At 69.0% G+C, this 52,870-nt stretch carries 58 protein-coding genes and 1 pseudogene (1 of these 59 only partly in view); 30 read left to right on the top strand and 29 right to left on the bottom strand.

Translation table 11 applies throughout. The annotated features are described in order from the left end of the window. Window positions 1-60: 60 nt before the first annotated feature. The 4 genes from ACOZ35_RS08595 (at window position 61) to ACOZ35_RS08580 (ending at window position 3,589) form a co-directional block, all read left to right on the top strand. Window positions 61-255: a cold-shock protein gene (locus tag ACOZ35_RS08595; RefSeq protein WP_004596869.1), complete on the top strand. Its 195-nt coding sequence runs from the start codon at window positions 61-63 to the stop codon at window positions 253-255. Window positions 256-427: 172 nt separating this feature from the next. After that, window positions 428-1,159: a TetR/AcrR family transcriptional regulator gene (locus ACOZ35_RS08590; RefSeq protein WP_424015958.1), complete on the top strand. Its 732-nt coding sequence runs from the start codon at window positions 428-430 to the stop codon at window positions 1,157-1,159. Continuing rightward, window positions 1,156-2,532 (top strand): MFS transporter, encoded by a 1,377-nt coding sequence (locus tag ACOZ35_RS08585; RefSeq protein ID WP_424015957.1) that lies wholly within the window; start codon window positions 1,156-1,158, stop codon window positions 2,530-2,532. Before ACOZ35_RS08590 ends, ACOZ35_RS08585 begins: the two co-directional genes overlap by 4 nt. Window positions 2,533-3,112: 580 nt before the next feature. Further along, window positions 3,113-3,589, top strand: coding sequence for a 50S ribosomal protein L11 (locus ACOZ35_RS08580; protein ID WP_006112818.1), 477 nt, complete (start codon window positions 3,113-3,115; stop codon window positions 3,587-3,589). A 92-nt stretch (window positions 3,590-3,681) separates the two neighbouring features. Here the strand turns inward: ACOZ35_RS08580 and ACOZ35_RS08575 are convergent, their stop codons facing one another. Then, window positions 3,682-4,413 carry a DUF4013 domain-containing protein gene (locus tag ACOZ35_RS08575; RefSeq protein WP_424015956.1) on the bottom strand — a complete coding sequence of 244 codons (732 nt, stop codon included), beginning with the start codon at window positions 4,411-4,413 and terminating at the stop codon, window positions 3,682-3,684. Window positions 4,414-4,520: 107 nt separating this feature from the next. Here ACOZ35_RS08575 and ACOZ35_RS08570 point away from each other — a divergent pair, with 107 nt between their 5' ends. Continuing rightward, on the top strand, window positions 4,521-4,808 hold the full coding sequence (locus tag ACOZ35_RS08570; protein WP_424015955.1) for a transcriptional regulator: 288 nt from the start codon (window positions 4,521-4,523) through the stop codon (window positions 4,806-4,808). 12 nt (window positions 4,809-4,820) lie between these two features. Here ACOZ35_RS08570 and ACOZ35_RS08565 read toward each other — a convergent pair whose 3' ends face one another. After that, window positions 4,821-5,276: a universal stress protein gene (locus ACOZ35_RS08565; RefSeq protein WP_424015954.1), complete on the bottom strand. Its 456-nt coding sequence runs from the start codon at window positions 5,274-5,276 to the stop codon at window positions 4,821-4,823. Between the two features lie 152 nt (window positions 5,277-5,428). Between ACOZ35_RS08565 and ACOZ35_RS08560 the strand changes: the two genes are divergently transcribed. Continuing rightward, a complete protein-coding gene (locus ACOZ35_RS08560; protein WP_424015953.1) occupies window positions 5,429-5,842 on the top strand; it encodes an RDD family protein in 414 nt (137 codons plus the stop codon). Between the two features lie 35 nt (window positions 5,843-5,877). Here ACOZ35_RS08560 and ACOZ35_RS08555 read toward each other — a convergent pair whose 3' ends face one another. Continuing rightward, on the bottom strand, window positions 5,878-7,764 hold the full coding sequence (locus ACOZ35_RS08555; protein ID WP_424015952.1) for an ATP-binding protein: 1,887 nt from the start codon (window positions 7,762-7,764) through the stop codon (window positions 5,878-5,880). Between the two features lie 125 nt (window positions 7,765-7,889). On the opposite strand from ACOZ35_RS08555, the gene ACOZ35_RS08550 reads away from it, so the two are divergent. From ACOZ35_RS08550 to ACOZ35_RS08540, 3 genes are all read left to right on the top strand, one after another. Then, complete coding sequence (locus ACOZ35_RS08550; protein WP_424015951.1) at window positions 7,890-8,225, top strand: DUF7113 family protein; 336 nt, start codon at window positions 7,890-7,892, stop codon at window positions 8,223-8,225. A gap of 118 nt (window positions 8,226-8,343) precedes the next feature. After that, window positions 8,344-9,051 carry a DUF2270 domain-containing protein gene (locus ACOZ35_RS08545; protein WP_424015950.1) on the top strand — a complete coding sequence of 236 codons (708 nt, stop codon included), beginning with the start codon at window positions 8,344-8,346 and terminating at the stop codon, window positions 9,049-9,051. Between the two features lie 55 nt (window positions 9,052-9,106). Next, complete coding sequence (locus ACOZ35_RS08540; protein WP_424015949.1) at window positions 9,107-10,465, top strand: M28 family peptidase; 1,359 nt, start codon at window positions 9,107-9,109, stop codon at window positions 10,463-10,465. Between the two features lie 92 nt (window positions 10,466-10,557). Here ACOZ35_RS08540 and ACOZ35_RS08535 read toward each other — a convergent pair whose 3' ends face one another. From ACOZ35_RS08535 to ACOZ35_RS08525, 3 genes are all read right to left on the bottom strand, one after another. Next, on the bottom strand, window positions 10,558-10,749 hold the full coding sequence (locus tag ACOZ35_RS08535) for a hypothetical protein (RefSeq protein WP_424015948.1): 192 nt from the start codon (window positions 10,747-10,749) through the stop codon (window positions 10,558-10,560). Window positions 10,750-10,796: 47 nt separating this feature from the next. Further along, entirely contained in the window at window positions 10,797-11,537 is a 741-nt protein-coding gene (locus ACOZ35_RS08530) for a helix-turn-helix domain-containing protein (RefSeq protein WP_424015947.1), read from the bottom strand. 314 nt (window positions 11,538-11,851) lie between these two features. Continuing rightward, the gene (locus tag ACOZ35_RS08525; RefSeq protein ID WP_424015946.1) at window positions 11,852-12,925 is read right to left on the bottom strand and encodes an aldo/keto reductase; all 1,074 of its coding nucleotides are present in this window, start codon (window positions 12,923-12,925) and stop codon (window positions 11,852-11,854) included. Between the two features lie 159 nt (window positions 12,926-13,084). Between ACOZ35_RS08525 and ACOZ35_RS08520 the strand changes: the two genes are divergently transcribed. Beyond that, window positions 13,085-13,987 (top strand): acyltransferase, encoded by a 903-nt coding sequence (locus tag ACOZ35_RS08520; protein WP_424015945.1) that lies wholly within the window; start codon window positions 13,085-13,087, stop codon window positions 13,985-13,987. A gap of 30 nt (window positions 13,988-14,017) precedes the next feature. Here ACOZ35_RS08520 and ACOZ35_RS08515 read toward each other — a convergent pair whose 3' ends face one another. Then, window positions 14,018-14,674, bottom strand: a complete 657-nt coding sequence (locus ACOZ35_RS08515) for a helix-turn-helix domain-containing protein (RefSeq protein WP_424015944.1) — start codon at window positions 14,672-14,674, stop codon at window positions 14,018-14,020. A gap of 219 nt (window positions 14,675-14,893) precedes the next feature. Between ACOZ35_RS08515 and ACOZ35_RS08510 the strand changes: the two genes are divergently transcribed. The 6 genes from ACOZ35_RS08510 (at window position 14,894) to ACOZ35_RS08485 (ending at window position 18,556) form a co-directional block, all read left to right on the top strand. Then, window positions 14,894-15,073 (top strand): hypothetical protein, encoded by a 180-nt coding sequence (locus ACOZ35_RS08510; protein ID WP_424015943.1) that lies wholly within the window; start codon window positions 14,894-14,896, stop codon window positions 15,071-15,073. An 89-nt stretch (window positions 15,074-15,162) separates the two neighbouring features. After that, on the top strand, window positions 15,163-16,260 hold the full coding sequence (locus ACOZ35_RS08505; protein WP_424015942.1) for an ATP-binding protein: 1,098 nt from the start codon (window positions 15,163-15,165) through the stop codon (window positions 16,258-16,260). 170 nt (window positions 16,261-16,430) lie between these two features. Next, the gene (locus tag ACOZ35_RS08500; RefSeq protein ID WP_424015941.1) at window positions 16,431-16,922 is read left to right on the top strand and encodes a redoxin domain-containing protein; all 492 of its coding nucleotides are present in this window, start codon (window positions 16,431-16,433) and stop codon (window positions 16,920-16,922) included. A 72-nt stretch (window positions 16,923-16,994) separates the two neighbouring features. Continuing rightward, a complete protein-coding gene (locus tag ACOZ35_RS08495; protein WP_424015940.1) occupies window positions 16,995-17,348 on the top strand; it encodes a HalOD1 output domain-containing protein in 354 nt (117 codons plus the stop codon). A 131-nt stretch (window positions 17,349-17,479) separates the two neighbouring features. Next, a complete protein-coding gene (locus ACOZ35_RS08490; protein ID WP_424015939.1) occupies window positions 17,480-18,073 on the top strand; it encodes a DJ-1/PfpI family protein in 594 nt (197 codons plus the stop codon). Window positions 18,074-18,145: 72 nt separating this feature from the next. After that, window positions 18,146-18,556 carry a DoxX family protein gene (locus tag ACOZ35_RS08485; protein ID WP_424015938.1) on the top strand — a complete coding sequence of 137 codons (411 nt, stop codon included), beginning with the start codon at window positions 18,146-18,148 and terminating at the stop codon, window positions 18,554-18,556. Window positions 18,557-18,619: 63 nt separating this feature from the next. Here the strand turns inward: ACOZ35_RS08485 and ACOZ35_RS08480 are convergent, their stop codons facing one another. The 3 genes from ACOZ35_RS08480 to ACOZ35_RS08470 form a co-directional block, all read right to left on the bottom strand. Continuing rightward, entirely contained in the window at window positions 18,620-19,993 is a 1,374-nt protein-coding gene (locus ACOZ35_RS08480) for an ABC transporter substrate-binding protein (protein WP_424015937.1), read from the bottom strand. 207 nt (window positions 19,994-20,200) lie between these two features. After that, the gene (locus tag ACOZ35_RS08475) at window positions 20,201-21,859 is read right to left on the bottom strand and encodes a gamma-glutamyltransferase family protein (protein WP_424015936.1); all 1,659 of its coding nucleotides are present in this window, start codon (window positions 21,857-21,859) and stop codon (window positions 20,201-20,203) included. 101 nt (window positions 21,860-21,960) lie between these two features. Then, window positions 21,961-22,164, bottom strand: coding sequence for a hypothetical protein (locus ACOZ35_RS08470; RefSeq protein WP_424015935.1), 204 nt, complete (start codon window positions 22,162-22,164; stop codon window positions 21,961-21,963). An 87-nt stretch (window positions 22,165-22,251) separates the two neighbouring features. On the opposite strand from ACOZ35_RS08470, the gene ACOZ35_RS08465 reads away from it, so the two are divergent. Then, on the top strand, window positions 22,252-22,461 hold the full coding sequence (locus ACOZ35_RS08465; protein ID WP_424015934.1) for a DUF1328 family protein: 210 nt from the start codon (window positions 22,252-22,254) through the stop codon (window positions 22,459-22,461). A 202-nt stretch (window positions 22,462-22,663) separates the two neighbouring features. On the opposite strand, the pseudogene ACOZ35_RS08460 reads toward ACOZ35_RS08465, so the two are convergent. From ACOZ35_RS08460 to ACOZ35_RS08450, 3 genes and pseudogenes are all read right to left on the bottom strand, one after another. Next, window positions 22,664-23,133 (bottom strand): annotated as a pseudogene (locus tag ACOZ35_RS08460) (nucleic acid-binding protein). Next, entirely contained in the window at window positions 23,130-23,381 is a 252-nt protein-coding gene (locus tag ACOZ35_RS08455) for a hypothetical protein (protein ID WP_424015933.1), read from the bottom strand. The pseudogene ACOZ35_RS08460 and the gene ACOZ35_RS08455 overlap by 4 nt, the downstream one beginning before the upstream one ends. 617 nt (window positions 23,382-23,998) lie before the next feature. Beyond that, a complete protein-coding gene (locus ACOZ35_RS08450; RefSeq protein WP_424015932.1) occupies window positions 23,999-24,655 on the bottom strand; it encodes an HVO_0476 family zinc finger protein in 657 nt (218 codons plus the stop codon). Between the two features lie 161 nt (window positions 24,656-24,816). Here ACOZ35_RS08450 and prs point away from each other — a divergent pair, with 161 nt between their 5' ends. Further along, complete coding sequence (gene prs, locus ACOZ35_RS08445) at window positions 24,817-25,677, top strand: ribose-phosphate diphosphokinase (protein ID WP_424015931.1); 861 nt, start codon at window positions 24,817-24,819, stop codon at window positions 25,675-25,677. A 3-nt stretch (window positions 25,678-25,680) separates the two neighbouring features. On the opposite strand, the gene ACOZ35_RS08440 is transcribed toward prs, so the two are convergent. Continuing rightward, window positions 25,681-26,244 carry a maltose acetyltransferase domain-containing protein gene (locus ACOZ35_RS08440; RefSeq protein ID WP_424015930.1) on the bottom strand — a complete coding sequence of 188 codons (564 nt, stop codon included), beginning with the start codon at window positions 26,242-26,244 and terminating at the stop codon, window positions 25,681-25,683. Between the two features lie 420 nt (window positions 26,245-26,664). On the opposite strand from ACOZ35_RS08440, the gene ACOZ35_RS08435 reads away from it, so the two are divergent. Together ACOZ35_RS08435 and ACOZ35_RS08430 are read left to right on the top strand one after the other, a co-directional pair. Continuing rightward, on the top strand, window positions 26,665-27,315 hold the full coding sequence (locus ACOZ35_RS08435; protein ID WP_424015929.1) for a LysE family translocator: 651 nt from the start codon (window positions 26,665-26,667) through the stop codon (window positions 27,313-27,315). 357 nt (window positions 27,316-27,672) lie between these two features. Further along, on the top strand, window positions 27,673-29,364 hold the full coding sequence (locus ACOZ35_RS08430) for a Na+/H+ antiporter NhaC family protein (protein ID WP_424016053.1): 1,692 nt from the start codon (window positions 27,673-27,675) through the stop codon (window positions 29,362-29,364). A 95-nt stretch (window positions 29,365-29,459) separates the two neighbouring features. On the opposite strand, the gene ACOZ35_RS08425 is transcribed toward ACOZ35_RS08430, so the two are convergent. The 5 genes from ACOZ35_RS08425 to ACOZ35_RS08405 form a co-directional block, all read right to left on the bottom strand. Next, complete coding sequence (locus ACOZ35_RS08425) at window positions 29,460-30,608, bottom strand: ATP-NAD kinase family protein (protein WP_424015928.1); 1,149 nt, start codon at window positions 30,606-30,608, stop codon at window positions 29,460-29,462. 520 nt (window positions 30,609-31,128) lie between these two features. Then, window positions 31,129-31,827, bottom strand: coding sequence for a competence/damage-inducible protein A (locus ACOZ35_RS08420; RefSeq protein ID WP_424015927.1), 699 nt, complete (start codon window positions 31,825-31,827; stop codon window positions 31,129-31,131). A 96-nt stretch (window positions 31,828-31,923) separates the two neighbouring features. Beyond that, complete coding sequence (locus ACOZ35_RS08415; protein WP_424015926.1) at window positions 31,924-32,703, bottom strand: DUF5803 family protein; 780 nt, start codon at window positions 32,701-32,703, stop codon at window positions 31,924-31,926. 12 nt (window positions 32,704-32,715) lie between these two features. Then, on the bottom strand, window positions 32,716-33,411 hold the full coding sequence (locus tag ACOZ35_RS08410) for a DUF2110 family protein (RefSeq protein ID WP_424015925.1): 696 nt from the start codon (window positions 33,409-33,411) through the stop codon (window positions 32,716-32,718). Next, window positions 33,411-33,935: a transcription factor gene (locus tag ACOZ35_RS08405; RefSeq protein WP_424015924.1), complete on the bottom strand. Its 525-nt coding sequence runs from the start codon at window positions 33,933-33,935 to the stop codon at window positions 33,411-33,413. The genes ACOZ35_RS08410 and ACOZ35_RS08405 overlap by 1 nt, the downstream gene beginning before the upstream one ends. Window positions 33,936-34,083: 148 nt before the next feature. Between ACOZ35_RS08405 and ACOZ35_RS08400 the strand changes: the two genes are divergently transcribed. After that, window positions 34,084-35,049: a hypothetical protein gene (locus tag ACOZ35_RS08400; protein ID WP_424015923.1), complete on the top strand. Its 966-nt coding sequence runs from the start codon at window positions 34,084-34,086 to the stop codon at window positions 35,047-35,049. 35 nt (window positions 35,050-35,084) lie between these two features. Here ACOZ35_RS08400 and ACOZ35_RS08395 read toward each other — a convergent pair whose 3' ends face one another. Beyond that, window positions 35,085-36,608, bottom strand: coding sequence for a PAS domain-containing protein (locus tag ACOZ35_RS08395; protein WP_424015922.1), 1,524 nt, complete (start codon window positions 36,606-36,608; stop codon window positions 35,085-35,087). A gap of 74 nt (window positions 36,609-36,682) precedes the next feature. Between ACOZ35_RS08395 and ACOZ35_RS08390 the strand changes: the two genes are divergently transcribed. After that, a complete protein-coding gene (locus tag ACOZ35_RS08390) occupies window positions 36,683-38,161 on the top strand; it encodes an ATPase domain-containing protein (protein ID WP_424015921.1) in 1,479 nt (492 codons plus the stop codon). 13 nt (window positions 38,162-38,174) lie between these two features. On the opposite strand, the gene ACOZ35_RS08385 is transcribed toward ACOZ35_RS08390, so the two are convergent. Next, window positions 38,175-38,807: a tRNA (cytidine(56)-2'-O)-methyltransferase gene (locus tag ACOZ35_RS08385; protein ID WP_424015920.1), complete on the bottom strand. Its 633-nt coding sequence runs from the start codon at window positions 38,805-38,807 to the stop codon at window positions 38,175-38,177. Window positions 38,808-38,975: 168 nt separating this feature from the next. Here ACOZ35_RS08385 and ACOZ35_RS08380 point away from each other — a divergent pair, with 168 nt between their 5' ends. Both ACOZ35_RS08380 and ACOZ35_RS08375 read left to right on the top strand, forming a co-directional pair. Next, a complete protein-coding gene (locus ACOZ35_RS08380; RefSeq protein WP_424015919.1) occupies window positions 38,976-40,016 on the top strand; it encodes a phosphoribosylaminoimidazolesuccinocarboxamide synthase in 1,041 nt (346 codons plus the stop codon). Between the two features lie 96 nt (window positions 40,017-40,112). Then, complete coding sequence (locus tag ACOZ35_RS08375; RefSeq protein ID WP_424015918.1) at window positions 40,113-40,817, top strand: DUF47 domain-containing protein; 705 nt, start codon at window positions 40,113-40,115, stop codon at window positions 40,815-40,817. 42 nt (window positions 40,818-40,859) lie between these two features. On the opposite strand, the gene ACOZ35_RS08370 is transcribed toward ACOZ35_RS08375, so the two are convergent. Beyond that, complete coding sequence (locus ACOZ35_RS08370) at window positions 40,860-43,556, bottom strand: AAA domain-containing protein (RefSeq protein ID WP_424015917.1); 2,697 nt, start codon at window positions 43,554-43,556, stop codon at window positions 40,860-40,862. Between the two features lie 145 nt (window positions 43,557-43,701). On the opposite strand from ACOZ35_RS08370, the gene ACOZ35_RS08365 reads away from it, so the two are divergent. Continuing rightward, entirely contained in the window at window positions 43,702-44,253 is a 552-nt protein-coding gene (locus tag ACOZ35_RS08365) for a hypothetical protein (protein ID WP_424015916.1), read from the top strand. 76 nt (window positions 44,254-44,329) lie between these two features. Beyond that, entirely contained in the window at window positions 44,330-44,497 is a 168-nt protein-coding gene (locus ACOZ35_RS08360; RefSeq protein ID WP_424015915.1) for a hypothetical protein, read from the top strand. Window positions 44,498-44,530: 33 nt separating this feature from the next. Here the strand turns inward: ACOZ35_RS08360 and ACOZ35_RS08355 are convergent, their stop codons facing one another. The 6 genes from ACOZ35_RS08355 to ACOZ35_RS08330 all read right to left on the bottom strand — a co-directional run bounded on the left by ACOZ35_RS08355 (window position 44,531) and on the right by ACOZ35_RS08330 (window position 49,597). Beyond that, the gene (locus ACOZ35_RS08355; RefSeq protein ID WP_424015914.1) at window positions 44,531-44,929 is read right to left on the bottom strand and encodes a hypothetical protein; all 399 of its coding nucleotides are present in this window, start codon (window positions 44,927-44,929) and stop codon (window positions 44,531-44,533) included. A gap of 82 nt (window positions 44,930-45,011) precedes the next feature. Then, window positions 45,012-46,166, bottom strand: coding sequence for a DUF7118 family protein (locus tag ACOZ35_RS08350; RefSeq protein WP_424015913.1), 1,155 nt, complete (start codon window positions 46,164-46,166; stop codon window positions 45,012-45,014). A 3-nt stretch (window positions 46,167-46,169) separates the two neighbouring features. After that, a complete protein-coding gene (gene hisI / locus ACOZ35_RS08345) occupies window positions 46,170-46,553 on the bottom strand; it encodes a phosphoribosyl-AMP cyclohydrolase (protein ID WP_424015912.1) in 384 nt (127 codons plus the stop codon). Window positions 46,554-46,664: 111 nt separating this feature from the next. Continuing rightward, the gene (locus ACOZ35_RS08340; RefSeq protein ID WP_424015911.1) at window positions 46,665-47,207 is read right to left on the bottom strand and encodes a GNAT family N-acetyltransferase; all 543 of its coding nucleotides are present in this window, start codon (window positions 47,205-47,207) and stop codon (window positions 46,665-46,667) included. Continuing rightward, entirely contained in the window at window positions 47,208-48,542 is a 1,335-nt protein-coding gene (locus tag ACOZ35_RS08335) for a DUF92 domain-containing protein (protein WP_424015910.1), read from the bottom strand. Window positions 48,543-48,817: 275 nt separating this feature from the next. Beyond that, entirely contained in the window at window positions 48,818-49,597 is a 780-nt protein-coding gene (locus ACOZ35_RS08330) for an HAD-IIA family hydrolase (RefSeq protein ID WP_424015909.1), read from the bottom strand. A gap of 156 nt (window positions 49,598-49,753) precedes the next feature. Here ACOZ35_RS08330 and ACOZ35_RS08325 point away from each other — a divergent pair, with 156 nt between their 5' ends. The 4 genes from ACOZ35_RS08325 (at window position 49,754) to ACOZ35_RS08310 (ending at window position 52,558) form a co-directional block, all read left to right on the top strand. Continuing rightward, entirely contained in the window at window positions 49,754-50,527 is a 774-nt protein-coding gene (locus tag ACOZ35_RS08325; protein ID WP_424015908.1) for a GTP cyclohydrolase III, read from the top strand. A 107-nt stretch (window positions 50,528-50,634) separates the two neighbouring features. Then, window positions 50,635-50,874 carry a hypothetical protein gene (locus tag ACOZ35_RS08320; protein WP_004596760.1) on the top strand — a complete coding sequence of 80 codons (240 nt, stop codon included), beginning with the start codon at window positions 50,635-50,637 and terminating at the stop codon, window positions 50,872-50,874. 241 nt (window positions 50,875-51,115) lie between these two features. Continuing rightward, window positions 51,116-52,027: a 1,4-dihydroxy-2-naphthoyl-CoA synthase gene (locus ACOZ35_RS08315; RefSeq protein ID WP_424015907.1), complete on the top strand. Its 912-nt coding sequence runs from the start codon at window positions 51,116-51,118 to the stop codon at window positions 52,025-52,027. Between the two features lie 87 nt (window positions 52,028-52,114). Further along, window positions 52,115-52,558, top strand: coding sequence for a CBS domain-containing protein (locus tag ACOZ35_RS08310; RefSeq protein ID WP_424015906.1), 444 nt, complete (start codon window positions 52,115-52,117; stop codon window positions 52,556-52,558). A gap of 28 nt (window positions 52,559-52,586) precedes the next feature. On the opposite strand, the gene ACOZ35_RS08305 is transcribed toward ACOZ35_RS08310, so the two are convergent. Then, window positions 52,587-52,870, bottom strand: partial view of a nitric-oxide reductase large subunit gene (locus ACOZ35_RS08305; RefSeq protein ID WP_424015905.1) — the end only. It continues 2,005 nt past the right edge of the window; the window shows 284 of its 2,289 coding nt (coding positions 2,006-2,289); its start codon lies beyond the right edge, outside the window; its stop codon occupies window positions 52,587-52,589.

Raw genomic sequence — 52,870 nt, 5'->3', positions numbered from 1 at the left:
TTCCACGCTGCGGGCCGTCGCGGAAGCCTTATATGTCCCACTCCCGCTTCTTCGGTCGCAATGGCGAAAGGCGAAGTTGATTTCTTCAACGACACTGGCGGCTACGGTTTCATCTCGACGGACGACGCGGACGAAGACGTGTTCTTCCACATGGAAGACGTCGGCGGCCCGGACCTCGAAGAGGGTCAGGAAGTCGAGTTCGACATCGAGGAGGCGGACAAGGGTCCGCGCGCGTCGAACGTCACCCGTCTGTAAGTCGGCGACGACACCCGAGGCGAATCGGCTTTTCGACTGTTCTCATCCTCCGAGCGGCGGCGCCGAAGCTCGTCTCGCCGCGAGCGACGGCCCCCGTCGGCGGCGGTCGGAGTCGCCGCCGGACGACCCCGACCGATAGGGATTTACCGCTCGCTGACTGACCGGTCAGTCAATGAGCGACTCGCCGAGCGCGGCAGCGGAGATCATGGACGGGGTGTACAGCGCCCTCCGCGCTCACGGCTACGCCGACCTGACGATGCAGGACATCGCCGACGAGTGTTCGAAGAGCAAGTCGCTGCTCCACTACCACTACGACACGAAGGAGGACCTGCTCGTCGCCTTCTTAGAGCACATCATCTCCGACTCCGAGGAGCGGATCGCGGCCCGCGCGGACGACCCGCCCGTCCACCGGTTGGTCCAGTTCGTCGGGTGGTTCGTCTTCGCGCCCGACGAGGCCGACCGCGAGGCGTTCCACATCGCGCTGCTGGAGCTGCGCACGCAGGGGCCGTTCAACGAGCGGATCCGCGAGCAGCTGGCGCGAAGCGACCGGCTGCTCCGCGGGACCGTCGCCGACATCCTCGCGGACGGCATCGAGGCCGGCGTCTTCCGCGACGTCGACGTCGAGGAGACTGCGGCCCTGCTCGTGGCGACCCTCGACGGCGCGCGGACCCGCCAGATCACGCTCGCCGGCTCCGTGCGGGACGACGAGCCGGACGGCTACACCCGCGAGGTTGCGGAGGCGGCGCTCCGGCGGATCGTCGGGCCGCTGCTCGCCGACGGGGTCGAACTGCCGCCGCTCGACGACGCGATCGACGAACTGCGGCGGGACGCCGACGAATCGGAGACCGAGAGTCCGGAAGCCGACGAACCGGGGAGCGACGGGACTTCGGACGACAGCGAATGACCCGCTTCGGGTTCGAGCGGCCGCCGCCGGTCCTGCTCGCGGTGATCGCGAGCACCTTCTTCGTCGGCTTCGGCGGCGGCGTCGTCTTCCCAATCTTACCGAACCTCGGCGCGGTCCTCGGCATCTCGGCGTTCATGGTCGGCGCGATCCTCTCCGCGAACCGGTGGGTGCGGCTCGTCGCGAACGCGCCGGCCGGCGCCCTCGTCGACCGGTACGGGACGCGCACGCCGTTCGTCGTCGGCCTGTTCGTCGAGGGGGTCGCCACGCTCGGCTACGTGGTCGCGCTCGCGATGCCGCCCGCCGAGTCGCTCCGCCCGCTCGCGGCATCACTGCCGTCGCTCGCGGCCGGTTCGGTGACCGTCGGCCCGGACGCGTGGTTCACCCTGATCGGGGCGGTCGTCGCGCCCGAGACGTGGTTCCTGCTCGCGCGGATCCTCTGGGGGCTCGGCTCCGCCGCGGTGTTCGCGACCGCCTACACGATCGCGGCCGACCTCTCCGACAGCGGCTCGCGGGGGACGAACATGGGGATCGTCCGCGGCGGGATCACGATGGGGTTCCCGGCCGGCCTCGTGCTCGGCGGGGTCGTCTCGGCGCTCGCGGGCAACGTCGCCGCGTTCACCGTCGCCGCCGCGTTCGCGCTCACGGCCAGCGTGGTCGCCTACCGGTACGTCCCGGAGACGCACGTCACCGGCGACCGCTCCGGGGACTCGATCAAGCCGTGGGAGGTCGACACCGCGGTTCCGGCCCTGACGGTCGGCTTGGTCAACTTCGGGCTGATGTTCGCGTACATCGGCGCGCTGTTCTCCACGCTCGTTCTGTTCCTCGGCGCCGAGGACATCTCGCTGTTCGGTCTCGCCCCGCAGGGCACCTCCGGGCTGTTCATGGCCGGCACGGTCGTCTCGGCCGCGTTCTTCATGCTCGTCGGCGGGCGAGTCTCCGACACCCGCGACTCCCGGACGCCGATCCTGCTCACGTTCCTCGTGGTCTCGTTCGTCGGATTCCTGCTGCTCGCCCGGGCCGGCTCGGTCCTCTCTCTGGGCCTCGCCTGCGTCTTCATCGGCGCCGGACAGGGCGGGACGAGCGGCCCGATGATGGCCCTGCTTGCGGACCTCACCCCCGACGAGCGGATGGGGCGCGCCTCGGGGACGAACAACGTCCTCGGCGACGTGGGCGGCGGCCTCGGCCCAATGGTGTCGCTCCCCCTCATCGAGGCGGTCGGGTTCACCCCTATCTACGCCGCCTGCGCCGCCCTCCCACTCCTCGCCGGGGGCGTGCTCCTCCTCGGCGTCCGCCGGGAGACCGGGACGTTCCTCCCCGGACGCGTCGCGGACGAGGCAGGTTCGAGCGACCCGTCGACGGTCGTCGACTCGTAGGCGAGGGCCCGCTCGACCCCGCATGGATACGGCTTATAAATGAACGTTGGCGGTGGCGCGTGCCTCCGAGTGGCCGCCAAAGGCGGCCGCGAGGAGCACGCGCGAGGGAGTCAGTCGCCGGAGCGAAGCGACGGCGACTGACGAGGTTGGGGAGGCGTGAGGTGCGGTGCTGTGCTGTGCGGGGCGGGACTCAAAGGGGCAGCCGCGAGGGCGAAGGCGGCCGCAGCAAGCACCGCAGCGAACGAAGTGAGCGAGGAGCGCAGCAAGGCCCCCGAGTCCTCGCGGCTGGGGCTTTGGAGGTGGTCACGGTTGACCCTCTGTCAACCGTTTATAAACGAGCGGCTGGGGCTTTGGAGGCGTTTGTCATCGATCCGCAGTTAACAACTTATAAGCGAGCGGCGAGAGATTCGGTAGCGTTCCACTCGGCATCGCGCGTTCTTTTATAAACGCACACTGGACAAGCGTCGCTCGCCGAACGGGTCGTTCACCGCCAGTTACCCGATATATAAGGTGTGAGAACAGATGACTCTCCCTGCTCGAAAGAACAACCGTTAAAAGTCGGCGACGGATTCGTACGGACATGGCTGGAACTATCGAAGCGCTCGTCCCCGGCGGGCAGGCCAACCCCGGCCCGCCGCTCGGTCCCGAGCTCGGACCGACGCCGGTGGACGTCCAGGACGTCGTCGCGGAGATCAACGACGAGACCGCTGCCTTCGACGGCATGGAGGTGCCCGTCACCGTCGAGTACGACGACGACGGCTCCTTCACCATCGAGGTCGGCGTGCCGCCCACCGCGGAGCTCATCAAGGACGAGGCCGGCTTCGACACCGGCTCCGGCGAGCCCCAGGAGAACTTCGTCGCCGACATGTCGATCGAGCAGGTGAAGAAGGTCGCCGAGCAGAAGTCGAGCGACCTGCTCGCGTATGACACGAAGGCCGCCGCCAAGGAGGTCGGCGGCACCTGCGCCTCCCTCGGCGTCACCATCGAGGGCGAGGACGCCCGGACGTTCGACGACCGCGTCGACGCCGGCGAGTACGACGACGTCCTCGACGAGTAACTCCCTTTTCGCGGCTCTCCGACTTTCGGCGCCGCTTTCGATTCCGACCCGTTACACCGCGGGCCCTTCCGACCCGTTATACCGCGGACCCGTTACACTGCGGGCCGCTCCGCGGGCTCCGGCTCGGGCGGTTCGGTCCCGACCGGCCGCACGTCGGCCCACGTCCAGCCGACGATCGCGGCCGCGGCGACGAGCGCGTAGAACTGGACGAACACGCCGGCGATCGTTCCGAGCACCGGGACCACGGAGAGCACGCCAATCGCGAGCGAACCGGCGAGGACGACGACCGCGGCGGTGACCCACCCGGTCGCGTACGCCCGCTTCGTGACGACGCCCCAGATCGTCCCGACGGCGAACCCGTCGCCGACGCGCCCCGAGTCTGCCACCGCGGCCAGCGCCGCGGGCGTCACGTAGAGCCCGACGAGCGACACGGCGAGGGCGACGAGCCCCGCGACGAGGACGAAGATCCCGACGGCGAACGTGCCGAGGAACGTCCCGGCGCCGCCGTCGCCGGTCCCCGGCACTACGACGAACGCGCCGAGGCTCACCGTCGCGGCGACCGCGACGACCGCGAGCGGCAGCAGCGAGTAGACGAACGCGACGGCGAACGCCTTCAGGCCGTCGACGAAGAGGTCGCCCCACTCACCGAAGACCGGTGGGGCGTCGTCGCCGTCGGCGGTCAGTCGCAGGACGCGCGTTAGGTAGCCGAAAACGAGTATCGAGGGGACGATCAGCGGACTCGCGAGGAGCAGGAGCCCGCCGATGATGACGGTGGTGACGGCGTCGTCGCCGTCGCGAAGGTAGATGAGCGATGCTTCTATCATGGTGGTTCTCAGCGTCCGCACGCGCCGTGAGCTATTAAAGTGGTACGGCGGCGTTCAGCGGCCACCGGAGCCGACGGATTTTATCCGACCCGACCCGACTCGCCGGTATGCCGGATCTACACCCGATCGCGAAGCGGATCCACAACGTCCAGCCCCGGCCCGTGCGGCTCGAACTCGACTCCGGCGAGAGCGGTGTCTTCGAGTTCTCGTCGACGGAGTTCTTCCAGCGGGAGTTCCGCGGCGAGGGCGTCCGGACCGACGCCGACCGGGACGCCGACTTCCGGCTGATCAGCTCCGACGACTACGAGCGGATCCTGCTCGGCCGCTCCGGGCCCGACGAGGAGGGGTGGTCGATGGTCGGCGAGATAGTCGCGGCCGAGCGCGCCGAGGAGTGATCGCCGACTCCCTCACCGAACGACAGTAACGGGCACCTCGGCGCGGCGCACGACGCCCTCCGCGACGCTGCCGAGGAGGACCCGCGAGAGCCCGGTTCGTCCCCGGCTCGCCAGCACGACGTGGTCGAACGGCTCACCGGGGTCCTCGCCGTCCTCCCCGACCGGCGCCTCGCCGCCCGCAACCCCGAGGATCGTCTTCGTCGGGCGCCCGACCTCCAGTCTCGTTGCGACCTCCCGGTCGACCGCGTCGACCGCCTCGGAGAGGATCCGCTCGCCGCGCTGCTTGGCGCTGGCGTACCACTGGTCGGAGGCCCCCGGGAACCCGCCCTCGGCGCCCGTCGCCGAGTCCGCGGGGTTGATCACGTGGAGCGCCGTGAGTTCGGCGTCGGGCCACTCGGCCGCCGCGAACCGCAGCGCTTCCGCGGCCTCCTCCGATCCGTCGACTGCGACGAGAATGCGTTTGCTCATACGCGGCGGTTCGCCCGCTCCGGCTAAAAAGGGCAGCGACGACTCCGACCCGGCGGCAATCCGCCGCGAGCGGCGGACGGCGGAACCGCTCGATAGCGGTGGCTGCGACGCCCGTCACAAAACACTTGCCGGGCGCCCGTTCAGCGACTGGTATGGGTAGCACCGCGTACGCGCAGTCGCAGCTGGCGTCGGTCACCGCACGCGGCGGCGCGTGGCTCATCGACATCGTCGCGAGCCTCGCCGTCGCCGCGGTCCTTTCGTTGGTCGTCGGCGTCGTCTCGGCCGGCCTCGCCGACTTCCTGTTCCTCCTCGTCCCGGTCGGCTGGCTCGTCGTGTCGGAGGCGGTCTGGGGCCACACGCCGGGGAAGTGGATCGTCGGAATCGAGGTCGTCGACGCGAACGGCGACGACGTCTCCGCAGTCGCCGCCGTCGTGCGAAACGTCACTAAGATCCTCGGCGGCGGCTCGCTGTTGCTGATCCTCGCCGGCGTCGTGTTCATTGCCGACTCTCGGGACAACCAGCGGCTCGGCGACCGGTGGGCGGACACGGTGGTCGTGCGGGCCTAACGGCGCCCCGCCGTCAGTCGTGTAAGACCCCGCCCTCAGTCGTGCCGCGTCACGCACTCCGAGAGGCCGATCAGCTCGACGGGCTCGGAGTTGTCCGGCGAGTAGACGACCATCTGCCCCTTCTCCATGTACGGGACCTTCCCGGCGAGGTTCGTCGGGATGTTCACGCTGGAGATCGCGTCCTCGTCGCCGAGGTTCAAGACGACCTTCGTGTTCACCTGCTTGAACACCGACTCGGCCACGTCCTGCGGGTCCTGCGTGATCAGGAACAGGCCCAGCCGCTCCTTGCGGCCCTGCTTGGCGGCCTCCGTGAACTTCTGGACCACCTTCTGCGCCTGGACGTTGTCGGCGTCGGCGAGGAAGTTGTGCGCCTCGTCCATCCCGACGAGCAGCGGCGTCTCCTTGATCCGGTCGCTTCCCGGGTCGTTCGAGAGCTTGTCGTCGATGAGCAGGCCCGCGACCGCGAGGACGACGATCTCCTTCTGCCGGGAGGTCGGCAGGTGGTAGGTGGGTACGACCGAGAGGCCGCCCGGACGCACGAGGGTGTGGTCTAACTCCGTGATCGGCTTCGCGTCCTGGTCGAACACGCCGCTCGGGACGCCCCGAACCCGCCGCTTGACGGCGTCGAACGTCGCCTCGTGGACCCGGCCGCTCTCGTGGAGCTCCTCTTTGAGCGCCGGGTCGTCGAGGTACGAGAGGAACTGGCTGTAGGTGCCCGAGTCGCCGTAGTTGTCGAAGAAGCGGTTGAGAAGCGTCAGAAGCGCGGGGTACTGGTTGTCGTTGAGCCCGGACCCCGCGACCAGCCACGGCATGTCCCGCGCGAGCGAGAAGGGGATCGTGAACTCGACGCGCTCGGCGCGGTGCCCCTCCCCGGGGTACGTCGCGTTCGCGACGCGGGGCACGAGGGCGACGGTGTCGTCGTGGCCGCCGTGGGCGATCCCCTCGCGCTCCAGCCGGCGCGCGAACGCGTCGTCGAGGTCGGGGTTGTCGTCGTGCATCTGCGCGTACTCGTCTTGCGGGTCGAACTGGACGACCGCCATCCGGGACTCGCGGCCGTCGCCCATCGGGTAGGTCCGGTCGGAGTCGAGGTACTGCCGGAGCACGTTCTTCGAGGCGTGGGTCTTCCCCGACCCCGTGCCGCCGGCGACGAGCGTGTGGCGGAACGCGAGCGGGTCGCCGTCGGCGTAGTCGTCCTTCACCCGGTAGTCGACGGTCGGGGGCTCCGCCGCGGTCCGGACCTTCTCGCCGCCGACCGAGAGGTGACCGAGGAAGACGCCGTCGTCGGGGATCTTCAGCCCGGTCTTGATCTCGGCGTCGTCGGCCGCCTCCTCGACGACGGCGCCGGGCTTTGGCACCCGGTCCGTCATCCGCCGTTTCATCCCCTCGCCCTCGCCGTAGACGACGGACATCGGTTCGAGGTCGGCGACGAACTTGTAGTCGCGCTCGGCGAACTCGTCGCGCCGCATCTGCCGGCGGGCGTGGATCTCCGTCGCGTCATCCGACTGGAACTCTTGTGCGTACTCCAGCCCCGTGATCCGGCAGAACAGCCGCTCGCCGTCTGGATACGGGATCAGGAGGTACTTCCCGAGCCGCACGGACTCGCGGTTCCCGGTCGTGACGAACGCCTTCAGCGACGTCTCGTCCTCCTCCTCGGCCACCCGAAGCCCCTGCGAGACCGAGACGACCCCGAGCCCCGCGTCGCTCCCGGCCGGCGTCGCGTCGTAGGCGGCGAACGCGTCCTCGGCGGGGTCGTCGCCGGCGTCCGAGCCGGACCCGCCGGCGGGCGGCGCGTCGGCCGGGGCGTCGTCGCGTCCCGACGCCTCGGTCGCGCTCCCGCCGTCGGCCGCGGAGTCGGCCTCGCTCGGCGGGTCGCCCTCGCCGTCGCCGTCTCCGGTGTACTCGGTGAAGTCCTCCAGCGTCATGGACTACTCACCGGTCGCCGGGCCGAAAGCGTTTGCCCTCGCGCCGCGAACGGCCGTCTCGGCTCCGACCGGCCGCGGAGCGTCGGTCGCGGGGCCCTTATCCCGCTCGACCCCGTACCCGTGGCATGATACTCGTTCGCGGCAGCGGCGGCGGGACGGACCTCACCGGCACGGTGTTCGAGCGCGGCGAGGAGCCGCCGGCGTACAAGGGCGCGCCGAACGAGGACGCGCCGTACGTGTGGGTGTGCGACGCCTTCTACGAGGTCGAGAGCGGCGGCTCGCCGCTCGTCGTCGACGGCGAGGAGATCCGCGTCGCCTTCGAGGAGCCGATGCCGCGCGGGTTCGACACCCGCGAGCAGGCGGTCGAGGCGGCCCGCGAGCACGTCCGGACGCAGTTCGCGCGGATCGGCGTCGACCCCGACGACGTTGCGGTCGAGGTGACCGCGGCGGACCCGGCCTGAGACGCCGCCGAACTTCGCCCCCCGCCGCCGAACCCCGGGTCCGCCCGCTACCGACTCCCCTTTTACCCGTCCCGCTACCGACCCCCCTTTTACCCGTCCCGCTTCGGTATTGGTCCGTATGTCCGAACCACCGAGGGACTTCGATCCCGAATCGCGGGAGGAGCGCGAGGTCGCCGCCGAGGCCGCGACCGACCGGTCAGACTTCCTCTCGCTGATGGCCCACACCTACCGCGGCGAGCTCGGCCGGACGAGCTCGTGGCGGACCCGCATCGATCGGACGACCAACTGGGCGGTCGTGGTGACCGCGTCGCTGCTCACGTGGACGTTCTCCAGCGAGTCGCGGCCGCACTACGTGCTGCTCATCGGGCTCGTCATGCTCAGCGTCTTCCTCGGGATCGAGACGCGCCGGTACCGGACCTTCGACGTTTGGCGGTCCCGTGTGCGGCTCTTAGAGGAGAACGTGTTCGCGAACGCGCTCGACCCCGAGGGCGTCGAGGAGTCAAACTGGCGGCGGCTCCTGAGCGAGGACCTCCGCGAGCCGACGATCAAGATGCCGAGCGTCGAGGCGGTCTCCCGGCGGCTCCGCCGGGTGTACGCGCCGCTCTTCTCCGTCCTCATCGCCGCGTGGGTCGTCAGGCTCACGGTGTTCACGCCGTCGGGGAACGGCGTCGTCGCGACCGCCGCGGTCGGCGCGATCCCGGGCGCGTTCGTGCTCGCGGTCGTCAGCGCTTTTTATTTTGCCGTGCTGGCGCTGACGCTGCGCCGGGCCCCGCGGCGGGCCAAAGGCGAGATGCAGGCCGCCGGGAACGGCGACGAGTGGAAGTGAACCGGGCGGCTCCGCTTCCCACAACCCCTTTTCGCCCGCGGCCCAACCGGATCGTATGACCGAGCTACCGGACCGCGTCGTCGGCGACGCGCGGACGAGCGACTTCGGGTGGAGCCTCCTCACGGACCTGACCGACATCGGAAACCGAATGGCGGGGTCGACGGGCGAGCGGCGCGGCGCCGAGCGCGTCGTCGAGGCGTTCGAGGCCGCCGGCCTGCGGAACGCCGGCCTCGACGAGTTCGAGATCCCCGGCTGGTGGCGCGGAGAGTCGTCGCTGTCGGTATCGGGCGCCGTGGAGCGACGCCACGAGAACTCCCACGAGGTGATCGCGTTACCCGGCACGCCGAGCGGCGAGGTGACGGCCCCGCTCGTCGACGTCGGCGACGGCACCGACGAGGAGTTCGCAGAGGCGGGCGACGCCTTGGAGGGCGCGGTCGCGATGGCCTCTTCGCGCACCCCGGACACCCACGACAGGTGGATCCACCGGATGGAGAAGTACGTCGCGGCGGCGGAACGCGGCGCGGTCGGGTTCGTCTTTCGCAACCACATCGAGGGGGCGCTCCCGCCGACCGGCGAGATCGGCTACCACAACCGACCGGGCCCGATCCCCGCGGTCGGCGTCTCGAAGGAGGTGGGCGACCGGCTCTCGCGGCTCGCCGGAGATCAGGAGGATGACGGCCCGACCGTCTCGCTCGACGTCGACTGCCGGAACGAGCCGACGACCTCGGTGAACGCGGTCGCGGAGGTCGGGCCGGACACGGAGGAGGCGGTGTACCTCACGGCGCACGTGGACGCCCACGACGTGAGCGACGGCGCCAACGACAACGGCGCGGGGTCGGCGCTCGTCGCGGAGGTCGGGCGCCTGCTCGCGACCATCGAGGACGACCTCGACACGCGGGTGCGGCTCGTCACCTTCGGCTCGGAGGAGATCGGCCTGTGGGGGGCGTATCACACCGCGGAGACGACGCCGGAGGAGGAGATCGCCTGCGTTGTCAACCTCGACGGCGCCTGTAGCTCGCGGAACCTCCGCGTGGGGACGAACGGCTTCGACGGGATGCGCTCGACGTTCGAGGCCGTCGCAGACGCGTTCGACGCGCCCCTGACGACCGGCGAGACGATCTCGCCGCACGGCGACCAGTGGGCGTTCGTCCAGGAGGGAATCCCGGCCGTGATGGCTTCCACGACGAGCGACCAGTCCGGGCGCGGCTGGGGGCACACCCACGCCGACACCCTCGACAAGCTCGACTCCCGCGACCTCCGCGAGATGGCGACGCTCGTGACCGCGGCCGTCTACCGGTTCGCGACGGGGGAGGTCGAGGCCGAACACCGCTCGCGGGAGTCGATTCGCGACGCCATCGACGAGGGGTACGTCGAGGAGCTGAAGACGGGCGGGCGGTGGCCCTACGAGGAGTGACGGCGACGGAGGAACCGGAGCGAGATAGCGGCGTGAACGGGTCCGAGTCCGGCGCGGCGGCTCGCGAACGCCTCGTCAGGCCGCCGCCCGACTCACTCCTCGTCGGAGTCGTCGCAGACGCCGAGCGGGAGCGAGTCGGGGGCGTCGCCGTCGGCGTCGAGGCCGGCGTACGCATCGTCGATGAGCCGAGCGACCAGCGTCTCGGGGCTCACGCCGCGGGCGGCGGCGAGGGCCGCGAGGCGCTCGTACTGCTCGTCCGGCACGGAGACAGTTCCGTCGTCCATACGCGGCGCTCCGTCCCGAAGCTACAAAAGCGTTGGTCTGACACCGCTCACGCCGAATCTGTTCGGTCTCGCTCGCGGACGGCCCCGACCGGCTCGCCCTCCGCGAACCGATCGAACAGCGCGTTCATCACCGCCGACTCGGCGCGCGAGAGGTGCTCCCACACCGTCGTCGAGCCGAGACCCAGTTCGGCGGCGACCTCCTCGACGCCAACGCCGCCGCCGTGGTCGTAGTAGCCCGCGGCGATCGCGGTCGCGAGGACCTCCCGCTGCCGGTCGGTGAGCCCGTCGAGGAGGCCGGACGCGGGGAGCTGCGGCGAGCGCTCAATCGACGCGAGCTCGACGTTCCGCGCCAGCTCCACCTCGTTGCCGCCGCGTTCGAGCTCGCGCATCACCGCCGAGAGGTCGTCGTCGTCCTCGAGGTACGCCGTCCAGCGCTCGACGCCGCCGGAGATGGTCGTCCCCGTCCGGTAGTGGATTCCCATCCGGGAGAACCGGTCGCCGATCCCGTCCCAGTCGGCGGCCGCGACGTCGATCGTCAGCGCGACGTACGCGTGGGTGCCCTCGATCGGCGCGAGCGGCTCCGCGGAGACGATCAGGTCGAACTCCCGGAACTCCTCGACGAACGCCTCGATCTCGGCCGGCGGCCCCGTGAGTTCGGCGATCCGCTTGCGCTCGGGCCCGCTTCCGGTCATCGAGGAGACGGAGCGGTACCGCACCTCCGGGTGGCGCGCGCTCACCTCGCACTCCGGCTCCCCAGCGTGGTGGATCCGGAACGTCACTTCCCGCATGCGAGATCCGAGGCCGCCGGGGTTCAAACGGGTTCCGGAGCGTCGCGAGCCATTTATACCGGTGACCGCGCAATCGTCGGTGTGGTGGCGATGACGAGTCGGTTACCCCCACTGAGCCCTTTATGATGACGGGTTTCGACCGAGCCACCGTTTCCACGTTCGCCAGCGGCGCGGCAGAACCGGGGCGGAGTGAAAGTGATCCTACTCGACGGGAGGCCTTCGCAGTCGGGCGGTTTCGAGGCGAAAGGAGCGGGTAGGCCGTGTCGAAAAGAGCGGGTCGGTTGAGTCGTCGACGCGGTGGGGAGGCTCGCCGCTCAGTACGAGGCCGCGCGCTTGTCGAGGCCGGCCGCCTCGATGTCCTCGCCGTCGACGGAGGTGCGGAGGACGTCCATCCCGTCGTCGCGGTCGATGTCGAAGTTGCGGGCGTACAGCTCTTCGAGGCGGTCGTACTCGGCGTCGGAGATCGGCGGCACGTCGGCGGCGGCGCTCCACTCGGCGATGTCGTCGCCGTCGCGGAAGGTGGGCGTGACGGAGGCGACCTCGTCGTGGGCGAGCAGCCAGCGGATCGCGGCCTGTGCCATCGTGCGGGTCCCTTCGACGCCCTCGGGGTCTTCGAGGAAGCGGATCGCCTCGACCTTCTCCCAGCCCGTCTCGTACCACTCCTTGGGGCGGTGCGAGCGGTGGTCGCCGTCCTCGAGGACGGTGTCGGGCGTCACCTGCTCGTTGAGCAGGCCGGAGGAGTGCGGGACGCGGGCGATGACGGAGGTGTCCGAGTCGCTCTCGCGGATCGTCTCGACAAAATGGCGGCCCGGCTCCTGCTCGAAGAGGTTGAAGACGGTCTGGACCGCGTCGAACTCGTCGTACTCGACCGCGGCGTCGCCCTCGGCGAGCCAGCCGATCGAGGGGCCGAGCGCCCAGCCGAGCGCGCGGACGCGCCCCGACTCCTTCCACTCGCGGAGGAGGTCGCGCACCTCGGGCGTGACGTCGTCGACGTTGGCGTTGTGGAGCTGGAGCAGGTCGACGTAGTCTGTGTCGAGGCGGTCGAGCGAGCGCTCGAAGGCGGTTTCGAGGTAGTCGCGGTCGAGCTCTTTCGGAAGCTCGCCGTGGCCGGCCTGCGGGTTGTTGTAGAAGTCGTAGCCGATCTTCGTCGCGAGCGTCACCTCGTCGCGGCGGCCGTCGATCGCCTTCCCGATAATCTCCTCGCTGTCGCCGTGGCCGTACACGTCGCCGGTGTCGACGTAGGTGACGCCCGCGTCGAGCGCCTCCTCGACCATCCCGACCGCCTGTTCGTCCGAGCGGTCGCCCCACCAGTCGGTGCCGACGACCCACGCGCCGAAGCCGATCTCCGAGACCTCGACGCCCGAGTTACCGAGTTCGCGGTGTTCCATACCCGGCGTTGGGGGTTGGCGCACTTATCCGGTGCGGTCTCGGTCACCGCGTGGGAACGCCGGCTCGGCGGCGGGAGCAGACGCCGGGCCGCGGACGGCGTCCGCGCGTCCGGTTCGCACAACCGAATCCCTTTGAGTGACGGCGACGAAGGAGGGCCGATGACAAAGCGACACGTGTCCCTGCCCGACGGCGCCGAGGCCGGGGTCCGAGGGTTCATCGACGAGGTGGACGAGCGGCTCTCCTCGGACGAGGACACCTGCGAGGTCGTCCGCGACGTGCTGATCGACCTCCACGGCGACCGCGAGGCGTGGGAGGCGTGGCAGGACGGCGAGTCGGTGTCGCGCGCCGAGCGCGTCCGCCTCCAGGGGTACGACCCGTGTAACGCGACGCTGGAGTCGGAGTACTACGCCGAGAAAGACGAGGACCGGTTCCAGCGCTCGAAACACCTCCAGTGGCTCTGGCGCCAGTTCGACGCCACCCCGATGGCCGACAACGTCGAGTTCGCGCTCCGCTTCCGGCAGATGCTCGGGAACCACCTGTTCGCCGAGTGCGGCGACAACTGCCGCTTCTTCAAGGGGATCTCAGTCACCTACGGCCACAACATCGAGGTGGGCGATAACGTCGTGATCCACGACGACGTCCACCTCGACGACCGCGGGAAGCTGACGATCGGCGACCGCGCCTCCATCTCGGACGGCGTCCACCTCTACAGCCACGACCACGACATCGTCGACCAGACGGAGGTCCGGAACTTCCACACGATAGTCGAGGCGGACGCGCGGGTCACCTACGACGCGATGGTCCGGGCGGGCTGTCGGGTCGGCGAGAACAGCGTCGTCGGCGCGCGCTCCGTGGTCCAGGGCGACGTGCCCGATCACCACGTCGTCGTCGGCTCGCCCGCGCGTAGCGTCCGCGTGAAGCCGGGCTGGGAGGAGGCCGCCGAGGAGCTCGAAGACGGGCGCCTCCCCGACAACCAAGACGACCGGGAGATCGAGTACGAGCTCCCCGAAGACCTCGAGCAGTTCGACGAGTTCCAGCGGGACCTCCAACCGCCGAACTGAGCGGTCTCTTGGGAGGTTGCGGAGTCGGGCTCACTCGTCCGGTTCGTCGACCAACAGCGTGTTCGCCACCAGCGTGGAGATACCGCGCCGGAGGCGTTCGGTGACGGCCTGATCGGAGATATCGAACGAGTCCGCGAGCTCCTGGGTGGAGATCTGGCGCGGCAGCGAGTAGTACCCGGCCTCGACGGCGTCCGCGAGCGTCTCGCGCTGCGGCGGCGTCAGTCCGTACCACGGCCCCGCGTCGGGCTTCGTAGGGTTATAGATGCGCTCGATCGACACGTCGATGTCCTCGTCGAGATAGTACTCCTGAAACGTCGAGAGCGCCTCGTGGCTCGGAAACCTGAGTTCGAGCCCCCACGTGTCAGCGGTTCCGGTCGCGCCCAAGAGGACCGCGCCCAGGTCGAGGATTTTCCGCAACAGCGAGGCCTCCGAGGGGTCCCAGTCAAGCGCGTACAGGGCCTCGTCGTCGTGGGTGTTGACGAGTGTGATCTCGTTGACCGACGGGTGTTCGCTGACGGAGCGCTCGAAGGTCTCCCGCGCGTCGTTCCGGATTCGGACGAACGGGGTCGGTCTCCCGCCCAGCGGCACCATCGTCTCCAGCGTGACCTGCGTGGGCCCTTCCACCCGGAGTATCTGCCCTAATTCGAACGCCGCAGACGGGATGCTCACCTCAGCGATAACGCTCATTCAATATTCCCCGTTCTGTCGCAACCGCGTTAAATACTCGGTAGTGGGCGTCTCGCGCAGGCGACCAAAACTTGGTGTACCATGCTTTTCGGTAGTATTTTCCCGTGAGAAGTCGTACCGGATGACGCAGAGGCACATGATTGCGGACCCCATTTGTTTGCGTGGCGCTGCGCTCGACGCCGCGACAGCATCGTCTCGCAGTCGAGCGCGTTTCCGACCATGACAACCGACCCGACTTCCGACGACGAGATAGCAAGCACGAAGGAGTTCGAGGATGCCCTCGGTCGAGTGATTCTCGCCGCCCTCGAAAACGACGTCGACCCCCGCGGTACGTGGGAGTACCGCACCGACGGCACCGGGTCCGACATGGAAGTCATGGTGGTCGAACTGGCGGACTAACGCCAGAGCGACCGTCTCGGCGACCGCTGTTTTAAATACCTTGGTAGGTCATCCCGAAGAGATTCGCGGGAGGGGGGAGACCTCCCCGTATGACGGACGCTCTCGGTTCTCTCGATCCTCCGACGGATGTCTCCGAGTCGGGAGGCGCCGTCGCGCGCCGACTGTTGGAGGAGATCTCGACGCACGCTATCTTCATGCTCGACGCCGACGGGAACGTCGTCACCTGGCCCGCTCCGGCGGCGACACTATACGGCCACGACGCGAAGGCGGTTCTCAACCGACACCTCCGGATGCTGTTCGCCGACGACGAGGGGGAGGGGGACTCTGACTCGCTTCCCGAGGACTTCTTCGCGGAGCCGACGGAGGAGACGGTCGAGTTCGAGCACTGGCACCGGCGGGCGGACGGCTCGGTCTTCTGGGCCACGCTGACGCTGTCGCCGCTGCGGAACGGCGAGTTTCACGGGTACGCGGCGGTCAGTCAGGACACGACGACGACGAAGGAGTACGAGCGGATGTTAGAGCGGCAGAACGACCGCCTCAAGGAGTTCACCGATATCCTCGCGCACGACCTCCGGAACCCGTTGAACGTCATCGAGGGGAACCTGACGCTGTACGAGGAGACCGGGGACGAGAAGCACCTCGAACGGATCGACGAGACGACCGACCGGATGGCGCGACTCGTCGACGATCTGCTCCGCGTCGCCCGACAGGGAAACGTCGTCAGCGACCCGAAACCGACGGATATCGGCGAGGTCGTCGACGCGGCGTGGCGAGACCTGAACACCGGATCCGGGGCGAAGCTCCAGTACGAGCCCGTCCGGTCGGTGAGCAGCGATCCCGACAGGCTCCGCGAGCTGTTCGAGAACCTCTTCCGGAACTGTGTCGAGCACGGCTCGACTAGCAGCCGGGCGGAGCCCGGCGACGGCGAAGGAGGGGACGGCGCCGTAACGGTTCGGGTCGGCCCGCTCGACACAGGCTTCTTCGTCGAGGACGACGGCCCGGGGATCGCCGACGGCCACGAGGCGGAGGTGTTCGACCACGGCTTTACCACGCGTGACGACGGGCACGGCTACGGTCTCTCGGTTGTTCGGACGATCGTCAACGCGCACGGCTGGGACGTCGTCGCGACCGAGGCGGAGAGCGGCGGAGCGCGGTTCGAGGTCACCGGCATCGAGTTCCTCGGCTGACGGAGCAGCCGACGGGCGGCGGAGCGCACGGCGAACGAACGTAGCGAGCGCAACTCGACCGGAGCCGAAATTGAGGGTACCGACGGATATTACGAGCCCAGGAACACCTGATATAAACGGCATTATTGACCATCCCGTGGAAGCATCTGTCGGTGAAACAAAACCACCGTATGAGGGACACCGAGAGACTCGGCTTCGATTTTTCGCTACCGGGGACGGAGGGTGACGAGATCGCCGAGTACCGGTTGAGCGACTACACGGACGGCGGGGCGGTAGTGCTCGTGTTCTACCCGTTCGACTTCAGCCCCGTCTGCACCGAGGAGCTGTGCGGGTTTCGGGACGCCGAGTGGCTCTCCTTCACCGAGAACGTCGACGTGTTCGGGGTCTCGCGGGACTCGTGTTACGCGCACAAGCGGTTCATCCGGGAGTACGACCTCTCGTTCCCCCTCCTGAGCGACACGGAGGGCGAGGTCATCAAGGAGTTCAATCTCGCGTACGACGAGTGGGAACACCACGCCGGCGTCCCGAAGCGGGCGCTCGTGGCCCTCGACGAGTCGCACGACGTCCGCTACAAGTGGCAGACTGAAGACGCGTACGAGGCCCCCGACATGGACGAACTCGAACAGAGCGTGCTCTCGTTGGTGGACGGCGCAGCCAAATGACCCCTCTCTCGTGGCCGGTGCCCGCCCGGACCGATCGGTTGCCCGTGACGGGCGCTTCCTCGGGTGAATCGGATGGCTGACCGAGTCGACTCCGTTCCCGTCGGAGACACGCCGACGCTTAGTCAGAACGCCCACTGGAACCGCGTCGCGCAACGGCTGTACGATCCCGAGGGCAACGGAGAGCTCGTGACGGACATCGTGTTCGCCGTCGCGGACGCCGAGGGCGTCGAGCCGACGGAACTGGAGGCCCGGCTGTACCACACCATCGACCCGGAAGGGATCGAACGCGCCTTCTTCGGTCCCGAACCGACCGAAGCCGCTCGGAACGGGACAGAGAGCGTCGAGTTCCGCTACGCCGGCTACCTCGTCGACGTCCGGAGCGACGGGTTCCACGTCTACGAGCCGTTCGATCCCGACCGGCCGTGAACGGCGGCGTCGGTGGCGATACCGAGCCCGGTTCGTCGGGATCGACCCCCGCGGCTCGGGGTCGTCGTGTGGTATCACTCCCCAGTATTGTTATTGAACAGTAGCGCGTACGAGCAGGTGGTGTTACACGCATGACAGGACAACGGATACTGATGATCGTCGGCGACTTCGGGGAAGACTACGAGATTATGGTGCCGTTTCAGGCGCTCCAGGCGGTCGGCCACGAGGTTCACGCCGTCTGCCCGGAGAAGGAGAGCGGTGAGTCGGTCAAGACCGCGATCCACGACTTCCGCGGCGACCAGACGTACCTAGAGACCCGAGGGCACAACTTCGAGCTCACGCACGGGTTCGACGACGTCGACCCCGCCGACTACGACGCGCTGGTCGTCCCCGGCGGGCGCGCCCCCGAGTACCTGCGGGGCTACGACGAGGTGCTCAAAGCGGTTCGGCACTTCTTCGAGGCCGACAAGCCCGTCGCGTCGATCTGCCACGGCCCACAGATCCTCGCGGCGGCGGGCGTGCTCGACGGCTACGAGCTGACGGCGTACCCCGCGGTCAGGCCCGAGGTCGAGGCCGCCGGCTGCTCGTGGGTCGACGGCGTGACGACCGACGGGAACCTCGTCACCGGGCAGGCGTGGCCCGACCACCCCGAGTGGATCGCGCAGTTCCTCGACCTGCTCGGGACGGAGATCGACCACGAGGCGACAGCGGCGACCGCGGACTGAACCCTTCTCCGTCCCCGGAGACGGGGTCGTTCGCCACCGCGATTTATGAGGCGCGACCGCGTTGTACGGCGTATGAGCGACGAATCCACAGAGACGACGGACGAGGCGGCCGGCCGCGGCGCGCCGTCGCGGCTCGGCCGCGTCCTGCTCGGTGTCGGCCTCGCTGCACAGGCCTCGGAGGACTTCCGCGACATGGACGACTCGATCGAGTACGCCGAGTCGGCCGGCGTCCCGATGCCGGACATCGCCGCGCCGTTCGCTTCGGGCATGATGGTCGTCGCCGGGCTCGGCATCGCGCTCTGGCGGCTCCCCCGGATCGCGACCGGCGCGGCGGTCGCGTTCCTGACCGTGGTGACCGCGACGATGCACGACTTCTGGAACGCCGACGAGGATGACAAGAGCGGCGAGCGGCTCGCCTTCTTCGGCAACCTCGCGATGCTGGGCGGGGCTCTGGTGTTCCTGCGCGAGGCGTACAAGAAGTGACGGACTGAGGCGAGCACAGCGGCTCACGCACCGCGAAAAAACGGAAAAGAATTGGTGAGTTCCCTACTCGTTCAGCACGCTCGACCACTGACTGGTGTACGTCGGCTGGTTCGGCTCGAAGGAGACGCGCTGAGTGACCGTCCCGTCGCGCTCCTGGAACGCGTTCACGTACGCCTCTTCGAGCGACTGCCCGTAGGCGTCGTTGAGGTACAGCGTGCCGGAGCTCTCGGCGCCCACGGTGTCGCCCACGGCGAGGTCGGCCATCGCGGGCCCCTGAAGCAGGTCGGAGGGGGCGGTCCGGAAGATGTAGCCGTTGTCCTCTAAGTCCGTCACGTTCGGGTCGGTCGAGGACGGCGAGATGCCGACGACGCCGTTGGGGATGAACACCTGGTCTGCGACCTGAAGGTTGACGTTCGACGACGCCGGACCGACGACGGCGCCGTAGCCGGCGTTGACGATGGCGTTCGCGCCCGAGATACCGGCCTGCGGGTTGGTCTGCGTGTCCTCGACCCGCGTCTCGACGTCGACGTTGATGCCGGCGTCGTTGACCTGCGTGGCCGCGAGCAGCGCGCCGTCGCGGATCGGGCCGCCGAGCGGGCCGAGGTCGCCCGTCTCCGGCATCAACACGCCGATCCGAGCGGTGAACGAGTCGACGCCGACCGGGTCGGCCGCGGTCGCGCTCTGGTCTTCCTCGGAGAGCTCGTTCCCGAACTCGACGGTGTCGAGGGTGACGAGTTCGCCGTCCTGGAAGTCGATGATGTCGTAGGCCGCGGTGGCCATGTCGCCGTTGACGTCGAAGTTGACGCTCGAGGACGCGCCCACGTAGTGAACAGGGTCGCCCCCGGCGACCGTCTCGACGGCCTCGGGGAGGTCCGCGGGACCGAACTCGTCGCCGCCGGGGTTCGCGACGGTCCGGACGCGGTCGCGGATCGCCTCGCCGTCGTTCTCCCCGGCCGCGGTCGCCGCGAGTATCTCGACCGCCATCGCGTCGTACGCCTGGGCGGTGAACACGCCCGGCTCCTGGCCGTACTCCTCCTGATACGATTCGTTGAAGAACTCCGCGCCCGGGCCGCCAGCGGAGGGCGCGGTGCCGATGACGTTGTTCATGTCGTTGTCGACCTCGCCGGGGAGGTCGCCGTCGATCAGCCCGTCGGGGACGATGATGTCTAAGTCCGGCGCGCTGTCGGCGAACTCCGAGTAGAAGTCGCGGAACAGCTGGATACCGGACTGCGGGAAGCCGACGACCATCACGGCGTCTGGGACGTCGGAGCCGTCGCCGCCATCGCTTCCGTCGGAGCCGTCGGACCCGTCGGAGCCGTCGGACCCGTCGCCGCCGTCGCTCCCGTCGCCGCTCTCCGTCGAACAGCCGGCGAGCCCCGCGATGCCGACCGCACCGGCGCCTCTGAGCACGTCTCGTCGCTGGATTCTTCGCGTCATCCTGTGAGCGTATACCATACGAGTCGTTATAAGTGTATCCACGACCACAAATACGACGACGGTCGAATTCGAACGTATCAGGCCCGTTCTATCGCGTATAGGTGCGCTCTCCCGACCGTTCGCCGATCGGCGGCCGAGCGCGAAAGTGGCGTCGTACTTGCTCGCTGATAGAAAATCGGTCGGCGGTGTCCGGGCGGTCGCCCGGCCTCAGTACCCCTGCGCGTTTCCGTCCTTCCGGGGTTCCGTGGCGGCCGACAGCACTCCGTCTCTGTTCCGGGCGATCTGTGCGCCGCCGAACATGACCGGCGAGAGCGTCCGCACGTCGTGGTCCTTCCGGACCAGCTTCGCCGCGGCGTCGTCGTCGAAGTGCGGTTCGAGCCCCAGTTCGCCGCTCTCGCGGTAGCGCCAGCGCGGCTCGTCGAGCGCGCGCTGGAGCGGCATGTCGTAGTCGACGATGTTCGAGATCAGCTGGACGTGGCCCTGCGGCTGCATGTAGCCGCCCATCACGCCGAAGGCGGCCCAGTCGTCCTCGTCGAACCGGACGACGCCCGGGATGAGCGTGTGGAACGGGCGCTTGCCCGGTTCGAGCGCGTTCGGGTGGTCCGGGTCGAGCGAGAACGACGCGCCGCGGTTCTGGAGCGCGATGCCGGTGTCGCCGGCGACCAGCCCGGAGCCGAAGCCGGCGAATCGGGAGTTGATGTACGAGACGACGTTGCCCGCGTCGTCGGCAACCGTGAGGAGGACGGTGTCGGCGTCCTCCGCGTTCGCGTTCGGCACGCCGAAGGAGACGTCGTGCGAGGCGGTCTCGCCGACGCCGGCGGCGCGCTCAGTCGCCCACTCCGCCGAGGCAAGCGGCGGGATCTCCTCGTACTCGGGGTCGGTGATGTAGCGGTGGCCGTCGTGGAAGGCGCGCTTCAATGCCTCCGCGAAGTAGTGGACGCGCTCCGGCGAGTCGTAGTCGTACTCGCCCGCGCCGAGCTCGCTCGCGACGTTGAGCGCTTCGAGCGCGATGAGCCCTTGGTTGTTCGGCGGCAGCTCGTACACCTCGGCGCCGTTGTAGGTCGTCGACACCGGATCGGGCCACTCGACCTCGAAGTCGGCGAGGTCGTCGACGGTCATGAACCCGCCCTGCGACTGGACCTCGTCGGCGATCGCCTCGGCGATCTCGCCCTCGTAGACGACGTCGGCGCCCTCCTCGGCGATCTTCCGCATGGACTCGCCGAGCCGCGGGAGCGTCACCGTCTCGCCGACGCCCGGCGGCTCGCCGTCGAACAGGAACGCCTCGCGGGCGTGGTCGTCGGTGAACAGCGCGTCGGCGCTCGCCCAGTAAGACGCGATTACCTCGGACACCGGGTACCCCTCGGTCGCGTAGCGGATGGCGGGCGCGAGCGCGTCCGCGAGGCTGAGCCGGCCCAGCTCCTCGACCGTCGCCTCCCAGCCGCGTGCCGTCCCCGGCACCGTGACCGCGTGCGGGCCGTAGAACGGCATCCCGGCCTCGCCGGCGTCGTCGACCGCGTAGCCGCCGTCGTCGGGGTAGTAGGAATCGGCATCGTCGTCCTCGGCGAGCGCGTCGCGGACGTTCTCGATCGTCGCGTCCGCGGGCGCCCCGCCGCACGAGCGCATCGCGCCGACCTCGCCGTCCGCGGTCCGGTACAGCGCGAACACGTCGCCCCCGAGCCCGGTCGAGGTTGGCTCGACGACGTTGAGCGCGGCGGCGGTCGCGACCGCGGCGTCGAACGCGTTGCCGCCCTCGCTCAGCACCTCGATCCCCGCCTGGCTCGCGAGCGGCTGACTGGTCGCCACCACGCCGCGCTGGCCGTACACCGTGGACCGGCGCGACGTGAATCGGTCTAAGTCTGGCTCCATACGAACGTGTCCGGCGCGGGGGAGAATAAAGGCCCGACCGGAACTGTCCGGTGTCGGCCCGGCTCGGTCAGCGGCGCACGTCGACCGGCGCGACGTCCCCGTTAGTCCTCGAACTCGACGTAGTGCCGCACCAGTCCGCACTCGGGACACATCACCGTCGTCAGGTCCTTGTGTTCGTTCACGCCGAGCTTACCGAGCAGCCCCGCCCGCTTCTCGCCGGTTTCGACGTACGCGTTCCAGGCGTCGCCCATGCCGAACCGGACCTCCTCCATCGTGACGCCGCAGTCGGGGCAGCGGTGGTTCATAGGTATCGACTCGCACACCGGCCTGAAAACGGTTCGTCCGGGTGATAGTCCTCGCGTAACTAACCGGGTGACGACAGTTAATCGGGTATGAACCTGGCCCAAGTGGTTCACGACGGAGCCGTGCTCGCCCCCCTCCAGTTCGGCGGGGACCTGATCGGACTGGCGATCGCCTTCTTGGTACTCGCGATTATCGCGGCGATCGCCGGCGCCAGCGGGGTCGCCGGGTTAAGTATGACCATCGCCAAGTGGCTCGTTATCATCTTCGTCGTGCTCGCGGTCGTCACGTTCTTCCTCTAATCGGTCGCCCGAGGAGACCGGCGGTCGGGGGGGTCTCGCCTCTCGTCTGAGACGGCGATTTCCGCCGAAGCGCACGGATTTTCACCGTGCTCGCGCCGCGAAAACGCTCCCGGAGACTCGCGTCCGCGTCGCTCACACGGCGTCGGTACCGAAGGTGTGGCCTCGGCACTCACGACTCACAATCTATCCATCGTGAATGTGTTTACTGATCGTCCAGCATCTGGATGCCGCGCTCCACAACTGCCTCGGTCACGAAGAGGCTCGTCTCACGCTGGAGTGCTCGCATACGCGATGCCGCTTCGTGTCTGTCGAGCAGTCCGCGGCCGTAACCGAGCGCGATGATGCCGATAGAACCGCGTACTTCGACGCCCGTGTCGGATGCTGGATCTCGGGCAGCGAGGTCGTCGGTTAAGAAACGACTCCTCGCTCTTCGGCGACCGCGATCGCGGCGCGTTCTCCGGCGTCTAGCTCTTCAGTGTCGACTCGGCTTTCATCGGATTCGACGAGTTCGTAGGAGAGATCGGGCAGCCCGTCCGGAATACCACCGGTGTCGACCTCCTCGTAAACCGTCTCTGGGACGAGGAGCGTGTCAAACGTCGCGAGCAGTTCGAGTGAATCGATTTCGGCGAGGTGGATGAGCGGTCCTGCGTCCGAGACAGCCGCAAGCGTCACGCGTTCAAACCCCAGTCCACGTCTCCCTCGACGACCGCACGCTCTCGCTCCGCTCGCTCGACTTTCGTTCGACCGACGCGTTCGATTGCTTCCTCGCGGTCGAGTTCGCCGTCGAGGTACCGAGCAAGAACGAGGTCCTCCCAGAGGCCTTCGAGACCGCGTTCGAGGGCCTCTTCGAACACCTCGGACTCGGGAAGGCCGCGAGCCTCGGCGATCTCTCGAACCCGGTCGGAGATTTCGGCAGCCATACGATGGGATTGCCCGGCAACGTTCTTAAATCCGTGTCCGCCCGTTCAGCGGGAACTGACCGGGAGCTATCTCCCACCGCGGTCACAGCTTCATCTCGATAGAAATCCATCTCCGGTTAAAATTAGCGGCCTCGGCACTCATAGGGCTCGTCGTCGCCGGGTGCCGAGTCCGGCTCGGAGCGGTGGTTCGTCATCGGCCGCTCGTCGGTAGTCGCGCCGTGGAATAAAAGGATCCGGCCGCGCCGTCAGTGCGACGAGCCGGCGTACTCGTTCCAGCGGTCGGTTCCGTTCGCGATCCGCCGGGTGTCCGACGGGTCGAACGTCGCCGCGCACTGGGCGACCGCCTCGGCGGCGGTCGGCAGGTCGTCGGTCGCGTCCTCGGCGTCGGCCGCGTCGTCCTCGTCGGATTTGGGGGACGACTTCAGTCGGTCAGTCGCCGGTTCGGTCTCGGTCGCCTCGCGCGTGCTCGGACCGCCGGGACCGGCCGTCGTCCCCGCCGTCGAGCGTGCGTCAGTCGTGTACTACGGGTGGCACGATTTGACTGTTGGGCGGATCCTTCATAATTGTTTATGTTGGTGCGAGGTTTCGCCGGTCGGGGTGGGACGATCGCGTCGCGCCTACCAGGCCGACCACGCGGTGAGCGTCTCGTCGCGGGCGTACACCCGTTTGAGGTCCTTCGCGTAGGCGAGATCGCCCGGGTGGTCGAGCTTCTCGTGGCGGTACTCGGGCGCGTCCTCGCGGATCTGGAGCCCCTCGACGGTGAACTGCTCCTCGCCGAATTCGACGGTCTCGTCGACGGTGAACTCGTAGTCGCCGGGGACGTTCACGCGCAGCGACCGCGTCTGGTCCGCGTCCCCGTCTTTCGGGTGAAGCGTGACGGGGACCGCGACGTTGTCGACCGCGCGGGTCCACAGCGTCTCCACGTCGGTGATGTCGGCCTCCTCGACGCGGTTCTCCGGGCCGAGCTCGATCCCCGTGATCCGCACCTGCATCAGCGCGTCGTCGGTGTCGACGACGAACTCCTCGCCGGTGCCGACGTCCCCTTCGGCGGGCACGTCCATCGTCGTCGTGAACGACTCGCCGTCCTGCGAGACGACGATCGTCACGGCGACCGTCTCCTCCTCGGGAATCTCGGTCTTGTGGGTGTGGTCGCACTCAGTACAGCGAACGGTGGCCTGCCCGCCCGGGCTGAGTACCTCATGGACGGTCGGCTCGGAGGGCGAACACGACGGACAGGGGAGTCCGACGCGCGCGCCGGCTTCGGTGTCGCTCATTGGGCGCTCGTACCCGCCGCGCCCGTAAATATCCGCCCCTGTGGGGCCGGTGTGGGTCGCGCTCGCGTGGCGCGCGGCGGGACGAGAGGAGAGTGCGGAGAGAGCGTGACGTGTTCGCGCGTAAGGAAACTGGTTTACCGGTGTCCGCGGAACGGTCGCCCATGATCGTACCCGGGTCCAGCTCGCAGCAGCTCGCGGCCGCGCTCGCCGAGGCAACGGACCGGGCGCTCGCGACCCCGACATACGACCGGTTCCCCGACGGAGAGGGGCTCGCCGCGGTGCCCGACTTCGACGCCGACGAGGCCGTGATCGTTGCCGCGACCGACTCCGACGAGGCGTGGGTGGAACTGCTCCAGCTCCAGGACGCCGTCCGCGAGGCCGGCGCGACGGACGTGACCACCGTTGTCCCCTATATGGGGTACGCCCGCCAGGACGACTCCTTCGGCGACGGAGAACCCGTCTCGGCCCGCGCGATGGCGAAGGCGATCTCGACCGGGACCGATCGCGTCCTGCTCGTCAACCCCCACGAGGCGACTGTCGCCGACTTCTTCGACGTCCCCGTTGAGGCGGTCGACGCCGCGGGCGTCCTCGCCGAGCCGCTCCCGGAAGACCTCGACGACCCGCTCTTCCTCTCCCCCGACGAGGGAGCCATCGAGGTGGCCGCAACCGTCCGCGACGCATACGGCGCCGGCGAAACGGACTACTTCGAGAAGCACCGCGACCGCGAGACGGGCGCCGTCGCGGTGTCGCCCTCCGACGCGCCCGTTGCCGACCGCGACGTGGTCGTCGTCGACGACATCATCGCCACCGGATCGACCATGAGCGAGTCGGTCGCGGTCCTCACCGACCGCGGCGCCGCGCGAGTGCTGACCGCCTGCGTCCACCCGGTCCTCGCGGCCAACGCGGTGACGAAGCTCCGCGCCGCCGGCGTCGACCGGATCGTCGGCAGCGACACCGTCGAGCGCGGCTGTAGCGTCGTCAGCGTCGCGCCCGCGGTGGCCGACGCGCTCGACTCCCTGTAAGGGTCACTCGTCGTCGATTTCTCGGAGCACTTCGGCCGGGTTGCCGCCGACCACCGTCCGCGCCGGCACGTCGTCGACCACGACTGCGCCAGCGGCGACGACCGCGCCGTCGCCGATCTCGACCCCGGGCGTGATCACTGCCTGTCCCCCGATCCAGACGTCGTCGCCGACCGTGACCGGCTCGCCGAACTCCAGTCCGGCCGCGCGCTCGTCGGGGTCGATCGGGTGCGTCGGGGTGTAGACGTGGACCCCCGGCCCGAGCATGCAGTTCTCGCCGAACGCGATCGGCCCGGCGTCGAGGAAGACGCAGCCGAAGTTCGCGAAGAACTCGTCGCCGACGCCGATGTTGTACCCGTAGTCACAGTGAAACGGCGGCAGCACCGTCGCGTCGCCCTCGACGGCCCCGAACAGCTCGGAGAGCATTCGGTCCCGGCGGTCGGTCTCCGTCTGCGCGGTTTCGTTGTACCGCCGGCAGCGGTCCCGAGCGCGCGCCCGCTCGCGTCTGAGTTCCGGATCGCTCGGGTCGTACGCCTCGCCGGCGAGCATCCGCTCCTTCTCGCGTCCCATACGACTCCCGGCGCGGCGAGCGACAAAGGGCTGTCTGTCGGCGGCGTCAACGGTCGGAATTTATAAATTGAGTCGCGTGTCGCCGGCCGATATTTATGATCTACCGCAATCTCGTGACGGAGTCTCAGCAGGGCGACACGAAGCTCGGAGCCACCGAACTGATCAGTCTATGCTTCAACGACCGAGACACGAACAACCACTCCCTCAGAGACTGCGATAGCCGAGTCGTTCTCGGAATCAATAGAGCAGACTGCTCCCATGGGTCGTGGGAGGATCAAGCTCTTTTTATTCGGCTTCGTTGAAATCTGCGGTAGCTGATAGAATATCTGTGCTGAATACAGATCCCCACCACGCGTTGACCGTGTTGACAGGAAATCATCTCGTATTACCGGGCTGAAAATCCCCAACAGCCTCTGTTAAATGAGCGTACTCGTTTTTGACCACACAACCCTTGTCACGTTTGTTTCGGCGGCGATAGTAGTCATTATCTCTCCCGGTCCCGATACGATATACACCTTGACGGAGAGCCTCCGTCACGGGCACTATGCTGGAGCGGCCGCCGCGTGTGGAACGGCAACAGGTGTCCTCGTTCATACGACAGCAGCGGTACTCGGATTAGCTGCGATTCTCCGAACGTCGGCGCTCGCCTACACCGTCGTGAAGTACCTCGGCGCCGCCTATCTCGTCTACCTCGGTGTTCAGAGATTCCGACACGACGAGAACTTCGAGATTCGGAGTACACTCTCTGCAAACAACACCTCACTCAGACGGTCATACAGGCAAGCAGTGACGATCAATGTTTCCAATCCCAAGGTTGCCGTCTTCGTCTTGGCCTTTTTCCCACAGTTCATCTCTCAAACCGCAAGCGTATCTCTCCAAATTTCGGTTCTGGGTGTGACCTACGCTGCTCTTAGCGTCTTGTACCTCCTGATCGTGGTGGCATTCGCCAGTCGGGTACGACACGTTATCGTGGACTCCAAGAGAATTTCCAGATTCATACAGTACGCGAGCGGTAGCGTACTGATCGGTTTCGGGTTAAAGCTCGTAACCGAGAAGCAGCCTGGTGCGTAACCCCGAAAATCTCAACAATCCTATTCGCACGGCGCTAGCGCGCGTGACCTACGCTCAGTCACTCACACGGCCAGAGCGAACTGCGAATTATTGGTAGAAACACCACACACGATGTGGACGTGTCCACAGTGCGATACAAATATCACCTATAGAATACCTAACTAATATGGCTGTTTAGGAAACGTTCTTCATGATGTACTTCGACCGGGGAGCGTTCAGGATATTCCGGTATCACACGGAAGCCGTTGTAGATATATACGAATATTTTTCATGGACCAATATTCAATCCTGTCTGTGACCACCACAACTTACGGTCTCTTGGCATTGGCACCGCCGCTTCTGGCGATCGTACTGGCGATGACGACACGGCAGGTGTTAGTGTCCTTGTTCGCCGGCGTCTGGATCGGCGCGATGATTGTGGCGGGCTGGAATCCCATCGCTGCGACATCACTCACCATGGACTGGCTTGTTGAGGTGTTTCGGACACCGTTCAACACGAAGTTTATCATCCTCATCATGTTCATGGGAGCGGGCGCGGCGTTTATTCACCGCTCCGGCGGCATATTGGCACTAGAGCAATGGATCGGCGACCGAGTCGACAGCGCTCGCGAGTCGCAGATTCTCACCTGGCTTATCGGGGTATTCATCTTCTTCAGCTCATACACCAGCACGATTGTCACGGGCAACGCCACACGGGATCTCGCTCAGGAGAACCGGTCCTCCCGAGAGATGCACGCCTACGCACTCGACTCGACGACTTCGCCCGTGGCGACGTTCGGGCCGGTGTCATCCTGGATCGGCTACCAGGTATCGATGATTATCGCCGGCTTCGAGGCCGCCACGGTCACCGCCTCGGAGCTCGGGATGACCCCCTTCGGACTGTTCCTCCAGAGCATCCCGTGGAACATTTACTGTTTCATGGCGTTCTTCATGGTCGGGTTCATCGCGATCACCCAGCGGTTCTTCGGCCCGATGCTCGACGCCGAGTGGCGGGCGCGTTCCACCGGTCAGACTATTCGAGAGGACGCGACGCCGCTGTCGGACGTCTCGCAGGACGTCGGCGAACCCAGCGATAAGAATCCGACGCTCGTGAATTTCTTCGGCCCTATCTTGGTGTTGCTCGTTGTTAGCCTGGTCTCCATGTGGTGGCTCGGTGGTGGCCACAACCCCGGCGTCAGCATCTCGACGGCGTTCCAAGAGACCGACGTGGCTCTCGGTCTTCTGTACGGTTCCTTCGCGTTCATGGTGTCGGGCTTTATCGGCGCGCTCGGCTACCAGACAATGGACCTCGAAACGGCCAGCGACACCATCATCCAGGGATTCAAAACGATGAACATCGCCATCGCGATCATCGTGTTGGCGTGGTCGATTGGGTTGGCTGCCGAGGAGGTCGGCACCGCCCAGGTTATCGTCGACGCGATGGTCGGCAGCGGCGTCCCCGGGAGCTTCCTCCCAGTGATTATCTTCCTCGCAGCGATGTTTGTCGCCTTCACGACCGGCACTTCCTGGGGAACCATGGCCATCCTGACTCCACTAGCAATCCCGCTGGGATATGAACTGGTCGGTCCCTCTATTCTCCCCGTACTCGTTGGAGTGCTGTTCGGCGGCGCCATCTACGGTGATCACAGCTCGCCAATTAGCGACACGACGGTCATGTCGTCGATCTTCTCGGGCTCTGATCACATCGACCACGTTAATACCCAGATACCGTTCGCGGGAACTGCCGCGGTGGTCACGGTGTTCGTGCTCATCCTATACGGTCTGGGTCTCCAGACGGCCTACATCGCCTTGCCACTAGCGCTCGTTCTGACGACGGTCGCAGTGTTCGCGCTGAATAAGTTCGACGCCAGACGCAAGGGGCTCCCCGAAGTGATGCCGTCTGCCGACGCCATCGAATCCGGCGAGGTCGACGTTGACGCCATCGAACGAGGTGAGGTCGACGGCAACAACGGAAGTCACGACCACTTCACGCTGGTCCCGGTGCTGGCGGTTGTCATCGTCGCTGCGTACCTCGCGCTCGTGTTCGCATTCGCGGCGGTAGGTACCTGAATCGACATCCCCCGCTAACTCTTTTCCGCCCTCCGGCTGCGTTCCAACGCCGGCTTCGCATCTGAGTTTTCGACCCGCGCGAACGACCAGCCGCGTCAGACGATCTTCATCATCCGCGTCTCGAACTTCCCGACGCGGACGCGGACCCACCCCGCCAACTCCGCGTCGAGGTCGGGGTCGTCGGTGTCGACGCGGAGCGCGCGCACGTCGTCGAGCTTGGCGCGCGAGGCGACGATCCGGAGGTCACAGCGCCGGATCACGGCCGGCGAGATCTGGGGGTTGCCGCGGCCGAAGACGAACCCCTGGCCGCCAATGGGCGAGACGACGATCACGTTCTCCTCGCCGAGCGCGTCGAGGATCTCCGCCTCCGTCGCGTCCCGGACGACCACCTCGCCGTCGCGCCAGACGTCGACGCCGATCGGCGACGGCTCGAAGCCGAGCTCGTCTTTGATCGCGCCCACGGTCGACCCGGGGCCGAGGACGAAGGTGACCCCCTCGCCGTCGCGCTCGCGGATGTCGGCCGCGACGCCCTCCGCCAGTGACTCGACGGTCCCGCTCGCGGTCTGTTTCGACGACTGGAGGTTGTCGGCGACGGGGACGTGTGCGATTCCCCGGAGCGTCGGATTGACCTCGCCCTCGCGGTAGGCGTCCTCGTCGATGTCCATCACCTCGCGGCGCTCGGTCCGCGAGAACGACGCCGCGACCTCGGCGGCGTCCTCCGGCGACACCGCGAACACCGACGAGTACACCTTCACGCCGGCCGGGACGCCGAGCATCGGCACGTCGGTTCCCTCCAGCGCCTCCGCGACGTCCGCGGCGGTCCCGTCGCCGCCGACGAACAGGACGAGGTCGACCGGGGCGCCGCCGCTCGCTCCGCCCCCGCCTTCCCCCCCTCCGTCGATTTCCGCGAACGCCCGCACGACCGCCGCGGTGTGTTCCGCGGTCGTCTCCGTCGGCTCAGGGGGCGCCGCCGACTCCGATGCCTCGCCGTCGAACGGGTCGACGACGCGGACGGGATCGAAGCCCGCCTCGCGGACGATCGACTCGCCCATCGGGTCCGCGGCGACCGAGACGACCGCCTCGGGGGCGACCGCGGCCAGCCGCTCGGCCATCCGCCGCGCCCGGTCCGGAGCTCGGGGCTCGGCGCCACGCTCGACCGCCTCGGCCACCTTCCCGTCGGTCCCCTTCAGTCCGACGCGGCCACCCATCCCGGCGACCGGGTTCACCGCGATCCCCACGTGCATGCCAGACGTACACTGCGCCGGCCCCTTAAGCGAGCCGCGTCCGGCCGCGCCGCGGGGGCCCCTCCGAGACCGGCCGTCCGACCGGCATATAAAATTCCTCAACAACGAGGCACGGGAACCAACAGGTGTCTCCCCGTAGAACCGTGTGCCGATGGAGTGAGCCCGCCATCGGCGAACCCACCTGCTCGTCTCACCGGGACTGGATCCCTCCCGCGGTAGCTGCCACACGCTCACGCCGTCCGGTCCCGTTTTCGTGTCCGCGCGGCGGTACCCGTCCGTCGGGTGACGCTCTCCTCGCCCGAGAATCAATACTTAAGACGCCCCCAAAACAACCCCGAGATATGATCCTCGAAGCCGCCGTGACGGAGCCGCTGCCGATCAGCGCGACCGCGGGCGCGGTCCTGCTCGCGAGCCTCGCGCTCGTCGCCGTGTGGGTCGCGTACCTGTACCGGTAGGAACCGCTCTTATCTGACCCCGCTCCCGCCTCGCCGACCGCTCGGGGGGACTCCCCCACGACCGCTCAGGCGGACTCCTCCTCCACCGCGTCCGCGTGCTCGCGGACCCACGCCGCCGCGCGCTCGGCCTCCGCCTCGCTCTCGGCGGTGATCTTCACCGTCACGACCTCTCCCGGGTAGGAGCCGACGCGCACGTCGAACCGCTCCCGCAGCGACGCGAACCGGTCGAGCAGCTTGCTCTCGGGCTCGTCGACGTCGACCGTGAGCACGTGGGTGCGCGTCCCCGCGAACTCGTCTTCGACCAGCTCGAACATCGCCTTCATCTCCGTCGGGACCCCCGGCAGGACGTAGACGGACTCGACGACCGCGCCCGGCGCGACCCCGGCCTCGTTCGGCAGCGGCCGGCAGTCCGCGGGAAGGTGCGTCGTCTCCGCCGCGAGGTCGCTCCCACTGTACCCGCGCTCGGCGAGCCACGCGGCCGCCTCCTCGTTCTCAGCGAGGCCGCGGCCGAACGCGGCCGCGACGCCCTCCATCGTCACGTCGTCGTGCGTCGGCCCGAGGCCGCCGGTGACGATCACCGCGTCGTACTCGGCGTGGTACTCGTTGACGACGCGCGCTATCCCGGCGACCTCGTCCGGCACGACGGTTACCCGTCGGACCGTGACGCCCCGCGCGTCGAGGCGGTCGCAGAGCCAGGTGGCGTTCGTGTTCTCGGTGTCCCCGACGAGGAGCTCGTCCCCGACGGTGACGACGGCGGCGTTCATACCGGACGAAAGCGCCGCGCGGTAGAAAAGGACCGCGGCGCGGGCGAAGGTGGAGAGTCGGAGGGGCCCGGAAGGGTCACGGGGCGACCGCGTCCGTCAAAGCCAGCCGTCGTCGTCCTCGTCGTCGTAGACGCCCAAGCCGAGGTCGCGGCGGCGCTCGCGGAGCGCCTCCAGCTGCCGCCGGAAGTAGAGCGTCCCGGCGACCGCGGCGATCGCCGCGATGACGAGGATGACGCCGAACACCACCAGGTCGCCCTCGCGGTACGACTGGACGACGATCGAGCCGCCCGACACCTCCTCCCAGACGACCCGGTCGCGGTCGCCGACCGTCTCGACGGAGTGGTCGCGCGGCGACACGTGGCCGACGATCGGTGCCTCGGTGCTGAACCCGGCCGGGAGCGTCACGGCGTACGACCCGTCAACGTACGCGCGCATGGTGAACCGGCGCGGCGACCCGGCCCCGGAGAACGCCGCCTTGCCGCCCGCCATGTCGTCCGCGAAGCGGATCCACGTCTCGTCGGTCGTCTGCTCGATCTCGCCGCCGCGCGCGCGGAACTCGCTGCCCGTGATCACCTCGCCGTCGGGGTACTGATACCGGAACGCCTCGAACTCCAGGGGCTGGTCGCCCGCGTACGGCGTCTGCTCGTACAGCCGGATCTCCTCCCGGTCGCCGACCGCGTACACGGCGGTGTACCTCGCGTCCGTCGAGAGGTCGAACGCGGCGTCGCGGTCCGTGTCGAACTCGTACTCGCGGGGCGGCTCGGCGTCGAGCGTCTCGTTCGTCACCTCGCCGCCGCCGGTCGCGTAGCCGAGGCAGCCGGCGCTGACCGCGAGGAGGGCGATCGCCGCCACCGCGAGCGCGAAGCGTCTGTTCACGTGTGTATCAGTTTAGACGACGCAGCGCATCTCGGCCGGGAGGTACGAGCCGATGGCGGCGAGCAGTCCCGGCGGGTCGGTGCCTTCCGCGCAGACGATGCTCTGTTCGAGGAGGCCGAGCCGATCGACGGTGACGATGTCCTGCGCGTGGCCCGCGCGGTTCACCGTTGCGCGCGTCTCGCCGCGCGTCGCCGAGTTGACGTTCACCCGGCCGTCGCCGCGCTGCCAGTCGTACAGGCGGTCGCGCTCCGCGTCGGCGAGCCGGCTCGGCTCCGCGTCCGGGTCGCCGGCGTCGCCGCCGTAGACGAACCGCAATGGGAGGTGCTGGACGAGGCCGAACCGCTCGACGACCTGCTCCGGCGAGCCGACGCCGAGCCCGAGCTCGTCGGCCGGGACGAACACGTCGACGCCGGCGTCGAGGGTGAACCCCACGTCGTCCCACGATTCGAGGGTGCCGACGTACTCCTCGCCCGCTTCGAGGCCGCCGTCGTGGGCGACGATTTCGCCCCACGTCTCCGCGAGGACGTTGCGCGCGACCGGCGCGTCCTCGCCGGTCACGTCGACCTGAACGAAGTCGTCGTCGCGGACGCCCACGTTCCAGTCGACGTCGAGCTCGCCGACGTCGTTGGCGACGAGCGAGTTCATCCCGTCGAGCGCGCGCTCGCGGGCGTCACCCTCCACGTAGCACTTGGTTGCGAGGACGACCATCAGCCGGTCACGTCCACGTTGAGCTCGTCGCGCAGCGCCTCGATGCGCTGGTCCATCGCGTCGCGGAGCCGGTCGTTGTCCATCGCTTCCACCGGCGAGCCGCACTCGGGGCACTCGAAGCCGAAGTCCATCGCCTCGCCGAACTCGAAGCGGATCGAACACACCTCACAGAGGTAGAACTCGTGGGTGCGCTCGTACTCCTCGCGCTCCTCTAAGGCGTCGAGCAGCCGGTACATCTCCTCCTGGAGGTTCTCCGGAATGTTGTCGTAGTGGAACGTCCACAGGTACGTGAGCCACCCGGAGTCCTCGTCGCGGACGCGGCGGTACGTCGCCAGGTCGTTCTCGTACAGGATGAACAGCGCGCGCCGCACGTCGTTGAGCTCTAGGCCGAGCTCCTCGGCCAGCTCCTCGTCGGTGACCTCGCCGTCGGGCGGCGCGGCCGCGACCGGCATCCCCGTCGGCCCCACCAGCTCGTGGAGGTACTTCTGGATGACGGGGTCGTTCAGTAGATCCTCAAAAGCCATTACGGGAAACTGGTGGTGGAATCCGGTTAAAACCTCCGAAAGACGTGGTCATGGTCTCCGCATCGATCCGGGGAAATCGTCCCCGCAGCCCGGCTGGCGACCCGCGGGTCCGGCAGAGCTTTACGCGCCGTGGCTCACACTCGCCCGTATGGCAGACTCGGTCGACGGACGGGGGCGACGCGCGCTCGGGGCCCTCGCGCTCCTCGCGGTCCCGGCGGTGTTGGCGGCGGTCCCGCTGGTCCCGCTCGCCGCGCTCCTCGGCCCCGGCGGGCTCGGGATCGTCCCGGTCGGCGCGCCCGGGGGAGTGCTCGCGGCCGTCGTCGTCGGCCCGGCCGCCGCCGCGCTCCTCGGCCCGGTCCTCGTCGACAGGCGGATCGCCCGGCTCCCGGGCGCCGACCTCGACGACCGGCGCGCCGACTTCGTCGCCGACCGCGTCGAGGCGCTTGCGGCGGACGTCGGGGTCGACGCGCCGGAGATCACCGCGGTCCGCGCCGACGCCGCGAACGTCGCCGCCACGGACGGCTACCGCGGGTCGCGGCTGGTGGTGTCGACGCGCCTGCTCGCCCTCCCGAAGGCCGACCGCGACGCCGCGCTGCGCCACGCGCTCGTCAGGCTCCGGACGCGGGAGGCGCTGCTCACGACCGCGACCCTCCCGGCGCTGGCGGCCGTCGAGACCGCGGCGCTGCTCGCGACGCTGCTCGTGGGGCGCCGCGGGGACCGCACCGCTGCGGACCGGCGCGTCAACCGGATCCACGGGTACGAGCCGGACCGCGAGCGCGTCCCGTCGTGGGCGTACGCGGCCGCCGGCGTCCTCTGTTGGCTGCTGCTCCTCCCAGCGTGGATCCCGGCGACGGTCGGCGACAGGCTCTCCGTGGCCGGCGGGCGCAGGGCGGCCGACGCGCTGGTCTCGCGGGCCGGGACCGAGGAGCGGAACGGGCTCGGTAACGCGGTCGCGTTCGCCAGCGACGCCGCGGGCGCCGGCGACTGGCCGCCGCTCCTCGACCGCCTCTCGCTCGTCTCGATGGCCGACGCCGAGACGGGTCGCGTCCGCGGGACAAGCCGGCAGGAGGCCCGGACGCGGCTCGCGCGGCTCCGCTCGAAGCGGGCGCTGTAGGAACCTCGTCGCGCCGCCGGCCGTGAGCGGCCCGCTCAGGGGTGTGCCGGGACCTCCAGCCGGATCGTCGTCCCGTTCTCGTCGGTGTCGACGTCGAACTCGCCGCCCGCCTTCCCCACGACCCAGTACATGAGCCAGATGCCGAGGCGGTCGGCGTGGGTCAGCGAGGTCTCGCCCGCCTCCAGCACCGTCGTCTCGTGGTCGGGAATTCCCGGGCCGTCGTCCGCGATCTCGACCGCGATCCACCCGGGGCGCGGGCGCTCGACGCGCACCTCGACTTTCGGCGCCGCCGCGTCGTTGTGTTTCACCGCGTTCTCGACCGCCTCCTCGACGGCGACGGGCAGGCCGACGACGGTCACGTCGACCGGGTCGTCGCCCTCGGGCAGCGACAGCGTCACCTCGGCGTCCGGGTAGCGGCTCCGGATCCGGTTCCGGAGCTCGATCAGCTCCTCACGGAGGTCGACCGAGGCGTCCGTCGCCGCTACCGACAGCGTCTCCTCGACCGTCCGGACGGCCCCCGCGATCCCCGTCAGGTCGGCCGAGGTCTTGGTGATCACGTCCAGCGACCGGCGGCGCGTCTCCTCGTCGGCGTCGCCCCGGAGGAGGTCCGCGTATCCCGTGATCAGGTTCATCTTGTTCCGGAGGTTGTGGTTGAGCACCCGCGTCATTACCTCCAGACGCCGCTCTCGGATCTTCCGCTCCGTGATGTCCATCTGGAACCCCACGAAGTGCGTGGTCTCGCCGGCCTCGTCGCGGAGCGGCGCGATCGTGATCCGGTTCCAGAACTTCTGGCCGTTCGCCCGGTAGTTGAGGATGTCGACGCTCACGGGGCGCTCCTCGTCGAGCGCCGCCCGGATCTCTGCCGTGGTCTCGTCGCCCGTGTCCGGTCCCTGAAGGAACCGGCAGTCCTCGCCGAGCATCTCCTCGCCGTAGCCGGTCAGCGCCTCGAACTCCTCGTTGAGGTACACGAGCGGGTCGTCGTCGCCGTCAGAGGCCCGCGCGATCGTGATCCCGACCGGCGCCTCGTCCATCGCCCGCTCCTTGAGGCGGAGGTCAGCGACGGTCTGCCTGAGGCGGAGCGAGGTGGTCCGCCGCTCGACCAGGTTCGAGACCCGCGTCAGCAGCGCCCGGCGACCGACCGGTAGTTCGATCACGTCGTCGACGCGCTCCCACGCGCCGTCGGCCGGCCGTCCCCGCGCCCCCTCGCTCACCAGCAGCACGAACGGCAGGAACGCGGGGTCGGCACGCTCGCGCCGCGCGTCCAGCGCGTCGCCCGCGGCGTCGAAGGCGTTCGCATCGAGGAGACAGCAGTCGAACTCGCGGTCGAGCGCGTCCGGGTCGGTGCCGGTCTCGATCCGATAGCGCTCGCCCAGCGCCTCGGCAAGCAGTTCGCGGTCGCGGTCGTCGTCCATCAGGAGTAGAACGGCCGCCTGGGCCTCGGATTCGGGGGCGTCGCGGCCGAACGCCGCGGCGTCCGGGCCTTCGGCGTCACCCGCATCGCGCTCCGCGGACTCGTCGCCGCCGGCGGCATGGTGTGTCCGGTCCGACTCCGAGTCCATCGTCCGTAAACTGACGGGCGGTACCCACTAAGAACTACCCCATTTATATTACAACCCCGTCCGATTGGGACGGTATGCCATCACCGCTATCCGAGCGCGCGTCGACCGGGATCGCCGGCCTCGACGAAGTGTTGTCCGGCGGGTTCGTCCCCACGCGGAGCTACATGGTCCGCGGGCAGGCCGGGAGCGGGAAGACAATTTTGAGCTTTCACTTTCTTCAACAGGGCGTCGACGAGGGGGAGACGGCGCTGTTCATCAACCTCGAAGAGGATCTCCGCGACCTGAAGGCGAACGCGGCCGCGCTCGGGTTCGACACCGACGCCATCGAGTTCCTCGATCTGAGCCCGAGCGCGGAGGCGTTCGTCGAGGACGAGTCGTACGAGGTGTTCGCGCCCTCGGAGGTCGAACGCGAGCCGCTGACGGAGCGGATCGTCGAGGGCGTGACCGAAGTCGACCCGGACCGCGTCGTCGTCGACCCGCTGACCCAGCTCCGCTTCCTGTTGTCCGACGACTACCAGTTCCGGAAGCAGGTGGTCGGGTTCATGCGATTCTTAAAGGATCGCGGGGCGACGGTGCTTTTCACCGTCCAGAACACCGAGTCGCTGCCGACCGACGACTTGGAGTTCATCACCGACGGGACGATTCGGCTGGACGCCGCGTCGTACGGCAAGACGGTCCGCGTCCCGAAGTTCCGCGGCTCGGCCACGCAGGGCGGCGACCACGCCTACCGCGTCACCGACTCGGGGATCGAGGTGTACCCCGCGCTCCAGCCCGGCGCTCATCACGGCGAGGACGTCGCGTTCGAGCAGATGTCGTCTGGCATCCCCGAGATCGACGAGCTGCTCGGCGGCGGGATCGAGCGCGGCACCGTCACCATCGTGAGCGGGCCGACCGGGGTCGGGAAGACGACCCTCAGCACCCAGTTCATGAAGGCGGCCGCGGACCGCGGCGAGCGCTCGGTCATCTACCTGTTCGAGGAGAACAAGGGGACGTTCCTCACGCGGTCGCGCGCTATCGGCATCCCCGTCGACGAGATGATCGAGCGGGGGACGCTACAGGTGAACGAGGTGGAGGCGTTAGAGCGCTCCCCGCAGGAGTTCGCGCGGATGGTCCGCGAGGAGGTCGAGGAGCGGGGCGCCGACATCGTCATGATCGACGGCATCTCCGGGTACCGGCTGACGCTCCGCGGCGGGGACGACCAGATGCTCCAGCAGATGCACGCCCTCGGACGCTACCTCAAGAACCAGGGCGTGACGTCGATCCTCGTCGACGAGACGCGGAACGTCACGGGAGAGTTCCGGGCGACGATGGAGAACGTGAGCTACCTCGCGGACAACATCGTCTTCCTCCGGCACCTCGAGATCGGGGGCGAGCTCCGCAAGGCGATCGGCGTCTTAAAGAAACGGACGAGCGACTTCGAGCGGACGATCCGCGAGTTCCAGATGACTGACCGGGGGATCACCGTCGGCGAGCCGATGTCGAACCTCCGGGGCATCCTGAGCGGCACGCCGGAGGCCGTCGACCGGGGCTCGAAGGAAGACTGCGACGAGTAGGCGAGGAGCCGACTCAGTCGCGGTCGTCGGGTTCGTCGCGGTCGTCGGGTTCGTCGCTCTCGCCGTCGGCTCCCTCTCCGGCGTCGACCACCGTCTTCCCGGTCGCCTCGGGCACCACTCGGCGGTCCGCGTCCGCCCACTCGCGGTCGAGTTCCGCGCCGTCGAACAGGCGGTCGAGGAAGACGGCGAGCCCGGCGACCTCGGAGTGCGGCTGGTTCGTCACGCCGACGTTGAAGTCGGCGCGCTCGTACAGCGCCCACGGCACCTTCTCGCCCCCGACCACGACGAGGAGGTCGCGCGGCGGCGACGCCTCTCCGACCACCTCGGGCTCGTCGAGGCCGACCGCCTCGCGGACGTCTTCCTCCACGTCCTGGACGCGCTCGCCGTACATCGTGAGGTGGACGACGACCCCCTCGAAGTTCTTGACGATCGCCTTCTGGTCGTCGCGGAGTTCGACCGCGAACGGCCCCCCGAACCGGTCGGTGATGTCGCGGACCGTCTCCGCCGACTGCCCGGCGTTGTCGGGGAAGATCACCCGGTCGGCGCCGAGCGCCCGCGCCGTGAGCCCGACATGCGTCGTCATGCGGTCGTCGCGCCCCGGCCGGTGGCCGTACCGGAGGACGACGACCTCGCGCGCATCGTTCATGCCACTGGGTGCGAGGGGGAGTCGGGTGTCGCTTTCGATGCGAGCGCGGGGTAGTCGCTCTCCGCCAAACGCAGATTGATCCGTACTCGTGGATCGAACAGAGACGAAAAATGACGAGGTGACCACGTAACTGAAAGCTTCATGTGGGAGGCGGTCGCGGTATGCGCCATGACGAGCGTCAAGGAGTTCCGCGTCGACGAGCCGGCGACCGCCGACGGACTCGGCCGGGGGCGGTTCCTCTTCACGGACGCATACTCGGTGTTCGACTGGGGGCAGATGCCCGACGCGATCCCGAACAAGGGCGCGAGCCTCTGTGCGATGGGCGCGTTCAACTTCGAACTGCTGGAGTCGGAGGGGGTCCCGACCCACTACCGAGGGGTCGCGGATTCAGACGAAATCGTCCCGCTCGACGAGGCGAGCGCCCCGCCGACGGAGATGGCCATCGACCTGACGCAGGTGCCCGACCTCCCGTACGAGGGGCCCCACGCCGGCTACGACTACGACGCGTTCCACGCCGCGGGCGGCGAGAACTACCTCGTTCCGCTCGAAGTGGTCTTCCGCAATCGGGTCCCGGTCGGGTCCAGCCTGCGGACGCGCGCCGACCCCGCCGACTTCGGCCTCGACGACCTCGGCGGGGCCGACGGCGACTGGCCCGACGAGCCGGTCGACCTCCCCGAGCCGGTCGTGGAGTTCTCGACGAAGTACGAGCAGCAGGACCGCTATCTGACACGCGCCGAGGCCGACGAGGTCGCGGGGGTCGCCGACGTCGACGCCCTCGAATCGCTCGCGCGCGACGTGAACCGCGTCGTCACCGAGCGCGCCGCGGCGGCCGGCTTCGTCCACGAGGACGGGAAGATCGAGTGCCTCTACGTCGACGGCGAGCTCAGAGTCGCGGACGTGGTCGGCACGTTCGACGAGAACCGGTTCTCCTACGGCGGACGGGGGATCTCGAAGGAGGTCGTCCGCCAGTGGTACAAGGCGAACGACCCCGACTGGGTCGAGAGCGTGAAAGAGGCGAAGGAGTCGGTCGCGGGCCGCGAGACGGACGACTGGCGCGAGCTCTGCGACCCCGCCCCCGAGCCGCTCCCGCCGGCGGTCGTCGACGCCGTCTCGGACCTGTACGCGGCCGGGACGAACGCGTACACCGACCGCGAGTGGTTCGACGCGCCCGACATCGAGGCCGCGCTCGACGCCGTCGACGCGCTGTAGGGCGGGTCCGTGAATCCGGGTCGAGCGGGCGTCAAACCCTCACGATCGACGAAACGCGAGGGAACCTCTTTACCGCCGACGCGCGTGGATCCGCGCATGGCCACCGACGCCGACTTCGGGGAACGGCTGGAGACCCGGACGGTCGCGTACCTCGACCGAATCGACGACTGCGCCGCGCTCCTCCCGCGAGCGCTCGACGCGTACGCGACCGACGGCGCGTTCGACGAGACGGTCGACGAGATCGCCGCGGTCGAAAGCGAGTGCGACGACCTCGTCCGCGGGCTTACGGCGCTGATCACCGACGCCGGGCCCGACGACATCGGCCTGTTGAACACGCGGATCAACTTCAACGAGTCCGCGCTGCTCGACTTCTACAACGAGCTCGACGTGGTCGCGAACCACACCGAACGGATCGTTCAGGAGGTGGCGATGATGCGCCCCGACCCCGGAGTCGAGCCGTTCGACGACATGCGCGAGATGGCGGCGCGGATCGCCGAGATGACCGCCGTCCTCGCCGACGTCGTCGAGGGGTTCGTCCGGGGCCTCGCGCGCGCCGACGCCACGGAGACGCTCGCCGAGGGGATCGAGGCGATCCGCGCCTTAGAAAGCGAGTGCGACGACCTCCGCAACGCCGCCATCGAGACGGCGTTCGCCGACGACGCGATCGACCAGCCGCTCGTCTACCGCGAGCTCGCAATCTTGTTGGACGAGCTCGCGAACACGATCGAGGACCTCACGGACCGGATCGTCGTGATCGCGAGCAAGGAGCCGGGGATCGTCACGGACGCGGACGGGGAGTAGCCGAGCCGGCTCTCGACTCGCCGTCGCGTCGCCACCTTCGCCTCACCGCCGCGCCCAGTCGAGCATCCGCGCGTAGAAGGGGTCGGAGCCGAGTGCGTCGGGGTCGCCCACGATCGTCAGCTGCTTTTTCGCCCGGGTGAGCGCGACGTTCACGCGGCGGTGGTCCTCGAAGATGGGGCCGTCGAGGTCGCCGGTCGCCACGAAGGAGACGAGGATGACCTCCTTCGAGGACCCTTGGAAGCGGTCGACGGTGTCGACCGTCACGTCGGTCCGGCGGCCGATCTCCGCGACCTGGGCGCGGAAGGGCGCGATCACCCCGATGTCGTCCGGGTCGACGCCGGCGGCGACGTAGGCGTCGACGATTGCGGCGACGCGCTCGGCCTCGCGGACGTTCCGATTCCCGTCGCGCTCGCCGTCGGGGTCGACGAACCCCACGCCGCCGGTCAGCTCGGACGCGAGCGCGTCGGGGTCGACACCGAGGTCCGCGAGCGTCTGCCCGGCCACCTCGGGCGTCGCGGGGCGGAGCGCGCCGTCGTAGAACTCCGCGGAGGCGAACGCCTGGATGCGCTGGCTCATCCGGTACTGGCGGTCGAGCATGACGCTCGCGTCCGGGTACGTCTCGATGAGACGCTGGAAGAGGGAGGTCTGGAGGTCGTTCTCCGCGCGGACGACCGGGGGGAGCTGCTCGTGGTCGCCGACGAGCACGAACCGGTCCGCGCGGTTGATCGCGGCGTGGGTCCCCGGCTCCGTGAGCTGGGAGGCCTCGTCGACCAGCGCAACGTCGAACTCGCACTCGCGCATGACGCGGGAGCCGCAGGCTGCGGTGGTCGCGGCGACGACCGGGGCGTCCCGCAGTTCGGCCGCCTTCGCGTTCGGGTCGCCGCGCTGGACGAGCCGCACGTCCTGCATGTCGCCGCGGACGCCGGTCTCGGTGCCCACGCGGAGCACGTCTTCGAACCCCTGATCGCGGAGCGCTTCGAGCGCGTTGTCGACCGCGCGGTTCGTGAACGCCGACAGCAGCACGCGGTTGCCCTCCTCGACCAAGGCCCGGATCGTCCGGGCGATGGTGTACGTCTTTCCGGTGCCCGGCGGCCCGTGGATCAGCGCGAGGTCCTCGGCGTCGACCGCGAGTTCGACCGCCTCGTTCTGGGATGCGTTGTTGCCGATGTAGGCGTCGGGGGTATCTGCGGGGCGGTCAGCTGCGTCCCGGAACTCCGGCTCCCGACGGCCGAACAGCACGTCCTTCCTGTCGGGCTCGCCCTTCAGGACCGCGTCGTGGAGCGCGGTGAGCGAGCGGTCGACGGAGATCTCGGAGGGGTAGACGTCGAGGCGGCGCAGCTCGACCGGCTCATCTGTCTCGACGACGACCTCGTCGCTCCCGAGTTCGGTGATGCGACCGAGCTCCGCGTGGCCGGAGACCGGGTTGCCGTCGCTCGCGAGCGCCACGTCGCCCTCGCGGAGTTTCGAGACGGCGTCGCCCGGTTTCCGGGCGCGCAGCTCCCACCGGGCGTCGTCGATCTCCGTCTGTGCGACGGGTTCGAGGTCGATCAGCGCGCGGTCGTCCGCGGCGCGCTCCTCGGGGGTCTGTTCCCACAGCTTCCGGTACTCGGCGTGGGTCTCGCGGCGCTCCTCCTCCAAGGCGACGTAGAAGCGGTCGAAGTAGTCGCGCTCCGCGTCGGGCACCGGCGTCCCGACCTGTCCCGCCTTCGACTCCTGGTCGAGGCGGCCGGAGACGACCATACAGGTGTCCTGCTCGAAGCAGTAGCTACACGTCGCGTCCGCCTCGTACCCCGTCGGGACGGTGGGGCGCTCGCCGCGGTCGTTGAGCGCGCGCCACTCCATCGCGGCGAGGGCGTTGCGCTCGCGCACGACGAACTCCAGGAAGCCGCGCCCGACCGTGAACTCCTTGGCGGGCGCGAGGTCACCCGACTCCTCGTTGCGGTCTAAGGCGGTGTTTTTCGTGTACAGTAGCGTCCCGATGTCCGGGTCGACGCCGCGCTCGTCGAGCATGAGCGCGTAGCAGGCCGCCTGGACCTTGTCGTGGAAGCGGGGCTCCTGCTTGGTGTTCTTCCCGGTCTTCAGTTCGACGGGGGTGCCGCGCCGGAGCGCGTCGGCGCGCCCTTTTAAACCGAACGTCGGCGAGATGAGCGTGAACTCCGAGCGCCACGTGTCCTCGTCGCTCAGCGTCCCCTGCGCGAGCCACCCCTCGACTGCGGCGGCGTTGCGGCGCACCTCGTCTTCGACCTCCGCGGTCTCGTAGCCGAGCAGGCCGAGTTCGAGCCCGGCCTCTTCGACGCGGTCCGCCACGGAATCCTCCAACTCCATCCCGCGCAGCAGGTCGCCGAACACCTCGTGGACGATGGTCCCCTTGACGACCGGATAGTTGAGCGGAATCCCGGAGAGCTTATTTAAATAGTACATTCGCGGGCACTGGACCCACGAGCGGATCCCGGTCACGTCGACGAGGAAGTCGGGTTCGAGGACGACCCACGACTCGTCGGTCGTCGCGTACCCTATTTCGCCGCGGTACTCGTCCTCCTCGGGGTCGGTGACGAGCAGCTCCATCCCCGGCTCGGCATGCTCGGCGGTCTCCGTCCACTTCCCCCACAGCGTCACGTCGACCGGGTCGCCCGCGCCGCGGTCGGGCCGGATCCGCAGCTCGCGGAGGTCGCGCTCGCCGTACGACGTCGACACCGTCCGCGCCTCCCCGACGGAGACGATCGGCCCCCGAACGTTCACGTCCCCGCTCGGCGGCGGCACCGAAAAACGCTGTCGGTGGGCGGGGTGGATCGGCGGTCGCCGCAGCTGTGCGTTCGCGTCTCGTCTGCGCACCCCGCCGGCACCGACACGCTCTTGCGCTCGCCGTCCCGAACTCTCGACCGACATGCGCGTACGAGACTGGGACGACATCCTCGCGGACGTCGCGAGCGACTCGACCGACCCCGACGGCTGGCGCGCGGTCGCCGGCTCCCGCCGCGGCGGCCTCGGCGAGGACCTCTACTTCGGGCACCCGAGCGTCGGCCTCTACCACCTGAAGACGTACGCGAAGAACCCGCGCGACCTCCGGGGCGTCGGCGCGCAGGTCGCCCGCAAGGTCGACGACGAGCTCGACCCGCTCCTCCCGGACGCCGAAAGCGACGGCCGGTTCGCGGTTCAGTCGGCGCCGGAAGACGAGGACCACGCCGAGGAGATGGCGACGCGACTCACCGAGACGCTGAAGGTCCACGCCGAGGCGCCGACCGACCCCGACCACCTCTTCGAGGACGTGATGGAGGCGGTCGAGTCGCCCGCGTTCGGCCCCATGGAGTACGAGTTCGACGGACGGCCGGACGAGCTCGACGAGCTCTCGGACACCTTCGAGGAGGCCGAGGAGCTGCTTACCTCGGAGCTCGACGACCTGATCGAGGACGACGACGTCGACCGCGGGTTCCACTAACGCCCGGGGGACTGCCCCGCCGAACTGAGCGAGCACCGGGCGCATCGGTTTTGTCGCTGCGCCGTCAATACCGGGTATGGGACTCAAAGCAGACACCGCGAACGGCGTAATCTCGCTCGGCATCGGCGTCGCAGTCACCTGGTTCACCGCTGGCGACGGCGACCACGACACCGCTGACCTCCTTGTCGCGGTCGCGATCAGCTCCTTCCTCTCGGGATTCTTCACGAGCTACTTCGCGAAGTGACGCGCGGAGCGGCGACGGCGTTCGCGGTCCCGCTCAGATCGCCGTCACCCACGCCCGATACTCCGCGTCGAGTTCGTACACCTCGCGGAAGGCGCGCTCCATGAACCCCGCGACGCGGTTCGCGTCCGAGCGCGCGGTGACGACGGCATTCGTCCCCTCGGCCTCCTCCGGGCTGACGAGCTCGTCGATCCGGAACTCGGGGAACTCCGAGAGGAGGTCCTTCAGGCGTTCTAGCTCCTCGTCGGTACAGTCTAAAATCAGCTCCGTGCCCGCGAGCTGGATCCACGGCGGCACCTCGCCGCCCTCGGTGTCGTCGCTGTCGGGGTCGACGTCGACGGTCATCACGTCGCCGGAGCGCGCGCGGTGCGCGGCCGCGGCGTCGGCGAACAGCTTCAGCCGCTCCTCGTCGCTCGCGGCGTCGAATCTGGTCATATCACCGCTCGGCCGCGACGGGGCTTAAAAATCCGCACTCCGTGGCGGCGGGCGTCCAGTCACAGCCCGCGCCGAGTCGGCCCTACTCCCGCTCCGTCTCCGCCAGCACGTCGCCGACGAGCGAGCGCGTCCGCTCGGCCTCGGCGACGCGCTCGTCGGCCTCGCCGCGCTCGATCAGGGCGAGGTCGTCGCCGTCGAGCGCGTCGCGCACCTCGGCCGCGCGGCGGAGCCGCTCGTACTCGTCGTCCCGCGCGAGTTCGCGGACAGAACGGAGGGTTGCGACGGTCTCGTCGTCGGCGATCCGGCCGACGAGCGGGACCAGCTCGTCGATCTCGTAGGCGAGCTCGTCGCCCGGCTTCGGTGGCCAGTCGAGCGTCAGCGGCTCGCCGTCGAGGCGTTCGAGGTACGTCCGGTGGACCGCGACTGCGGTGCGGAGCGCCCCCGGGTCGTCGACGTAGTGCTCCAGCTTGGAGTTCGTGTAGTCGGCGTACTCCAGCAGCGTCGCGGGCGGCTCCTCGCCGGCCGCGTGCGTCTCGACGTACTCCGCGAGGTCCGTCGGCGGCACGTCGACGTCGACGAACGGGGTCCCGTCCGCGCGGTCGAGGAAGTCGAACACCTCGCGGGCGGACGCCGACTTGAAGAACTCGCGGAACGCCTCCCGGATCCCCTCGTCGTACGCCTCGATCGGGTCGCGGAGGCGGTCGAGGTCGGCGTCGAGGTCGGCGTCGGCCATCTCGGCGACCTCCCGGAGCTCGTCGAGCCGCGCGTCGAGGCGCTTGCGGGCCTCGCGGGCGTCCTTCCGGGCCGCCCGGTAATCGTCGACCGCGTCGTCGTACGCCTCCAGCAGGTCGACGAACTCCCCGGCAGGCGCCAGCGCCTCACGGGCGGCCGCGAAGTCCGACTCCGAGAGCCGGCGCTTGTCCACCGCCTCGTCGGCCGCCTCGAAGGCGTCGCCGGCGGGCGTGTCGTCGTCCACGTCGACCGCGTCGCCGAACTCGCCGCGGAACCGGACGTACGACTCGAAGTCGCCGGAGCCGACCGCGTCCTCCTCGAACCGGTCGAGAATCCGCTGCGCGCGACGGTAGGCGTCAGCGGCGGCCTCGACGCGGTCGCGGCCGTAGCCGTCGATCTCCGATTCGATCCGGCGGAGCTCGTCGTAGCGCTCGCGGAGCCGCGCGGCCGCCTCGCCGGCCTCGGCGACGGGGTCGTCGTCGCTCTCCGTGACGGCCTCGGCCATCGGTCAGTACACCTCGTCGGGGTCGAAGACGCGCTCACCGACGTGCTCGCCGTCGATCGTCCGGTGGAAACACGACCGGTGGCCGGTGTGACAGGCGCCGCCCGCCTGGTCGACGAGGTACAGGAGCGTGTCGGCGTCGCAGTCGACCCGGACCTCGCGGACCGACTGGGTGTGGCCCGAGGTGGCCCCCTTGTGCCACAGCTCTTCGCGGGACCGGGAGTAGTAGTGGGCCTCGCCGGTCTCGCGGGTTCGCGAGAGCGCCTCGGGCGAGACGTACGCGAGCATCAACACCTCACCGGAGTCGGCGTCCTGGGCGACCGCCGGCACCAGCCCGTCCTCGCCGAAGTCAACGTCGATCGGCTCGGTCTCCGCGTCGGCGTCACTCATGGCTGTCCGGAGGCGTGGCGCTCGAATAGTCCTTGTGTCTGCGGTCACTGCGCGGGAGCGGCGGCGCGGAGCCGCCTCCGGTCGCTACCCGCCACGGGCGGCTCGGGCGCGCTATCCCAGCCGCAAGACGAGCGCGTCGCCGTCGGCGTACGCGTCCGGCCGCCGCTCGACGACCTCGAAGCCGAGCGAGTCGTAGAGGGCGAGCGCCGCGTCGTTGTCAGGATGCGCCTGGAGCGTCACCGGCCCGTCGGCGTCCGCTATCGCCGCGCGGAGGAGCCCGCGGGCGCGCCCCTCGCGCCGGAAGGCGGGCGCGACGACCAGTTCGGCGAGGTGAACGCCCGGTCGGTTCGGCGCGTCCACCGGGAGGAGGTAGCCGACGACGCGGCCGTCGGCGACGCTCACGCGGGCGGCGCCCACTGCCAGCCCGTACTCCAACAGGTCCGGGCTCGGCTGGCGGAGGTGCGACTGGAGCTCGCGGATCCGGTCGGCGTCGGCGGTTCGGCCCGGGCGGACTCGGGGATCGGGGCCGTCGCGGCCGTCGGGCTCTCGGTCGGCGTCGCGGCCGTCGGCATCCGGATCGCGGTCGCGCTCGCCGGAATCCGGGTCGCCGTCGTGCCCGTCTCGGCCGGGGCCGGACGCGTTCTCGCCCGCCATTCACACCACCGCCCAGAGCGCGACGGCGACGACCGCGCCGCCGAGCGTCGCGAGGAAGTTCACGGCCTGGTTACCGATCCGGTCCCCCTCGATCAGGGCGCCGAGGAGGCTGTCGACGGTCATCCCGGCGACGCCGGCGGCGACGACCGCGCCGCCCGCCGCGACGCCGCCGGGGGCGACCGGGTCGAGGACTGGAGTTCCGCCCGCGGCGAGGAGGCCGACGAGGAGCGCGCCGGAGAGGCCCGCCAGCTCGCCCTGCCAGGTGATCGCGCCGTCGGTGCCGGGCTCGACGCGGCGGAGCGTCGTTACGAGCCGCGGGCCGTCGAAGAGGCCGCCGATCTCCGAGGAGAGCGTGTCGGCCATCGCGGTCGCCGTCGCGCCCGCGAACGCGAAGCCGAGGGGCGCGGCCGGGACGGCGAGGTGGGGCGCGGCCGCGTACCCGACCACCGCCGCGAGCGCGACCGCGGAGTTCGCCAGCACGTTGCCGGTGCCGCGGGCCCCCTCGTTCTCCTGGGCGACGCCCCGAGCCGCCTTCTCGTCGAACCGGTACTTCGAGGCGAGGCCGCCGATCGCGTAGAAGGACATCAGCGTGAGGAACCAGCCGACCCCGCCGAGGACCACCGCGAGCAGCGCCGAGACGACGCCGGTGAGCATCCCGGCGACCGAGGCGGTGCCGATGGCGAAGGAGACGTAGCCGAGCGCGCCGGTCACCGCGAGGCCGGCGACGATGAGCGGGGGGTCGACGGTCGGCTCTAAGGCGAGGAACCCCCACGTTACGAACGCGACGAGGATTGTCGTGATGTGCGCGTCCCGGGAGAACACGAGCGAGCGGACGAGCGCCGCCGTCAGCGCGGCCGCCGCAGCGAGGAAAACGAGGAGGGGAACCGTCTCCGCGTCGACGGGGGCGCCGGTCTGGAGCCGCACCCCGATCTGTCCGGCGAGGGCGGCGGCGGTCCCGGCGGCGACGTAGCCGGCGACGAGCGGGAACTCGTCGGTCGTTCGGCGGGAGACGAGCGTTCGGCCGAGGCGGCCGACGCCGACGGCGAGCGTCGCGGCCGCGAACGCCTCGTACGGGAGCGGCGCGCGCGGCAGCGAGGCGAACAGCGCGAGGCCCGCGCCGGCGAGCGCGAAGGAGACGAGCCCGTAGAGGCGCTCCGCCTCGCGGTCGCCGGGCAGCGCGAGCGTCTCGAACCACTCCCCGTCGCGGACGCCGAAGAAGGCTGCGCCGGCGACGGCGAAGAAGGGGACGGCGGCGGCGGTGTCGAGCGACGGCGCGAGGACCGCGAGCGCGGCCACCGCGGCGAAGACGCTCGCGCGTCGGAGCCTCCGTATCACACCTTCGGCTACCCCCGACGACCACTTAACGGTCCCGACAGCCGTCGGGCGGTCGTTCGCGGACCGCCGCCGCCGCAACGACGCTCTCAGTACCGGTACTCGTTGAACTGGACCGCGTGTCCCTCCAGTACGCGGACGGACTCCTCTGGATCCTCCTCGCCGTCCCCGGTCCGGCTCTCGTGTGAGTCAACCACTCCCATGTGCGAGCGGTACACTCGCCGGTACATAACTGTTGCCCACACGGCGAACGTAATCGGCGGCCCGTTTCGCGGTCCTCAGCCGACCACGCGGTCGATCTCGCCGAGGTGGTCGATCACGTGGTCCGGGTCGATCTCAGACGCGGCGAGGTCCGCTTCGTCGGTGACGCCCGAGCGGACGAGGACCGTCGTCATCCCGGCGCGCTCGCCGAGCGCGATGTCCGTGTCGAGCCGGTCGCCGACGACGAGGCACTCCTCGGCGGGGTAGGGGAGCCGCTCGCGCACCATCTCGATCGCGGTGTCCGAGGGCTTGCCGAGGACGGCGTCGGGCTCCCGTTCGGCGACGCCGGCAATGGCGTTGATCACGGCGCCGGACCCGGGCACGTCGCGCTCGGGGGCGGGGATCACCACGTCGGGGTCGGTGCCGATGAACGCGATGTCGCGCTCCAAGGCCCACAGCGCCGTACAGAGGTCGTCGTAGTCGAACTCGTGGTCGATGGAGGCGATCAGGGCGTCGGCGGCGTCGACGTCGTCGGTCGTCGAGAGGCCGGCGTCCGCGAACTGGTCGAGCAGTCCCGGAGCGGCGATGCAGAGCAGGTCGTCGTCCCCGTGGTGCTCTCGGAGGTACCGCGTCGTCACGCTGCCGGCCGTAACGACGCGGTCGGCGTCCACGTCGTACCCCGCCGCGCCGAGGCGGTCGACGTACGCCGGCGGCGCCTTCGTCGGGTTGTTCGAGACGAACAGCGTCTCGATACCGGCCTCCCGGAGTCGCCGGTACCCCGCCGGGGCGCCCGGGATCGGGTCGTTGCCGCGCACCACCGTGCCGTCGACGTCGATGACGGCGCCGCTGTATGTCATACTCCGACTGCGGGCGCCACGGCCGTAGGGGTTGCGCCTGCGTCCGGGGCGAGGGATGCTCCCGGGGCCGGACCGCATCGATCACGAACTCGGTACCGGTCCCACCTTCGGGATAACGGAAGGGTAAAGCGGCAGCGTTCCGTATCGGTGTTCACTGTGACGACGACTCAGGTGACCCTCGTCCAGATCGACAACTACGGACCGTGGACGACGACGCCGGAGCCGCGCCGGGAGATGGACCTCCAGACGCTCCAGTCGCGGCTTTTCGCCGACGTCGCCCAGTTCCTCGGCCACCGCGACGCCTACGTCTTCTTCACTAGGTTCGACAACATGATCGCGGTGACGAACGGCGTCGACGGCGCGGCCCACGCGACCCTTCAGGAGTCGATCGGCAACCGCTACCCGGTCAGCGTGAGCCTCGGGACCGCCGTCGCCGAGCGCCCCGTCGACGCGCTCGAAGCGGCGAACCGGCGGCTTCAGACGGCGGGGAGCGCCCAAGACGAGAGCCGGACCGAGGTGCTCGCCGGCGAGTACCTCTCCGAGACGGAGCGGTCGGACCTTCAGGTCGCGCACTTCGACGTGGTCAACGCGACCGGCAAGTACACCGACCAGCTCAACGAGTTTGACACGTTCATCAACATCGAACGGGCGTACGGCTCGCTGATGCGCCACCTCCGCGAGGCGCACGGCGCCCTCTCCTTCTTCGTCGGCGGCGACAACATCATCGCGGTCTGTCCCGACCTTCCCGAGTCGGCGTTCTCGTCGGCGGTCGCCCACGTCGCGGACGAAGTCGACATTGAGCTCCAGGTCGGCGTCGGCCGCGGCGCCTCCGCCCACGAGGCCGGCTTCGCGGCCAAACACGCGCTCGAAGACTGCCGACACGACGGGACGAGCGTCGAGCTGTTCGGCGCACCTGCCGCCGGCGATTAGCGGATTCGGCCGCCCAGTCAGTCGGTTTCGTGGCGCCGAATCGAAGATTCAAAACTGATAATTTCGGTGCGAGGTTTTTATACACCCGTCGGAAACCCCCGGTTAGCATGTCAGAGGAGATAGTGTTCGTCTGTACGGCGGACGGCTGTGACGAGGGCCCGTGGGAGGGCTCGCACGACGCGATGGCACACTGCTCCGAGCATCCGGACCACGGCTACACCGGGATGCCGCGGTCGGAGATCGACCCGACCCGCGAGGTGATCCCCGCGACCGCGACGCGGAAACGCGACAACCGCAACCTCCAGCACAAGGGGCACCCAAAGGGTGCGTACGCGCAGAACGACTGACGAGTCTCGACGGGCGAGCCGCGACGCCGGCGTCCGTCCCAGACGCTGGGAGCGGCTCCCCGTCCTCGTCGCGGGGCGCGAGGAAGAACTCTCCCTCTGAGCGGGGCGATCCCTGTTCCGTTTCCCTGCTGTTGCGGTTACTCCCTCCGTTTCCCTGCTGTTGCGGTTGCCCCTGTTCCGTTCCCTTTCTGTTCCGTCCGATCCGACGCCGTTTATGAGCCGGCCGGACGTACGAGCCGCCATGGTCTCGGAGATCTTCGATCCCGACGCGTGGGAGTCCGTCACCGACGAGTTCGACGACATCACCTACCACCGCGCCGTCGACGTCCCCGCGGTCCGGATCGCCTTCGACCGCCCGGCGGTCCGCAACGCCTTCCGGCCCGGGACGGTCGACGAACTGTACGCCGCGCTCGACCACGCGCGCAAGCAGGCGGACGTCGGCACGGTTCTCCTCACCGGGAACGGTCCCTCGGAGAAGGACGGCGGCTGGGCGTTCTGCTCGGGCGGCGACCAGTCGGTCCGCGGCGGCTCCGGCTACGAGTACCGCGACGACGACGAGGCGGGCGACGACGACGACGACCTCGTGCGCTCGGCGCGGGCGGGCCGGCTCCACATCCTCGAAGTCCAGCGGCTGATCCGCTTCATGCCGAAGCCGGTCGTCGCGGTCGTCCCCGGCTGGGCGGTCGGCGGCGGCCACTCGCTGCACGTCGTCTGCGACATGACCCTCGCCAGCGAGGAGCACGGGAAGTTCCTCCAGACCGACCCCGACGTGGGCTCGTTCGACGGCGGGTTCGGCTCCGCGTACCTCGCGCAACAGATCGGCCAGAAGAAGGCCCGAGAGGTGTTCTTCCGCGGGAAAACCTACTCCGCGGAGGAGGCCGAAGACATGGGGATGGTCAACGAGGTCGTCGAACACGAGGAGCTGGAGGACGTGGCGCTGGAGTGGGCCGACGAGATGACCCGGAAGTCGCCGACCGCGATGCGGATGCTGAAGTACGCGTTCAACATGGCCGACGACGGGATGGTCGGCCAGCAGGTGTTCGCGGGCGAGGCGACGCGGCTCGCGTACATGACCGAGGAGGCCCAGGAGGGCCGCGACGCGTTCTTAGAGGGTCGGGAGCCGCAGTTCCGCGAGTACCCCTGGCACTACTGAGCGGCGGCCGCGAAGCGCGACTTGGCAGCAGACCGGCGTCGCCCGTCCCGCAGCCACCTACAAGTACCCCGCCGCGGTACCTCCGCTATGCTCGTCGAGGAGGTGATGACGACGGACCTCGTGACCTGCGACGTCGACGCCACGGTCCGGGACGCCACGGAGTCGATGCTCCGCAACCGAATCGGCAGCGTCGTCGTCACGGACGGCGGGACGCCCGCCGGGATCCTCACCGAGAGCGACGTCCTCCACGCCGGATACGTTACCGACGACCCCCTATCGGCTATTCCGGTTCGTGAAGCCGCGAGCGCCCCACTCGTTACCGTTCGGCCGAGCGCGACGCTCCGGAGCGCGACGGAGCGCATGCGCTCGGAGGGCGTCAAGAAGCTCGTCGTCGTCGACGGCGTGACGCCCGAGGGGATCATCACCACGCAGGACATCGTCGACAACTACGCCGGGATCCGCCGGGAGGTCCACGACATCGCGACGGACGCGACCGGCTGGTCGGAGCGGTCCGATCGGCTCCGCGACTGAGGACCGTCCGCCCCCGGGAAGCGGCCCGTCAGTCGTCGTCGCCGACGATCCCCTCCGCGACCGCCATGTCGTCGACGCTGGGGTCGTCCTCCGACGCGCGGAGGACGAACCGCTTGCGGATCAGGTCGGCGACGTAGATGGACGTCCCGATGATGATCAGCGTGTCGCCGGGGAGCCGCGCCCAGAACAGCGTCTGGACGAGGTCGCCCTCGTAGAACGCGAGGCTCCGGGCCGCGGCGTAGCTCTCCGTGAACGCGACGTCGAGCTGGAGGAACCCGACGGGGAGGACGGAGACGAACACCATCAGCGCGA

The sequence above is a fragment of the Halorubrum xinjiangense genome (genome assembly GCF_049604745.1).
Lineage (GTDB): Archaea > Halobacteriota > Halobacteria > Halobacteriales > Haloferacaceae > Halorubrum > Halorubrum xinjiangense_A.
Note: the sequence above shows the minus strand (reverse complement) of the source record. Positions and strands in the feature narration are given on the sequence as shown.

Bases quoted from the DNA above. Each gene is read 5' to 3' on its own strand.
- ACOZ35_RS08400 (WP_424015923.1), top strand. From the start codon at position 34,084: ATGGCAGACTCGGTCGACGGACGGGGGCGACGCGCGCTCGGGGCCCTC.
- ACOZ35_RS08580 (WP_006112818.1), top strand. From the start codon at position 3,113: ATGGCTGGAACTATCGAAGCGCTCGTCCCCGGCGGGCAGGCCAACCCC.
- ACOZ35_RS08590 (WP_424015958.1), top strand. From the start codon at position 428: ATGAGCGACTCGCCGAGCGCGGCAGCGGAGATCATGGACGGGGTGTAC.
- ACOZ35_RS08470 (WP_424015935.1), bottom strand. From the start codon at position 22,164: ATGAACCACCGCTGCCCCGACTGCGGCGTCACGATGGAGGAGGTCCGG.
- ACOZ35_RS08320 (WP_004596760.1), top strand. From the start codon at position 50,635: ATGTCAGAGGAGATAGTGTTCGTCTGTACGGCGGACGGCTGTGACGAG.
- ACOZ35_RS08365 (WP_424015916.1), top strand. From the start codon at position 43,702: ATGCGCGTACGAGACTGGGACGACATCCTCGCGGACGTCGCGAGCGAC.
- ACOZ35_RS08520 (WP_424015945.1), top strand. From the start codon at position 13,085: ATGACAAAGCGACACGTGTCCCTGCCCGACGGCGCCGAGGCCGGGGTC.
- ACOZ35_RS08450 (WP_424015932.1), bottom strand. From the start codon at position 24,655: ATGAGCGACACCGAAGCCGGCGCGCGCGTCGGACTCCCCTGTCCGTCG.
- ACOZ35_RS08485 (WP_424015938.1), top strand. From the start codon at position 18,146: ATGAGCGACGAATCCACAGAGACGACGGACGAGGCGGCCGGCCGCGGC.
- ACOZ35_RS08380 (WP_424015919.1), top strand. From the start codon at position 38,976: ATGACGAGCGTCAAGGAGTTCCGCGTCGACGAGCCGGCGACCGCCGAC.
- ACOZ35_RS08515 (WP_424015944.1), bottom strand. From the start codon at position 14,674: ATGAGCGTTATCGCTGAGGTGAGCATCCCGTCTGCGGCGTTCGAATTA.
- ACOZ35_RS08435 (WP_424015929.1), top strand. From the start codon at position 26,665: ATGAGCGTACTCGTTTTTGACCACACAACCCTTGTCACGTTTGTTTCG.
- ACOZ35_RS08545 (WP_424015950.1), top strand. From the start codon at position 8,344: ATGTCCGAACCACCGAGGGACTTCGATCCCGAATCGCGGGAGGAGCGC.
- ACOZ35_RS08375 (WP_424015918.1), top strand. From the start codon at position 40,113: ATGGCCACCGACGCCGACTTCGGGGAACGGCTGGAGACCCGGACGGTC.
- ACOZ35_RS08475 (WP_424015936.1), bottom strand. From the start codon at position 21,859: ATGGAGCCAGACTTAGACCGATTCACGTCGCGCCGGTCCACGGTGTAC.
- ACOZ35_RS08585 (WP_424015957.1), top strand. From the start codon at position 1,156: ATGACCCGCTTCGGGTTCGAGCGGCCGCCGCCGGTCCTGCTCGCGGTG.
- ACOZ35_RS08530 (WP_424015947.1), bottom strand. From the start codon at position 11,537: ATGCGGGAAGTGACGTTCCGGATCCACCACGCTGGGGAGCCGGAGTGC.
- ACOZ35_RS08315 (WP_424015907.1), top strand. From the start codon at position 51,116: ATGGTCTCGGAGATCTTCGATCCCGACGCGTGGGAGTCCGTCACCGAC.
- ACOZ35_RS08555 (WP_424015952.1), bottom strand. From the start codon at position 7,764: ATGACGCTGGAGGACTTCACCGAGTACACCGGAGACGGCGACGGCGAG.
- ACOZ35_RS08540 (WP_424015949.1), top strand. From the start codon at position 9,107: ATGACCGAGCTACCGGACCGCGTCGTCGGCGACGCGCGGACGAGCGAC.
- ACOZ35_RS08570 (WP_424015955.1), top strand. From the start codon at position 4,521: ATGCCGGATCTACACCCGATCGCGAAGCGGATCCACAACGTCCAGCCC.
- ACOZ35_RS08465 (WP_424015934.1), top strand. From the start codon at position 22,252: ATGAACCTGGCCCAAGTGGTTCACGACGGAGCCGTGCTCGCCCCCCTC.
- ACOZ35_RS08420 (WP_424015927.1), bottom strand. From the start codon at position 31,827: ATGAACGCCGCCGTCGTCACCGTCGGGGACGAGCTCCTCGTCGGGGAC.
- ACOZ35_RS08575 (WP_424015956.1), bottom strand. From the start codon at position 4,413: ATGATAGAAGCATCGCTCATCTACCTTCGCGACGGCGACGACGCCGTC.
- ACOZ35_RS08565 (WP_424015954.1), bottom strand. From the start codon at position 5,276: ATGAGCAAACGCATTCTCGTCGCAGTCGACGGATCGGAGGAGGCCGCG.
- ACOZ35_RS08425 (WP_424015928.1), bottom strand. From the start codon at position 30,608: ATGCACGTGGGGATCGCGGTGAACCCGGTCGCCGGGATGGGTGGCCGC.
- ACOZ35_RS08395 (WP_424015922.1), bottom strand. From the start codon at position 36,608: ATGGACTCGGAGTCGGACCGGACACACCATGCCGCCGGCGGCGACGAG.
- ACOZ35_RS08430 (WP_424016053.1), top strand. From the start codon at position 27,673: ATGACGACACGGCAGGTGTTAGTGTCCTTGTTCGCCGGCGTCTGGATC.
- ACOZ35_RS08355 (WP_424015914.1), bottom strand. From the start codon at position 44,929: ATGACCAGATTCGACGCCGCGAGCGACGAGGAGCGGCTGAAGCTGTTC.
- ACOZ35_RS08390 (WP_424015921.1), top strand. From the start codon at position 36,683: ATGCCATCACCGCTATCCGAGCGCGCGTCGACCGGGATCGCCGGCCTC.
- ACOZ35_RS08490 (WP_424015939.1), top strand. From the start codon at position 17,480: ATGACAGGACAACGGATACTGATGATCGTCGGCGACTTCGGGGAAGAC.
- ACOZ35_RS08505 (WP_424015942.1), top strand. From the start codon at position 15,163: ATGACGGACGCTCTCGGTTCTCTCGATCCTCCGACGGATGTCTCCGAG.
- ACOZ35_RS08340 (WP_424015911.1), bottom strand. From the start codon at position 47,207: ATGGCGGGCGAGAACGCGTCCGGCCCCGGCCGAGACGGGCACGACGGC.
- ACOZ35_RS08535 (WP_424015948.1), bottom strand. From the start codon at position 10,749: ATGGACGACGGAACTGTCTCCGTGCCGGACGAGCAGTACGAGCGCCTC.
- ACOZ35_RS08510 (WP_424015943.1), top strand. From the start codon at position 14,894: ATGACAACCGACCCGACTTCCGACGACGAGATAGCAAGCACGAAGGAG.
- ACOZ35_RS08360 (WP_424015915.1), top strand. From the start codon at position 44,330: ATGGGACTCAAAGCAGACACCGCGAACGGCGTAATCTCGCTCGGCATC.
- ACOZ35_RS08385 (WP_424015920.1), bottom strand. From the start codon at position 38,807: ATGAACGATGCGCGCGAGGTCGTCGTCCTCCGGTACGGCCACCGGCCG.
- ACOZ35_RS08500 (WP_424015941.1), top strand. From the start codon at position 16,431: ATGAGGGACACCGAGAGACTCGGCTTCGATTTTTCGCTACCGGGGACG.
- ACOZ35_RS08495 (WP_424015940.1), top strand. From the start codon at position 16,995: ATGGCTGACCGAGTCGACTCCGTTCCCGTCGGAGACACGCCGACGCTT.
- ACOZ35_RS08525 (WP_424015946.1), bottom strand. From the start codon at position 12,925: ATGGAACACCGCGAACTCGGTAACTCGGGCGTCGAGGTCTCGGAGATC.
- ACOZ35_RS08310 (WP_424015906.1), top strand. From the start codon at position 52,115: ATGCTCGTCGAGGAGGTGATGACGACGGACCTCGTGACCTGCGACGTC.
- ACOZ35_RS08410 (WP_424015925.1), bottom strand. From the start codon at position 33,411: ATGGTCGTCCTCGCAACCAAGTGCTACGTGGAGGGTGACGCCCGCGAG.
- ACOZ35_RS08455 (WP_424015933.1), bottom strand. From the start codon at position 23,381: ATGGCTGCCGAAATCTCCGACCGGGTTCGAGAGATCGCCGAGGCTCGC.
- ACOZ35_RS08350 (WP_424015913.1), bottom strand. From the start codon at position 46,166: ATGGCCGAGGCCGTCACGGAGAGCGACGACGACCCCGTCGCCGAGGCC.
- ACOZ35_RS08405 (WP_424015924.1), bottom strand. From the start codon at position 33,935: ATGGCTTTTGAGGATCTACTGAACGACCCCGTCATCCAGAAGTACCTC.
- ACOZ35_RS08480 (WP_424015937.1), bottom strand. From the start codon at position 19,993: ATGACGCGAAGAATCCAGCGACGAGACGTGCTCAGAGGCGCCGGTGCG.
- ACOZ35_RS08595 (WP_004596869.1), top strand. From the start codon at position 61: ATGGCGAAAGGCGAAGTTGATTTCTTCAACGACACTGGCGGCTACGGT.
- ACOZ35_RS08440 (WP_424015930.1), bottom strand. From the start codon at position 26,244: ATGGGACGCGAGAAGGAGCGGATGCTCGCCGGCGAGGCGTACGACCCG.
- hisI (WP_424015912.1), bottom strand. From the start codon at position 46,553: ATGAGTGACGCCGACGCGGAGACCGAGCCGATCGACGTTGACTTCGGC.
- prs (WP_424015931.1), top strand. From the start codon at position 24,817: ATGATCGTACCCGGGTCCAGCTCGCAGCAGCTCGCGGCCGCGCTCGCC.
- ACOZ35_RS08330 (WP_424015909.1), bottom strand. From the start codon at position 49,597: ATGACATACAGCGGCGCCGTCATCGACGTCGACGGCACGGTGGTGCGC.
- ACOZ35_RS08560 (WP_424015953.1), top strand. From the start codon at position 5,429: ATGGGTAGCACCGCGTACGCGCAGTCGCAGCTGGCGTCGGTCACCGCA.
- ACOZ35_RS08550 (WP_424015951.1), top strand. From the start codon at position 7,890: ATGATACTCGTTCGCGGCAGCGGCGGCGGGACGGACCTCACCGGCACG.